This window comes from Streptomyces sp. NPDC059477, from assembly GCF_042749375.1.
In the GTDB taxonomy this organism is placed as follows: Bacteria; Actinomycetota; Actinomycetes; order Streptomycetales; family Streptomycetaceae; genus Streptomyces.
The window spans coordinates 52,305-98,529 of record NZ_JBHYUG010000023.1; the positions used below are offsets into that span (position 1 = coordinate 52,305).

Annotated in this window: 40 protein-coding genes and 1 pseudogene; 14 read left to right on the forward strand and 27 right to left on the reverse strand. The window is 70.8% G+C overall.

The window, feature by feature from the left end; genetic code table 11:
* Positions 1-390: 390 nt before the first annotated feature.
* Positions 391-1,353 carry a methylmalonyl Co-A mutase-associated GTPase MeaB gene (gene meaB / locus ACFXAZ_RS14840; RefSeq protein WP_384589797.1) on the reverse strand — a complete coding sequence of 321 codons (963 nt, stop codon included), beginning with the start codon at positions 1,351-1,353 and terminating at the stop codon, positions 391-393.
* A gap of 93 nt (positions 1,354-1,446) precedes the next feature.
* Positions 1,447-2,655 carry an acetyl-CoA C-acetyltransferase gene (locus ACFXAZ_RS14845; RefSeq protein WP_384589800.1) on the reverse strand — a complete coding sequence of 403 codons (1,209 nt, stop codon included), beginning with the start codon at positions 2,653-2,655 and terminating at the stop codon, positions 1,447-1,449.
* Positions 2,656-2,808: 153 nt separating this feature from the next.
* On the opposite strand from ACFXAZ_RS14845, the gene mce reads away from it, so the two are divergent.
* The 7 genes from mce (at position 2,809) to ACFXAZ_RS14880 (ending at position 13,017) form a co-directional block, all read left to right on the forward strand.
* Complete coding sequence (mce, locus tag ACFXAZ_RS14850; RefSeq protein ID WP_384589803.1) at positions 2,809-3,249, forward strand: methylmalonyl-CoA epimerase; 441 nt, start codon at positions 2,809-2,811, stop codon at positions 3,247-3,249.
* 242 nt (positions 3,250-3,491) lie between these two features.
* Positions 3,492-7,535 (forward strand): polarized growth protein Scy, encoded by a 4,044-nt coding sequence (scy, locus tag ACFXAZ_RS14855; protein ID WP_384589806.1) that lies wholly within the window; start codon positions 3,492-3,494, stop codon positions 7,533-7,535.
* A 368-nt stretch (positions 7,536-7,903) separates the two neighbouring features.
* Positions 7,904-8,839 carry a cellulose-binding protein gene (locus ACFXAZ_RS14860; RefSeq protein ID WP_384589809.1) on the forward strand — a complete coding sequence of 312 codons (936 nt, stop codon included), beginning with the start codon at positions 7,904-7,906 and terminating at the stop codon, positions 8,837-8,839.
* Positions 8,840-8,983: 144 nt separating this feature from the next.
* On the forward strand, positions 8,984-9,976 hold the full coding sequence (locus ACFXAZ_RS14865) for an ATP-binding cassette domain-containing protein (protein WP_384589812.1): 993 nt from the start codon (positions 8,984-8,986) through the stop codon (positions 9,974-9,976).
* 2 nt (positions 9,977-9,978) lie between these two features.
* Positions 9,979-10,749: an ABC transporter permease subunit gene (locus tag ACFXAZ_RS14870; protein WP_384589815.1), complete on the forward strand. Its 771-nt coding sequence runs from the start codon at positions 9,979-9,981 to the stop codon at positions 10,747-10,749.
* 148 nt (positions 10,750-10,897) lie between these two features.
* Entirely contained in the window at positions 10,898-12,169 is a 1,272-nt protein-coding gene (locus ACFXAZ_RS14875; protein WP_384589818.1) for an ABC transporter ATP-binding protein, read from the forward strand.
* The gene (locus tag ACFXAZ_RS14880) at positions 12,166-13,017 is read left to right on the forward strand and encodes an ABC transporter permease subunit (protein WP_384589821.1); all 852 of its coding nucleotides are present in this window, start codon (positions 12,166-12,168) and stop codon (positions 13,015-13,017) included. The genes ACFXAZ_RS14875 and ACFXAZ_RS14880 overlap by 4 nt, the downstream gene beginning before the upstream one ends.
* 38 nt (positions 13,018-13,055) lie before the next feature.
* On the opposite strand, the gene ACFXAZ_RS14885 is transcribed toward ACFXAZ_RS14880, so the two are convergent.
* Complete coding sequence (locus ACFXAZ_RS14885) at positions 13,056-13,397, reverse strand: ATP/GTP-binding protein (RefSeq protein ID WP_382685663.1); 342 nt, start codon at positions 13,395-13,397, stop codon at positions 13,056-13,058.
* Positions 13,398-13,616: 219 nt separating this feature from the next.
* Between ACFXAZ_RS14885 and ACFXAZ_RS14890 the strand changes: the two genes are divergently transcribed.
* Entirely contained in the window at positions 13,617-14,645 is a 1,029-nt protein-coding gene (locus tag ACFXAZ_RS14890; protein ID WP_384589824.1) for an LLM class flavin-dependent oxidoreductase, read from the forward strand.
* A 767-nt stretch (positions 14,646-15,412) separates the two neighbouring features.
* Here the strand turns inward: ACFXAZ_RS14890 and ACFXAZ_RS14895 are convergent.
* Positions 15,413-15,805, reverse strand: a complete 393-nt coding sequence (locus ACFXAZ_RS14895; protein WP_384589827.1) for an SCO5389 family protein — start codon at positions 15,803-15,805, stop codon at positions 15,413-15,415.
* A gap of 296 nt (positions 15,806-16,101) precedes the next feature.
* On the opposite strand from ACFXAZ_RS14895, the gene nucS reads away from it, so the two are divergent.
* Positions 16,102-16,773, forward strand: coding sequence for an endonuclease NucS (gene nucS / locus ACFXAZ_RS14900; RefSeq protein WP_384589829.1), 672 nt, complete (start codon positions 16,102-16,104; stop codon positions 16,771-16,773).
* An 84-nt stretch (positions 16,774-16,857) separates the two neighbouring features.
* Here the strand turns inward: nucS and ACFXAZ_RS14905 are convergent, their stop codons facing one another.
* From ACFXAZ_RS14905 to ACFXAZ_RS14915, 3 genes are all read right to left on the reverse strand, one after another.
* Positions 16,858-19,458, reverse strand: a complete 2,601-nt coding sequence (locus ACFXAZ_RS14905; RefSeq protein WP_384589832.1) for an ATP-binding protein — start codon at positions 19,456-19,458, stop codon at positions 16,858-16,860.
* A gap of 373 nt (positions 19,459-19,831) precedes the next feature.
* A complete protein-coding gene (locus tag ACFXAZ_RS14910; RefSeq protein WP_384589835.1) occupies positions 19,832-20,155 on the reverse strand; it encodes an STAS domain-containing protein in 324 nt (107 codons plus the stop codon).
* A 220-nt stretch (positions 20,156-20,375) separates the two neighbouring features.
* The gene (locus tag ACFXAZ_RS14915) at positions 20,376-21,224 is read right to left on the reverse strand and encodes a 3-hydroxyacyl-CoA dehydrogenase family protein (protein WP_384589838.1); all 849 of its coding nucleotides are present in this window, start codon (positions 21,222-21,224) and stop codon (positions 20,376-20,378) included.
* A 576-nt stretch (positions 21,225-21,800) separates the two neighbouring features.
* On the opposite strand from ACFXAZ_RS14915, the gene ACFXAZ_RS14920 reads away from it, so the two are divergent.
* Positions 21,801-22,373: a cob(I)yrinic acid a,c-diamide adenosyltransferase gene (locus ACFXAZ_RS14920; protein ID WP_384589841.1), complete on the forward strand. Its 573-nt coding sequence runs from the start codon at positions 21,801-21,803 to the stop codon at positions 22,371-22,373.
* Between the two features lie 86 nt (positions 22,374-22,459).
* Here ACFXAZ_RS14920 and ACFXAZ_RS14925 read toward each other — a convergent pair whose 3' ends face one another.
* A complete protein-coding gene (locus tag ACFXAZ_RS14925; protein WP_384589844.1) occupies positions 22,460-23,026 on the reverse strand; it encodes a hypothetical protein in 567 nt (188 codons plus the stop codon).
* A 152-nt stretch (positions 23,027-23,178) separates the two neighbouring features.
* On the opposite strand from ACFXAZ_RS14925, the gene ACFXAZ_RS14930 reads away from it, so the two are divergent.
* From ACFXAZ_RS14930 to ACFXAZ_RS14940, 3 genes are all read left to right on the forward strand, one after another.
* Positions 23,179-24,384 carry a sensor histidine kinase gene (locus tag ACFXAZ_RS14930; protein WP_384589847.1) on the forward strand — a complete coding sequence of 402 codons (1,206 nt, stop codon included), beginning with the start codon at positions 23,179-23,181 and terminating at the stop codon, positions 24,382-24,384.
* On the forward strand, positions 24,381-25,022 hold the full coding sequence (locus tag ACFXAZ_RS14935; protein ID WP_384589850.1) for a response regulator: 642 nt from the start codon (positions 24,381-24,383) through the stop codon (positions 25,020-25,022). Before ACFXAZ_RS14930 ends, ACFXAZ_RS14935 begins: the two co-directional genes overlap by 4 nt.
* A gap of 264 nt (positions 25,023-25,286) precedes the next feature.
* Complete coding sequence (locus ACFXAZ_RS14940; RefSeq protein ID WP_384589853.1) at positions 25,287-27,101, forward strand: glycosyl hydrolase family 18 protein; 1,815 nt, start codon at positions 25,287-25,289, stop codon at positions 27,099-27,101.
* Positions 27,102-27,138: 37 nt separating this feature from the next.
* Here the strand turns inward: ACFXAZ_RS14940 and ACFXAZ_RS14945 are convergent, their stop codons facing one another.
* The 19 genes from ACFXAZ_RS14945 to ACFXAZ_RS15035 form a co-directional block, all read right to left on the reverse strand.
* Positions 27,139-27,585 carry a DUF2550 domain-containing protein gene (locus tag ACFXAZ_RS14945; RefSeq protein WP_384589856.1) on the reverse strand — a complete coding sequence of 149 codons (447 nt, stop codon included), beginning with the start codon at positions 27,583-27,585 and terminating at the stop codon, positions 27,139-27,141.
* A gap of 160 nt (positions 27,586-27,745) precedes the next feature.
* Positions 27,746-28,120 carry a F0F1 ATP synthase subunit epsilon gene (locus ACFXAZ_RS14950; RefSeq protein WP_382685698.1) on the reverse strand — a complete coding sequence of 125 codons (375 nt, stop codon included), beginning with the start codon at positions 28,118-28,120 and terminating at the stop codon, positions 27,746-27,748.
* Positions 28,121-28,261: 141 nt separating this feature from the next.
* Positions 28,262-29,698 carry a F0F1 ATP synthase subunit beta gene (atpD, locus tag ACFXAZ_RS14955; protein WP_384589859.1) on the reverse strand — a complete coding sequence of 479 codons (1,437 nt, stop codon included), beginning with the start codon at positions 29,696-29,698 and terminating at the stop codon, positions 28,262-28,264.
* A complete protein-coding gene (locus ACFXAZ_RS14960; protein WP_384589862.1) occupies positions 29,698-30,615 on the reverse strand; it encodes a F0F1 ATP synthase subunit gamma in 918 nt (305 codons plus the stop codon). The genes atpD and ACFXAZ_RS14960 overlap by 1 nt, the downstream gene beginning before the upstream one ends.
* Positions 30,616-30,636: 21 nt before the next feature.
* Entirely contained in the window at positions 30,637-32,226 is a 1,590-nt protein-coding gene (gene atpA / locus ACFXAZ_RS14965) for a F0F1 ATP synthase subunit alpha (RefSeq protein ID WP_382685704.1), read from the reverse strand.
* Between the two features lie 136 nt (positions 32,227-32,362).
* Positions 32,363-33,178: a F0F1 ATP synthase subunit delta gene (locus ACFXAZ_RS14970; RefSeq protein WP_384589865.1), complete on the reverse strand. Its 816-nt coding sequence runs from the start codon at positions 33,176-33,178 to the stop codon at positions 32,363-32,365.
* The gene (locus ACFXAZ_RS14975) at positions 33,175-33,723 is read right to left on the reverse strand and encodes a F0F1 ATP synthase subunit B (protein ID WP_382685708.1); all 549 of its coding nucleotides are present in this window, start codon (positions 33,721-33,723) and stop codon (positions 33,175-33,177) included. Before ACFXAZ_RS14975 ends, ACFXAZ_RS14970 begins: the two co-directional genes overlap by 4 nt.
* 42 nt (positions 33,724-33,765) lie before the next feature.
* A complete protein-coding gene (gene atpE / locus ACFXAZ_RS14980; protein WP_073889576.1) occupies positions 33,766-33,996 on the reverse strand; it encodes an ATP synthase F0 subunit C in 231 nt (76 codons plus the stop codon).
* An 88-nt stretch (positions 33,997-34,084) separates the two neighbouring features.
* Positions 34,085-34,921: a F0F1 ATP synthase subunit A gene (atpB, locus tag ACFXAZ_RS14985; RefSeq protein ID WP_384589911.1), complete on the reverse strand. Its 837-nt coding sequence runs from the start codon at positions 34,919-34,921 to the stop codon at positions 34,085-34,087.
* Between the two features lie 210 nt (positions 34,922-35,131).
* A complete protein-coding gene (locus tag ACFXAZ_RS14990) occupies positions 35,132-35,569 on the reverse strand; it encodes a hypothetical protein (protein ID WP_384589870.1) in 438 nt (145 codons plus the stop codon).
* A gap of 324 nt (positions 35,570-35,893) precedes the next feature.
* Positions 35,894-37,300 (reverse strand): MraY family glycosyltransferase, encoded by a 1,407-nt coding sequence (locus ACFXAZ_RS14995; RefSeq protein ID WP_384589871.1) that lies wholly within the window; start codon positions 37,298-37,300, stop codon positions 35,894-35,896.
* Positions 37,301-37,542: 242 nt separating this feature from the next.
* Positions 37,543-38,781: a serine hydroxymethyltransferase gene (gene glyA / locus ACFXAZ_RS15000; RefSeq protein ID WP_384589874.1), complete on the reverse strand. Its 1,239-nt coding sequence runs from the start codon at positions 38,779-38,781 to the stop codon at positions 37,543-37,545.
* A 128-nt stretch (positions 38,782-38,909) separates the two neighbouring features.
* Entirely contained in the window at positions 38,910-39,590 is a 681-nt protein-coding gene (locus tag ACFXAZ_RS15005) for a protein-tyrosine-phosphatase (RefSeq protein ID WP_384589877.1), read from the reverse strand.
* Complete coding sequence (locus ACFXAZ_RS15010; protein WP_382685723.1) at positions 39,587-40,234, reverse strand: L-threonylcarbamoyladenylate synthase; 648 nt, start codon at positions 40,232-40,234, stop codon at positions 39,587-39,589. The genes ACFXAZ_RS15005 and ACFXAZ_RS15010 overlap by 4 nt, the downstream gene beginning before the upstream one ends.
* 70 nt (positions 40,235-40,304) lie before the next feature.
* Complete coding sequence (gene prmC, locus ACFXAZ_RS15015) at positions 40,305-41,144, reverse strand: peptide chain release factor N(5)-glutamine methyltransferase (RefSeq protein WP_382685726.1); 840 nt, start codon at positions 41,142-41,144, stop codon at positions 40,305-40,307.
* 84 nt (positions 41,145-41,228) lie between these two features.
* Positions 41,229-42,296: a peptide chain release factor 1 gene (prfA, locus tag ACFXAZ_RS15020; RefSeq protein WP_384589881.1), complete on the reverse strand. Its 1,068-nt coding sequence runs from the start codon at positions 42,294-42,296 to the stop codon at positions 41,229-41,231.
* Positions 42,297-42,404: 108 nt separating this feature from the next.
* Positions 42,405-42,626 (reverse strand): 50S ribosomal protein L31, encoded by a 222-nt coding sequence (gene rpmE / locus ACFXAZ_RS15025; protein WP_382685732.1) that lies wholly within the window; start codon positions 42,624-42,626, stop codon positions 42,405-42,407.
* Positions 42,627-42,906: 280 nt separating this feature from the next.
* A complete protein-coding gene (locus ACFXAZ_RS15030; RefSeq protein WP_384589885.1) occupies positions 42,907-44,043 on the reverse strand; it encodes an LCP family protein in 1,137 nt (378 codons plus the stop codon).
* A 222-nt stretch (positions 44,044-44,265) separates the two neighbouring features.
* A complete protein-coding gene (locus ACFXAZ_RS15035; RefSeq protein ID WP_384589887.1) occupies positions 44,266-46,080 on the reverse strand; it encodes a trypsin-like serine protease in 1,815 nt (604 codons plus the stop codon).
* A gap of 70 nt (positions 46,081-46,150) precedes the next feature.
* On the opposite strand from ACFXAZ_RS15035, the pseudogene ACFXAZ_RS15040 reads away from it, so the two are divergent.
* Positions 46,151-46,225, forward strand: a pseudogene (locus ACFXAZ_RS15040) (iron chelate uptake ABC transporter family permease subunit); the annotation flags it as partial.

A 46,225-nucleotide genomic window follows, 5' to 3' on the forward strand; every position in this document is an offset into this window, starting at 1 on the left:
CACTCCCTCGGGGGGGGTCAAATTTCCCCCCGCGCACGCTTGTCAAACGGGTGGGTACGAGGATTGCGGGACGGCACCCGGGGGGGGGGGGGGGGGGGGCTAAAAAATATTTTCCCCCCCCGCCGCCCTCACCCATTCCCACCCCAGGGGGCTAAGCCCCCTACCCCCCATCGGCCCTAAGGGCCTCGTCCTCAAACTCCGGGTGGCACAAAAACAAGGGCCAAGACCAAGGCAACGCCGACCCGACCCCTAACGCGCATGGGCGGGTGGGTGGGAAAAGGCGCGAGACGCCGGGCGCGGGCTGGCGCCGGGCCAAGGCCAACCCGGCCACGGACCCGCACGGGCGGGTGGGGGGCAAGGGCGCCGAACGCCGCGCACCACCCCATCGGCCTACGGCATCCCCCCCGTAACCCCCCGCACCAGCTCGTCCGCCGCCCCATAGGGATCCAACTCCCCGGCAACGATCCGCTCCGCGAGCGCGACCAGCCGCCGGTCCCCACGCAGGTCGGCGATCCGCTCGCGGAGGGCCGTGACGGCGATCGCCTCCACCTCATGAGCCGCGCGGACGCGCCGCCGCTCGGTCAGCACCCCCCGCTCCTCCATCCACGCCCGGTGCTTCTCCAGCGCCTCGACGACCTCGTCCACGCCCTCGGACCGCGCGGCGACCGTCTTGATGATCGGTGGCCGCCAGTCACCGGGCCCCCGGGCCTCGCCCAGGCCCAGCATGTGGTTCAGCTCGCGCGCGGTCACGTCGGCCCCGTCGCGGTCGGCCTTGTTGACGACGTACACGTCACCGATCTCCAGGATCCCGGCCTTCGCGGCCTGGACGCCGTCGCCCATGCCCGGCGCCAGCATGACGACCGAGGTGTCGGCCTGGGACGCGATCTCGACCTCGGACTGGCCGACCCCGACCGTCTCGACCAGGATCACCTCGCAGCCCGCCGCGTCCAGCACCCGGATGGCCTGCGGGGCGGACCGGGCGAGCCCGCCGAGATGGCCCCGGGTGGCCATGGAGCGGATGTAGACGCCGGGGTCGGAGGCGTGGTCGGCCATCCGGATCCGGTCGCCGAGCAGCGCGCCGCCGGAGAACGGCGAGGACGGGTCGACGGCCAGCACCCCGACCCGCCTCCCCTGCCCCCGGTACGCGCTCACCAGGGCCGACGTCGAGGTCGACTTCCCGACCCCCGGCGACCCGGTGATGCCGACGACGTACGCCCCGCCGGTGAGCGGGGCGAGCGCCGCCATGACCTCGCGGAGCTGCGGGGACGCCCCCTCCACCAGGGAGATCAGCCGGGCGACGGCTCGCGGCCGGCCTTCCCGCGCCTGGGCCACCAGCGTGGGGACGTCCTGCATCTCAGCTCCGTTCGGCCGACGAAGTTACGGCGTGGCGACGACGCGGCGACGTAAGAACGTGAAGCCGTGAAGACGCGGCGGCATCCGGACGGGTCAGCCCTTGGCCACCCGCACGATCAAAGCGTCCCCCTGCCCCCCGCCACCGCACAGCGCCGCCGCGCCGATGCCGCCGCCCCGGCGCTTCAGCTCCAGCGCCAGGTGGAGCACCAGCCGGGCGCCGGACATGCCGATCGGGTGGCCCAGGGCGATGGCGCCGCCGTTGACGTTCACCTTTTCCGGGGACACCCCGAGGTCCTTCGTTGACTGGAGGGCCACGGCGGCGAACGCCTCGTTGATCTCGATGAGGTCCAGGTCCCCGGCGGCGATGCCCTCCTTCTTCAGGGCGTGCGCGATGGCGTTGGACGGCTGGGACTGGAGGGAGTTGTCCGGGCCCGCCACATTGCCGTGGGCGCCGATCTCGGCGATCCAGTCCAGGCCCAGCTCCAGCGCCTTCGCCTTGCTCATGACGACGACGGCGGCGGCACCGTCGGAGATCTGCGAGGCGGTGCCCGCGGTGATCGTGCCGTCCTTGGTGAACGCCGGGCGCAGCTTGGCCAGCGTCTCGACCGTGGTATCGGCGCGGATGCCCTCGTCCTTGCTGACCAGGACCGGGTCGCCCTTGCGCTGCGGGATCTCCACGGGCGTGATCTCGGCCTCGAACAGGCCGTTCTTCTGGGCGGCGGCGGCGCGCTGGTGGCTGCGGGCGGCGATCTCGTCCTGCTCGGCGCGGCCGAGACCCAGGCGCGTGTTGTGCTTCTCGGTGGACTCGCCCATGGGGATGTTCTCCCACGGGTCGGTCAGCCCGTCGTACGCCATGGCGTCGAGCATCTCGATCGCACCGTACTTGTAGCCCTCGCGGGACTTGGGCAGCAGGTGCGGGGCGTTGGTCATGGACTCCTGGCCGCCCGCGACGATGATGTCGAACTCGCCGGCCCGGATCAGCTGGTCGGCCAGCGCGATGGCGTCGAGGCCGGAGAGACAGACCTTGTTGATGGTGAGCGCCGGGACGCTCATCGGGATGCCCGCCTTGACGGCCGCCTGGCGGGCCGGGATCTGGCCGGCGCCGGATGTGAGCACCTGGCCCATGATCACGTACTGCACCTGGTCGCCACCGATCCCCGCACGGTCCAGGGCGGCCTTGATCGCGAAACCGCCGAGGTCGGCTCCGGAGAAGGACTTCAGCGAACCCAGCAGCCGTCCCATGGGCGTGCGTGCGCCCGCGACGATCACCGAGCCGGTCGTACCGGAATTTCCAGAAGACATGAGCTGCGATCCCCTTACCGGCCTGCACCAGGCCGAGGACTGTGAACGAGGGTTTACTTCGAGCGTACTGAGGGGTGCTCCGGAACGTCATCGGGCCGTCGGTGTGATCGCGCGCACGTTGCGTAACCGGCGCGGTGGCGCTCCACTGAAACCATGCTGACGCGCATCGACCACATCGGGATCGCTTGTCATGACCTCGACGCGACTGTCGAGTTCTACAAGAACACCTACGGCTTCGAGGTCTTCCACACCGAGATCAACGAGGAGCAGGGCGTCCGCGAGGCCATGCTGAAGATCAACGAGACCTCGGACGGCGGCGCCTCCTACCTCCAACTGCTGGAGCCGACCCGCGAGGACTCGGCGGTGGGCAAGTGGCTCGCGAAGAACGGGGAGGGCGTGCATCACATCGCGTTCGGCACGGCGGACGTCGACTCCGACGCCGACGCGATCCGGCAGAAGGGGGTCCGGGTGCTGTACGACGAGCCCCGGCGCGGCTCCATGGGGTCCCGGATCACGTTTCTGCATCCCAAGGATTGTCATGGCGTACTGACAGAACTGGTCACTTCGGCGCCTGTTGAGTCCCCTGAGCACTGACCCACGTACATAGGGGCCGGTAGGGTTGGGTGCGGTCGCCGCTTCACCATGGGCGATCGGGGTCCTGCCGTCCGCCTGTGGCGTTGGGATCCGTGCCGGGGTCCGGGTTTCGGGGGTCGAGCGCCGGGGCAGCAGCCCAGGCTCCGCCGTTGATCTGACACCATTCCCCGGGGGCCTCGTCCGTAGGACGGACGGAGCCCGTACGGAGAGACTTGCGACCAGGGGACGGATGGGACCGCGCAGTGCGGGGCTACGAGAGCCAGGAGCGAGAGCCGGCGGCTGACGTCGACCACCTCTCTCGGTTCGAGGCCGAGATGAAGCGGCTGAAGACCGAGCGGGAAAAGGCGATCCAGCACGCCGAGGACCTCGGCTACCAGGTCGAGGTGCTGCGCGCCAAGCTGCACGAGGCGCGGCGCACCATCATGTCCCGGCCGGCCTACGACGGGGCCGATCTCGGCTACCAGGCCGAGCAGTTGCTGCGCAACGCGCAGCTTCAGGCCGACCAGCTGCGCGCGGACGCCGAGCGCGAGCTGAGTCAGGCCCGGGCGCAGACCCAGCGGATCCTCCAGGAGCACGCCGAGCACTCGGCCCGGCTCCAGGCGGAGCTGCACCAGGAGGCGGTGGCCCGGCGCCAGCAGCTCGACCAGGAGCTGTCCGAGCGCCGGCAGAACGTCGAGTCGCACGTCAACGAGAACGTGGCGTGGGCCGAGCAGCTGCGGGCCCGCACCGAGTCGCAGGCCCGCCGGCTCCTGGACGAGTCCCGGGGCGAGGCCGAGAAGGCCATGGCCACCGCCCGTGCCGAGGCCGAGCGGGTGACCGGCGAGGCCCGGCAGCGGCTGCGCGAGGACGCCGAGGCGGCCCGTACGGAGGCCGAGCAGCTGATGCGCCGGGCCCGCACGGACGCCGAGCGGATGCTGAACGCGGCGTCGGCCCAGGCCCAGGAGGCCACCGACCGCGCCGAGCAGCTGCGCTCGTCCACGGCGACCGAGTCCGACTCCGCCCGGCGCCAGGCGCAGGAGCTGAGCCGGGCCGCCGAGCAGCGGATGGCCGAGGCCGGGGAGGCGCTGCGCAAGGCGCAGTCCGAGGCGGACAAGGTGCTCGGCGAGGCCAAGGAGGCCGCCGCGAAGGCCCTCTCCGGCGCCGAGGCGGCCAATGAGCAGCGGGCGCGTACGGCCAAGGAGCAGGTGGCCCGGCTGGTCAGCGAGGCCACCAAGGAGGCCGAGGCGACGAAGGCGGAGGCCGAGCAGGCCGTCGCCGACGCCCGCGCGGAGGCCGAGAAGCTGGTCGCGGAGGCCGCCGAGAAGGCCCGTGCGATCACCGCCGAGGAGAGCGCGACCCAGCTGTCCAAGGCGGCCAGGACCGCCGAGGACGTGCTCGACAAGGCGTCCGAGGAGGCGAAGCGGACCACCAAGGCCGCCGCCGAGGAGGCCGAGCGGATCCGCCGGGAGGCGGAGGCCGAGTCGGACCGGCTGCGCGCCGAGGCGCACGACCTGGCCGAGCAGCTCAAGGGCGCGGCGAAGGACGACACCAAGGAGTACCGCGCCAAGACCGTCGAGCTCCAGGAGGAGGCGCGGCGGCTGCGCGGCGAGGCCGAGCAGCTGCGCGCGGACGCGGTCGCCGAGGGCGAGCGGATCCGGGCGGAGGCGCGGCGCGAGGCGGTCCAGCAGATCGAGGAGGCGGCCCGGTCCGCCGAGGAGCTGCTGTCCAAGGCGAAGGCGGACGCGGACGAGCTGCGCCAGAGCGCGACGACGGACAGCGAGAAGGTCCGCACCGAGGCCATCGAGCGGGCGACCTCGCTGCGCCGGCAGGCCGAGGAGACGCTGGAGCGCACCCGCCAGGAGGCCGAGCGGCACCGCACCGAGGTCGTCGAGCAGGCCGACGGCATCAAGGCGGACGCCGAGCGCGACGCGCGCGAGCTGCACGAGGAGACCGAGCGCGCGATAGAGGCCCGCCGCGCGGAGGCCGCCGAGGAGCTGTCGCGGCTGCACGCGGAGGCCGAGCAGCGGCTCGCCGCCGCCGAGCAGGCCCTGGCCGAGGCTCGCGAGGAGGCGTCGCGGATCCGCCGGGAGGCCGCCGAGGAGAGCGAGCGGCTGCGCGCCGAGGCCGCCGAGCGCACCCGTGCCCTCCAGCAGCAGGCCGAGGCCGAGGCCGACCGGCTGCGCGACGAGGCCGCGGCGGACGCGTCCGCCTCCCGGGCCGAGGGCGAGACCGTCGCCGTACGGCTGCGGTCGGAGGCGGCGGCCGAGGCGGAGCGGCTGAAGGCGGAGGCGCAGGACACCGCGGACCGGGTGCGCGCGGAGGCGCAGGCCGCCGCCGAGCGCCTCGGCGCGGAGGCGTCGGAGACGCTGGCCGCCGCGCAGGAGGAGGCCGCCCGGCGCCGCCGCGAGGCCGACGACCATCTCGGCACCGCGCGTCAGGAGGCGGACCAGGAGCGCGAGCGGGCCCGCGAGCAGAGCGAGGAACTGCTGGCCGCGGCGCGCAGGCGCGTCGAGGAGGCGCAGGCCGAGGCGGTACGGCTGGTCGAGGAGGCGGACCGCCGGGCCACCGAGCTGGTGTCGGCCGCCGACCTCCACGCCCAGCAGGTACGGGACTCGGTCGCCGGGCTGCACGAGCAGGCGCAGGAGGAGATCGCGGGGCTGCGTTCGGCCGCCGAGCACTCCGCGGAGCGCACCCGCCGGGAGGCCGGGGAGGAGTCCGACCGGGTCCGCGCCGACGCCTACGCGGAGCGGGACCGGGCCTCGCAGGACGCGAACCGGGTGCTGCACCGGGCCAACGAGGAGTCGGAGGCCGCCAAGGCGCTCGCGGAGCGCACGGTGGGCGACGCCATCGCCGAGTCGGAGCGGCTGCGCGGCGAGGCCGCCGAGCACGCCCAGCGGGCGCGTACGCAGGCGTCGGACACCATCGCGCAGGCCGAGCAGGACGCCTCGCGCACCCGCGCGGAGGCCCGGGAGGACGCCAACCGGATGCGCTCCGACGCGGCGGCGCAGTCGGACACCCTGATCACCGAGAGCCGCAAGGAGGCCGAGCGCCTCACCAACGAGACGGTCGCGGAGACGGACCGGGTGCGCGGCGAGACCCGCGAGGCCGCGGACAAACTCCTCGCGGACGCCACCGCCGAAGCCGAACGCCTCACCACCGAGACCGCCACGGAAACCGACCGGGTACGCAACGAAACCCGCCAGGCCGCGGACAAACTCCTCGCGGACGCCACCGCCGAAGCCGAACGCCTCACCAACGAGACGGTCACAGAGACCGACCGGATGCGTGGCGAGTCCCGCCGGGCCGCCGACAAGCTGGTCGCGGACGCCTCCGGTGAGGCCGAGCGGCTGCGGGCCGAGGCCGCCGAGACGGTGGGCAGCGCGCAGCAGCACGCCGAGCGGGTCCGCGCCGAGTCGGAGCGGATGGAGAAGCGGGCCGCCGCCGAGGCGGAGCGGCTGACGTCGGCCGCGCGCGAGGAGGCCGACCGGACGCTGGACGGGGCCCGCAAGGACGCCAACAAGCGGCGTTCGGAGGCGGCCGAGCAGGTGGACACGCTCATCACGGAGACCGCGGCCGAGGCCGACAAGCTGCTGACGGAGGCTCAGCAGCAGGCGCAGAAGACCACCGCCGACGCCGAGGCGCAGGCGGACTCCATGGTCGGCGCGGCCCGCAGCGAGGCGGACCGGCTGGTCGCCGAGGCGACCATCGAGGGCAACCAGACGGTGGAGAAGGCCCGTACGGACGCGGACGAACTGCTCGTCGGCACCCGCCGGGACGCGACCGCCATCAGGGAGCGCGCGGAGGAGCTGCGCGACCGGATCACCTCCGAGATCGAGGAGTTGCACGAGCGGGCCCGGCGCGAGGCCGCCGAGACGATGAAGTCGACCGGCGACCGCTGCGACGCGCTCATCAAGGCGTCCGAGGAGCAGTTGACGAAGGCTCAGGCCAAGGCCAAGGAGCTGGTCACGGACGCCAACTCCGAGGCGGGCAAGGTCCGGATCGCCGCCGTGAAGAAGGCGGAGGGCCTGCTGAAGGAGGCCGAGCTGAAGAAGGCCTCGCTGATCAAGGAGGCCGAGGAGCTGAAGCTGGAGGCGATCCGCGAGGCCCGGCGCACGGTCGAGGAGGGCCGGCGCGAGCTGGAGGTGCTGGTGCGCCGCCGCGAGGACATCAACGCCGAGATCTCCCGGGTGCAGGATGTGCTGGAGGCGCTGGAGTCGTTCGAGGCGCCGGTGACCGGCAAGGATTCCGTCAAGGCCGGTGCCACGGTCGGCGCCCCACGATCGGGTGGCAAGTCGGCGGATGGCTAGCGGACGCCGGGCGCGCTGTCCGGGTCCGGTCACCGGGCTCGGGCGGTGGGTGATCGACGCAGGTGAACGGGGGCGGTTGCCCGGTCCGCAGCGGGGCATGGGAGAGTGTCCGTGCCCTCGACAGGCGCCGCTCGGGCCCGCGCGCACGGCGCGATCCGCCGGTCCGGCGCTTGCGCGGGGCACCGACTTCCGTATCTGCTGGGGCCTTTGACTATGTCTCTGGCAGGGACTCTGGCAAGTTGTCTGACGGCTGGCCACCCAAAAGGGGTGTCATTCTCCAGATCAAACACGCATCCGCTCGATGACACACCGCTTCGGCCCCTAGGATTCCCCCTATCACCTCACCGGTCTCTTTCGACAGGAACCCCATGAGCGACACTTCCCCCTACGGCTTCGAGCTTGTGCGGCGTGGGTACGACCGCGCTCAGGTGGACGAACGTATCTCCAAGCTCGTCTCCGACCGTGACAGCGCTCTCGCCCGCATCACCGCTCTGGAAAAGCGCATCGAGGAACTCCACCTTGAGACGCAGAACGCCCAGGCCCAGGTGAGCGACGCGGAGCCGTCGTACGCCGGGCTCGGCGCCCGCGTCGAGAAGATCCTCCGTCTTGCCGAGGAGGAGGCGAAGGACCTGCGTGAGGAGGCCCGGCGCGCGGCGGAGCAGCACCGCGAACTCGCCGAGTCGGCCGCCCAGCAGGTGCGCAACGACGCCGAGTCCTTCGCCGCGGAGCGCAAGGCCAAGGCCGAGGACGAGGGCGTCCGGATCGTCGAGAAGGCCAAGAGCGACGCCTCGCAGCTGCGCTCGGAGGCGCAGAAGGACGCGCAGTCCAAGCGGGAGGAGGCGGACGCCCTCTTCGAGGAGACCCGCGCCAAGGCCGCGCAGGCCGCCGCCGACTTCGAGACCAACCTGGCCAAGCGGCGCGAGCAGTCCGAGCGGGATCTGGCCTCGCGTCAGCAGAAGGCCGAGAAGCGTCTCGCGGAGATCGAGCACCGGGCGGAGCAGCTGCGCCTGGAGGCGGAGAAGCTGCGCACCGACGCCGAGCGCCGCGCCCGCCAGACGGTGGAGACCGCACAGCGCCAGGCCGAGGACATCGTGGCCGACGCCAACGCCAAGGCCGACCGGATCCGTTCGGAATCCGAGCGCGAGCTGGCCGCCCTCACCAACCGCCGCGACTCCATCAACGCGCAGCTCACGAACGTCCGCGAGATGCTCGCGACGCTCACCGGCGCCGCGGTGGCCGCTGCCAGTGCCCCGGCCGACGAAGAGCCGATCTCCCGTGGTGTCCCGGCCCAGCAGTCCCGTTAAGTCCGGTTAACTCCCGGTTGGTACTGGTGGGTACCGGTACGTCTTGGTAACGATCCGCGTACAACAGCTGAATACCTGCGCATCACGGCAAAGCCCTCTGCCCTACCAGTGGCAGGGGGCTTTGTCACGGTCTAGCGTTGGCCCATGATCGAGCTTGAGGGGCTGACGAAACGGTACGGCGACAAGATCGCGGTCAATGACCTCACCTTCCAGGTGCGGCCGGGCATCGTCACGGGGTTCCTCGGTCCGAACGGTGCCGGCAAGTCGACGACGATGCGGATGATGCTCGGCCTGGACCGTCCCACCGCGGGCGATGTACGGATCGACGGAGAGCACTACGACCGGTTGAAGGATCCGCTGAAGGCGATCGGCGCGCTGCTGGACGCGAAGGCGATGCACGGCGGGCGCAGCGCCTTCAACCATCTGCTGTGCCTGGCGCAGAGCAACGGCATCCCGCGCAGCCGGGTCACCGAGGTGCTGGACACGGTGGGCCTCACGGCGGTGGCGAAGAAGAAGGCCAAGGGGTTCTCGCTGGGCATGGGCCAGCGGCTCGGCATCGCGGGCGCGCTGCTGGGCGATCCGCGGATCCTGATGTTCGACGAGCCGGTCAACGGGCTCGACCCCGAGGGCATCCACTGGATCCGCAATCTGATGAAATCGCTGGCCGGGCAGGGGCGTACGGTCTTCGTCTCGTCGCATCTGATGAGCGAGATGGCGCTGACCGCCGACCATCTGGTGGTGATCGGCCAGGGCCGGCTGCTGGCGGACACGTCGATGGCGGACTTCATCGCGCAGAACTCGCGCAGTTACGTCCGGATCCGCACCCCGCAGCGCGAGCGGCTGCTCGACGCGCTGCACGGCAGCGGCATCACGGTGGTGGAGAACGGCAACGGGACGCTGGAGGTCGAGGGCGACCAGGGGGAGCAGATCGGTGAGCTGGCGGCGCGGCACCAGATCGTGCTGCATGAGCTGAGTCCGCAGCGGGCCTCACTTGAAGAAGCGTTCATGCAGCTGACGGCGGAGTCGGTCGAGTACCACGCCCACGACGGCACGCCGGCGACCGGTCCCGCCCCCGTCCCACAGCAGCAGCAGTGGGGCGAGGGATGGAACGGCGGCGACGGGAAGAGGGGCGCCTGATCATGGCGGCGACACAGGTCATCCAGTCCGAGTGGACCAAGATCCGGTCGGTGGCGTCCACGGTGTGGACACTCGCCCTCGCCGTGGTGGTCACCGTCGGGCTCGGCATGCTCATCTCCGCGCTCACCAAGAGCCAGTACGACAATCTCTCCGAGACCGAGCGGCTCTCCTTCGATCCGACGTTCATCAGCTTCGCCGGGATGAGTCTGGGCCAGCTGGCGCTGATCGTGTTCGGGGTGCTGGTGGTCTCCAACGAGTACTCGACCGGCATGATCCGCACCTCGCTGGCCGCCGTTCCGCAGCGCGGCACCCTGCTCTTCAGCAAGGTCGCGGTCGCCACCGCGCTCGCCCTGGTCGTCGGGATGGTGACCAGCTTCATCACCTTCTTCCTCGGTCAGCTCATGCTCGGCGACCTGAAGGCGTCGATCGGCGACCCGGGCGTGCTGCGCGCGGTCATCGGCGGCGGCCTCTACATGACCCTCATCGCGATGTTCTCGATGGGCGTCGCCGCGATGCTGCGCTCACCGATGCTGTCCCTGGGCATTCTGATGCCGTTCTTCTTCCTGATCTCCACCATCCTGGGCGCCGTCAGCGCCACCAAGAAGGTCGGCCAATACCTCCCTGACCAGGCCGGCAGCAAGATCATGCAGGTCGTCACCCCGATCAACGACGACACGCCCTACGGGCCGTGGGGCGGGCTCGCGATCATGGTTGCCTGGGTGGCGGCGGCGCTGGTGGGGGGTTATGTGCTGCTGAAGCGGAGGGACGCGTAGGAGCCGGGATGCGCGCGAACGCCGACCGGCGTGGGTCTGCCGTAACGTTTTGCTCGGTCTTGGCCGGAACCGGTGGAGCCCGGATATCCTCCTAACCCTTACGGGGGCGTGTGCCCCGCTGTCCTGAGCCATTTTGTGGGTGCGGAGCATGATCGAAGCAGTCGGCCTGACCAAGCGCTACGGCGACAAGACCGCTGTGTACAACCTGTCCTTCCAGGTCCGTCCGGGCACGGTCACCGGCTTCCTCGGGCCCAACGGCTCGGGCAAGTCGACGACGATGCGGATGATCCTCGGCCTGGACAACCCGACCTCGGGTCATGTGACCATCGGCGGTCACCCCTACCGCAAGCTGCCCAACGCGCCCCGGCAGGTCGGCGCCCTGCTGGACGCCAAGGCGGTGCACGGCGGCCGGTCGGCCCGCAACCATCTGCTGAGCCTCGCCCAGCTCTCCGGCATCCCGGCCCGCCGGGTCGACGAGGTGCTCGGCGTGGTCGGCCTCCAGGACGTCGCCACCCGGCGCTCCAAGGGCTTCTCCCTCGGTATGGGCCAGCGCCTGGGCATCGCCGGGGCACTGCTCGGCGACCCCCAGGTGCTGCTCTTCGACGAGCCGGTCAACGGCCTCGACCCCGAGGGCATCCTCTGGGTCCGCAACCTGATGAAATCGCTCGCCGCCGAGGGCCGTACGGTCTTCGTCTCCTCGCATCTGATGAGCGAGATGGCGCTGACCGCCGACCACCTCGTCGTGATCGGCCGCGGCCAGTTGCTGGCCGACATGAGCGTGCAGGACTTCATCGCCGCGAACTCCGCCGGATTCGCCCGGGTCCGCACCCCCGACGCCGACCCGCAGCTGCGCGAGAAGCTGGCGTCCGCGCTCGCCGAGGCCGGCGGCCATGTGCTGCCCGAGCCGGACGGCGCGCTGCGGGTGACCGGGCTGCATCTGCCGCGGATCAGCGACATCGCCCATGACAGCGACGTACGGCTGTGGGAGCTGTCCCCGCACCAGGCGTCGCTGGAGGAGGCGTACATGCGGATGACGGCGGGCGCCGTCGACTACCGCTCCACCACCGACCAGAAGTCCGGCCTCCAGCAGCAGCTGCCGCCCGGCGTCCAGCCGCCGCCCCCGGTCCCGGGCCAGGGGCAGCCGGGCTGGTACGCGCCCCCGCCGCCGCAGCAGCAGGGCGGCCGGCCGTTCGCGATACAGCCGCCGGGCGCGCCCGCGCAGGGGGCCAACCCGTACCTCCAGCAGCGCCCGGCCGCACAGCCCGCCCCGGCGCCGGTCCCGCAGGCCGCTCCCGCCGTCCCGGCCGCCCCGCCGACTCCGGCGCCCGCTCCCGCCACGCCGGGCGCCCCGCCGCCGCCCGCGCCCCCCGCCGCCGCCCCGGCCGCCGCCGACCCCACCAAGCCCGAGGACCCCCGATGAGCACGCCCCAGCCCCCTCTGCCGCAGGCCGCGCCCCAAGTCGCGTACCCGGGCTACACCTCGCCGATCCCCGTGGTCCGTACGCACCTCGGGCACGCGGTCGCCTCGGAGTGGACGAAGATCAAGTCGATCCGCTCCACGCTCTGGACGCTCGGTGTCTTCGTGGTGCTGGTCGTCGGCATCGGCCTGCTGACCGCGCTGATCGTCAGCAGCAACACCAACGAGGCCGACCTGGGCGGCGAGAGCCCGCTCGCCCTCGGCTTCTTCGGGCTGCTGCTCGGCTGCATGTGCATCATCACCCTGGGCGTGCTGACCACCGCCTCCGAGTACGGCACGGGCATGATCCGCACCACGATGACCGCCTGCCCCACCCGCGGCCGGGTGCTGGCGGCGAAGTCGATCGTGTTCTTCGCGCTGGCCTTCGTGGTGACGCTGGTGTCGGTCGGATTCGTCGCGATCGTGCAGAGCGCCCTGCTGACGGGGGCCCGGGAGCCGACCGCCCAGGAGTGGCTGAAGGCCACCGTCGGCATCTCGCTCTACATCGCGCTGCTCGGACTGCTCTCGCTGATCATCGGCTCGATCATCCGGCACTCGGCGGGCGCCATCACCATCATGATCGCCGCCGTGCTGGCGCCGCTGGTGATCGCGCTGTTCATGTTCTCCTCGTCGCTGGAGCCCATCCGCGACGCGCTGTTCGAGTACTCGATCCCGAACCAGCTCTCCATCTTCTACGCCAACTCCCTCAGCGAGTCCGGCCCCTCCGGCTGGGACCCGCTGTGGATCATCATCGGCGTCACCGCCGCCGCCTTCGCCGGCGCGTACGCGCTGCTGGAGCGGCGGGACGTGTAGAACCCGGCGGCCGGGAGGGCCGCGGAAGCGGCGAGGCGCTAGAACTTCGGCGCGTTTCTGGACCGCTGCACCCGCGTGGTGCGGCGGTCCCGCGCGTTCCAGCACGCCTTGTGCCAGTGCCGCCGGTCGTCCACCCCTGAGTGGTCGGGCCAGACGACGACATGCGGGACACCGTCGGGGATCAGCTGGTCGCACCCCGGGCAGCGGTACGACTTGCCCTGCGCGCTCGCCCCGGCCACATGCCGGACGTTCCACTCCTCGCCCTGCCAGCGCACCGAGGACTGCCAGCCGCCGTAGCGCCCGGGGCCGTCGTCCCCGGCACCGTCGGCGGAGGGGTCGGCACCCTTCGGGCCCTTGGGTCGGTTGCGACGCGGGGACACGGAACACCTCACGGGGCTATACAGGGAGCAGGGTCCGGCTCAAGCCTACGCGGCGCGGACCGGGGTACGCGGAGCACCGAAGACCCGCAAGTCCCCCACGATCCCCTCGCATTCTCCCGACTATCCGCATATCTCTTCGCCAAGCCGTGACCTCGGCACGTGTCAGACGGTTATGCCGCGTGGGGGAGCTCCGCGTCGGAGCCGAGGAAGCAGGAAGACATGCGCGTTGGAACATTCGTGTTGGCGGCCCAGTTCCCGGGTCAGGGCCAGGCGGAGGCGCTGCATCGCGCGGTCCGCTCGGCCGAGGTCGCCGAGGAGGCCGGGCTCGACTCGGTCTGGCTGGCCGAGCACCACTTCGTGCCGTACGGCGTCTGCCCGTCGGCCGTCACCCTGGCCGCGCTGGTACTGGGCCGCACCCAGCGCATCCGGGTCGGTACGGCGGTCAGCGTGCTGCCCACCACCCACCCCGTGTCCCTCGGCGAGCAGGCCGCGCTGCTGCATGTGGCGAGCGGCGGCCGGTTCTCCCTCGGCGTCGGGCGCGGCGGCCCCTGGGTGGACCTGGAGGTCTTCGGCGCCGGTCTGGAGGCGTACGAGAAGGGGTACCCGGAATCACTCGATCTGCTGGCCCGCTGGCTGCGCGAGCCGTCGGTCGGCGCGTGCGGGGAGCGCTACGAGTTCCGTGAGGTGACCGTCGTCCCCAGACCGTCACAGGCGCTGTCGTGCGCCCCGGGGCCCGAGCTGCTGGTCGCGTGCACCTCGCCGGGGAGCGTGCGGATGGCCGCCGAGCGGGGGCTGCCGATGCTGCTCGGCATGCACATCGGCGACGAGGAGAAGGCCGAGATGGTGACCCTGTGGCGCGGCTGCGCGCGGGCCGCCGGACGCGGTGAGGAGGAGGTCCGGGGCGCGGGCCATGTCTCCGCGGGCGTCTGCCAGATCGCCGACCGGCGTACGGACGCGCAGGAGACGCTGCTGAAGGCGATGCCGGGCTGGCTGAAGCAGGGGCTCGACGCCCATATGACGGTCGACGGCCGGGAGCGCCGGATGCGCGATCCGCTGGCGTACACCGAACTGCTCTGCGGGCTGCACCCGGTGGGCACCCCCCGGCTGTGCGCCGACCGGCTCGCGGCGACCGGCGAACGGACCGGCATCTCCCGCTTCGCCCTGCTCGTCGAGGGCTCGGGCGACCTGGCGGCGACGGAGGAGAACGTACGACGACTGGGCACCGAGGTGCTGGCGCAGTTGGGGTGAGCGGCGGTCGGGCGGGGGGCTGCCGAGCAGCGGCGGGGCCGGGGGCTCGGGGCGGGCGACGGGCTCGGGCGCGGCAACGGGCTTGAGGTGGGCAACGGACTCGGGCAGGGCTCGGGGCCAGGCTCGGGCCAGGGGCTCGACGCCCTCCGCGTCTGGCGCGGCGAACGAGCGCGCGGGCTCGGGACACCGGTCCGGCCTTTGGGCCCAGGACACGGGCCCGGCGCACGGGCTGAAGAGACGGCCGCCCGGCGTACGGACTCGGGACACGGGCCGACGCACAGGCCGAGGAAACAGGCCCAGGACACCGCCCGGCGTACGGACTCGGGACACGGGCCGGGAGACGGGCCCGGCGCACTGACCCAGGAAACAGGCCCGGGACACGGCCTCGGCGGACGGACTCGGCGTACAGACCCGGCGTACGGATCGGCTCACGGCCTCGGCGGACGGATCCGCCACGGATCACTCACCGCGAGATGCTCCCCGCCGCCCGCGACCCGCTCTCCGTTCCTCGCAAGGCACCGCCCCACAAGACGTGCCCCGAATACCCCCCACGCGATACGCCCCGCAAGGTACGCCTCACAGCGAGTGCCCCACAGGAAGTGCCCCGCAAGGTGTGACCCCACAGGGAGTGCCCCGCCAGGCACCGCCCCGCGAGGCGCTCCCCGGCGAGGCGCTCCCCCTCGGCGGCGCCCGCCGCCGGGGACCTGCCGCTCCGGTACTGATCGCACCTCCCGCGTCCGGAGCGGCAAGCAAAGGCCTGAGCCGACTCAGCAGTCCCGGAGTTCCGGGGACTGGTTCAGCAGCTGACCACGGATCGAGGTGAAGCGGGCCAGCCTGTCGTCCGCCGAGGCGTCCAGCGGGAACACCGCCACCCGGTGGCAGTTCTGGAAGGCCAGCCGCACACCGAAGTGCCGCTGGAGCGCACCGCGGATCGCGTCACTCGCGAGCGCACGCAGCAACTGACCGCGTGCCTGCTCGTCCGGCGGGGGCGTCTGGTTGTCGGCGAAATGACCGCCGTCCACCTTCAGCTGGGCCACCAGGGAGCTGACCATCTCCCACGCGTAAGGCAGGGAGGTCCGGACGCAGTCGACGAAGGCTGCTTCGTCGACCTCGCCTCGCTCGGCCTGTTCGAGTAGGGCCGGTGAGACGTCGAGCGACATGGGTTCTCCTCTCGCACCCCCGACCAGCAGGGGTTGCCGGACAGAAAAGGGAGGGCGACGCCGAACACGGTGCGTACACAGATCGCGACCTCCCGTTCATACCGTAGGCAACTGTTCGGGGTGGCACCAGGCGAATAGGCACACCCGGTGGACGCTTTACGCGCACAATCGGCCAGGGACGAACAGGAGTGATCTAACAGAACTCGGGCAGTGTCCCGAGCGGCCCGGGACGTGCGGGACGGACGAGCCCTGGGCGAATCGCGCGGACCGGTGCGGGTCGAGTAGCGTTGCCGACCATGCGTCTCGTCATCGCCCGCTGCTCGGTCGACTACGCCGGCCGGCTCACCGCCCATCTGCCCACCGCACCCCGTCTGATCCTGGTGAAGGCGGACGGCAGCGTCTCGATCCACGCGGACGACCGCGCCTACAAGCCGCTCAACTGGATGTCACCGCCGTGCACGCTCAAGGAGGGCAGCGGCGACGAGGACGGCGTCTGGACGGTCGTCAACAAGGGCGGTGAGAAGCTGATCATCACGATGGAGGAGATCCTCCACGACTCGTCGCACGAACTCGGCCTCGATCCCGGCCTGATCAAGGATGGCGTGGAAGCACACCTCCAGGAACTCCTCGCCGACCGGATCGAGACCCTCGGCGACGGCTACACGCTGATCCGCCGCGAGTACATGACCGCCATCGGCCCGGTCGACATCCTGTGCCGTGACGCCGAGGGCCGGACGGTCGCGGTGGAGATCAAGCGACGCGGCGAGATCGACGGCGTCGAGCAGCTGACCCGCTATCTGGAACTCCTCAACCGCGACCCCCATCTCGCGCCGGTCCGCGGCATCTTCGCCGCGCAGGAGATCAAGCCGCAGGCCCGGGTCCTCGCCACGGACCGCGGCATCGGCTGCCAGATCCTGGACTACAACGCCCTGCGCGGCATCAAGGACGACAAACTGCGGCTGTTCTGACGCGCGGGCAGAGCGTCGCGGCGGCACCTGGCTGTTCCGTCGTACGGATGACGTACGGATGACGCACGGATGGCATACAGGACGTCAGATCCCGGACACCTCGGTGCCGCTCGGTGTTCCCCCTGCGGTCGCCTCGGACCCCCCAGAGCCTTCGTTCGGCTGGGGGGCGCTCGCCGTCGTGCTCGGGGCAGGGCCGCTCGCCGAGTCGGACGTGGTGGGGCCCGTGGGGGTGTCGGACGGCGGCTGCGGGGTGTCGGTGGGCGTCGCTGACGGCGATTCCGATTCCGATTCCGTGGGTGTGGGCGACGCCGACGGCGAGTTGGACGAGGGCGAGGACGACGGCCGGTCCGAGTTCGAGGTCGACGGGCGCGGTGAGGTCCGGCTCGGCGACGGCGAAGGCGACGTACCGCCGCTGCCCTGTGTGCCGCTCGGCTCGTCCGACGGCCCGCCGGTGCCGGTGCCGGCCGTGGCGGCCGGTGTCGGGTCGTCCGTCGTGCCGAGTGTGCCGTCGGGGCCGGGGTCGGTGTGCCGTGGGGTCGCCGCGCCGGTGCCGCCGTCGTCGGAGGCGTCGGCGCCCAGGTTGTCGTCGCCGATGTCCTGGCTCGCGGACGGGTTGACGCCGACCTGCTCGGCCGGTGGATCGCCCTCGCTGTTGGAGGTGGCGCCGAGGGTGACGACCGTACCGAGCACGGCGGCCAGCAGGGCGCCCGCGCCGGCCGCCACCAGGTTGCGCCGGGCGAAGCCGCGCAGCCCGCCGCGGGCCTTGCGGGAGCCGGGGTCGCTGCGGTGGGTCACCAGCGTGCCGTCGTCCAGCCGCTGCAACGGCGGGAACTCGCCGAGCCCGGCCGGCACCGGGCCGGGCGGGAGCGCCGGCGCCGCGGAGCGGGCGTCGGGCGCCTGCTCCCCCGCGGGGGCGCCGAGGGCCAGGACGCCGATGCCCGGCGTGGTGCCCGCGCGGTCGTCGACGAGGGCCAGCGCCCGGCGTCCGGAGACCGTGCCGCGCTTGTCGGCGAGCGCCGCGCGCAGACCGATGGACGTCTCCAGTTCCGTACGGGCCCGGTCCAGCCGTCCGCCGCACAGGGCGAGGACGCCCAGTTCATGGTGGAAGTAGGCCTGTTCCGCGACCTCGCCGGAGAGCCGGGACGCCTCGCCGCCCGCGCGCAGCGCCCGTTCCCAGGCGCTCCAGTGCAGCCCCGCGGCGAACGCGGGCGCAGCCGTACGGGCCAGCCGCACGGCGATGCTCTCCTCGCCCTCCTCGGGCGCGGTGGTGAGCGGCACCAGCACGCCGAGCGCGGCGAGCAGCGCGTCGGCCTCGGCGCAGACGCGTTCCGGGGTCACCGAGGGGTGTCCGGCCCACCAGGCGTAGTGCGTGGCGGCGGTGAGGGCCTGGGCGTCGACGTCGTCGGCGTAGCCGGCGGCGGCCAGTTGGGTCAGGACACCGGCCGCCAGACGGTAGCGGGGGCCCGCCGGGGAGACCAGGGCGCAGCTCAGCAGCTCGCCGAGGGCGGCGTCCGCGTGGGTGTCGCCGACCAGCGCGGGCAGATGCGCCTGGTGCGGCACCTCGCCGTCGAGTGCGACCGCGAAGCGCAGGGTGGCGCGGGCGGCGGGGCTCAGCCGGGAGGCGAGCAGCGCGGCGGGGGCGGCACCCTCGCCCAGCGAGGGCAGCGGGATCTCGTCGAAGACCGGGGCGCCGGGTACGGCGTCGAAGGGCGCGGCGGGGAGTGCGGGCAGTCCGGGCAGTTCCTGGAAGACGCCGAACTCGTCGAGGGCGTCGGCGCCGGCCCGCAGCCGGTCGCGCTGCCGCAGCAGGGCGCCGGCCTGCACGAACCGCAGCGGCAGGCCCTCGGACTCGAACCACAGGTCGCCGGCCCAGTTGGCCTCGTCCTCGGTGAGCGCCCGGCCGACGGCCCGGGCCAGCAGCTCCAGTCCACCGGCCCGGTCCAGGCCGCTGAGGACGACCTCCTCCACGGCGGACCCGGCGGACGGCGCGGCGATCTCCGGGGTCGCGGTGAACACGAAGGCGCACTCGGGGGTGGCGTCGAGGAGTTCGTCGAGCGCGGCGCCGCCGAACTCGATGTCGTCGACGGCCACGACCGCGCCCACCTCGGCGAGCAGCGCGCGCAGTTCATCGCCGTCGGGCCGGTACCGGGGCGCTTCATGGACGGCGTAGAAGAGGTCGTGGAGCAGGTCGTCGGGGCTGCGGCCGACGCCGCTGAGCCGGACCACGCCGTCGGGCGCGAGGTCGGCGCAGTCGCCGGCGACGAGGTCGAGCAGCCGGGTGCGGCCGAGGCCGCCGGGGCCGGTGAGGCGTACCGAACGGCCGCGCGCGAGCAGCCGTACCAGCCGCTCGCGCTCCTCCTGGCGGCCCAGCAACGGCAGCTCGGGCCGGGCGGGGCCGGGTGGCAGGGGCGGGGCGGTGGCGCGGGCGGCCCCGGCGCGGGCGGCGGCGCCGAGCTTGCCGGGCCTGGCCGGGCGTTCCCCGGGCGGGCAGATCTCGATCTCGCTGCCGTCGACGGGGTTGACGGTGAGCAGCAGTTCGCCGGTGACGAGCTGTGTCGTACGGGCCAGCGCGGGTGTGTGCTGGCCGAAATCCTGGGCGAGGGAGTCCCGGGGCGGGCGCGGGCGCGGCGTCTCGCCGTCGCCTTCGTGGCCGTACCCCTCGGGTCCCCGGTCGATCGGGTCCATCGGTTTCAAGCCCCCCAAAAGCGTCGTGGCGTGGGCCCCTCCCGGCCTGCTGCACACTGCGCTGTCGCTTCTGGTCCGGTGCCCGCTTCAGGGTGTTCGGGCGGCGGGCATTCGAACCGTAAACCTTTGCACAGTATCCACGACAGCCCGGGGTACCGGGCCGCCCGACAGGTCACGGTCTCGTGAGAATTGTGCGCGTCGCACGGTTTTCCGCGCGTGCGTCCGACCCGTCCTACGGTCCGTGCGGCCGTCCTACGGTCCGTGCCGCCCGTCGTACGGTCCTGCCGCACGGTGTCGCATTCGGTCGCGCGCAGTCGCACGCCGTCGTACGCCGTCGCATTCCGTCGCACGGTTCGCCCGGGCCCTGCCGGGGTCATACGCGGGGCAGTGACTCCACCCCGATGCCGCCCTCGATGGCGAGGATCCGGTGCAGCCGGGTGGCGACCAGCAGGCGTTGCATCTGCGGCGGTACGTCGCGCAGCACCAGGCGTCGGCCGCAGCGTCCGGCCCGCCGGTGCGCCCCCATGATCACTCCGAGTCCGGTGGCGTCCCAGGAGTCCAGTTCGGACAGGTCCAGGATGAGATCGCCGACGCCGTCGTCGACCGCTGTGTGCAGGGCCGTTCGGGCGTCCGCCGCGCTGCGGACGTCGAGGCGGCCCCCGACGACCAGCTCGGCGTGGTCGCCCCTGATGTGCATATGCGCTCCCCGTGATGCGTCGTGTTGCTTCGCGGTGGTGATGTCCGATGCGGTGGTGATGTGCGGTGTGCGGTGCCATATGTGTTGCGATGTGCGTCGACGCAACCTCTGACTGCGCTGGGCGCTCCCGGGTTGCCGTCTGTGAGCGAACCGATACCGAATTCACCCCGAGGTGTGATGCCCCAGGGGTTTGTGCGGCTGATCGGCCGCAGGTACGGGCTCAGTGGCTGTAGAAGCCCTGCCCGCTCTTGCGTCCGATGTCACCGGCGTCCACCATCCGGCGCATCAGCTCCGGCGGGGCGAACTTCTCGTCCTGGGTCTCGGTGTAGATGTTGCTGGTGGCGTGCAGCAGGATGTCGACGCCGGTGAGGTCGGCCGTGGCGAGCGGGCCCATGGCGTGGCCGAAGCCCAGTTTGCAGGCCAGGTCGATGTCCTCGGCGGTGGCGACGCCCGATTCGCAGAGCTTGGCGGCCTCGACGACGAGCGCGGAGATGAGCCGGGTGGTGACGAAGCCGGCCACGTCCCGGTTGACGACGATGCAGGTCTTGCCGGTGGACTCGGCGAACTCCCGTGCGGTGGCGAGGGTTTCGTCACTGGTCTTGTAGCCGCGTACCAGTTCGCACAGCTTCATCATCGGTACCGGTGAGAAGAAGTGGACGCCGACGACCCGTTCGGGGTGCTCGGTGATCGCCGCGATCTTGGTGATCGGGATGGCGGAGGTGTTGGAGGCGAGGATCGCGTCGTCCTTCACCAGCTTGTCCAGGGTGCGGAAGAGGTCGTGCTTGATGTCGAGCTTCTCGAAGACGGCCTCGATGACAACGTCCGCGTCCGCGGCGGCTTCCAGGTCGGTGGTCGTGGTGATCCGGGCGAGCGCGGCGTCGGCGTCGTGCGCCTCCAGCTTCCCCTTGGCGACGAACCTCTCCAGCGACGCCTCGATGCCGTCGGTGCCCCGCCGCAGCGCGTCCCCGGTGATGTCACGCAGGACGACGTCCCAGCCCGCCTGCGCGGAGACCTGGGCGATGCCGGAACCCATGAGGCCGGCCCCGATGACGGCGAGCTTCCGTGCCACTGTGCGACTCCCCTGATACGCGCTGTCGTTGTGTCCCTGGCCGGACCTTAGCGGTCGCAAGGGGCTGTGTGACCGCTTAGTAACGCGCGTCACGTCTCACATGACGGACATCACACCGACGGTGGTCCGACCATCACATCGACGGTTGTAAGGAGTTCGGATGAGCGGCTCGGCGGGGGCAGTTGGGCGGGGGCGTGGGGGACTTTCGGGCGGGGGTGTGTGGGCTGCTGGGCGGGGTGAGTTGGGGCCCGCGAGGCGGGGTGGGGGCCCGGGCCAGGGCGTGCGGGCCTCGCGTGGGCGGGCGTTGATCTCACGGGCGGGCGGGCCCGACGCATGAGCATCCGCCCGGCACACGTACGGCGGTCTCCTGGCCCCGGCCACCCGCCCGCCCGGTCTCCGTACGGCGACCCCCGAGCCTCCGCGGGACGGTCACGTCGTCCACCGCGCCGGGCGGGCGTCACGCCGGGCCGCGTCGGGCCATGCCGCTGAGCCATCCGGCCCCCTGTCCCGCGAGAGGTGTCGTGACGGTCGGCACACGGGCCGTCCGGAGCGGCGGGGCCTCATTACGCTGGTCCCATGGTCAATCTGACACGTATCTACACGAGGACCGGGGACAAGGGCACCACGAACCTCGGTGACATGAGCCGGGTCCCCAAGACCGACCCGCGCATCGCCGCGTACGCCGACGCCAACGAGGCGAACGCGGCGATCGGCACGGCGCTCGCGCTGGGCGCGCTGGACGAGGAGACGGCGGCGGTCCTCACCCGGGTCCAGAACGACCTCTTCGACGTGGGCGCGGACCTGTCGACGCCGGTGGTGGAGAAGCCCGAGTTCCCGCCGCTGCGGGTCGAGCAGTTCTACATCGACCGGCTGGAGGCGGACTGCGACCGCTTCAACGAGCGGGTGGAGAAGCTGCGCTCCTTCATCCTGCCGGGCGGCACGGCGGGCGCGGCGCTGCTGCATCAGGCGTGCACGGTGGTCCGGCGGGCGGAGCGGTCGACGTGGACGGCGCTGGAGAGTCACGGCGAGACGATGAATCCGCTCACCGCGACCTATCTCAACCGGCTGTCCGACCTGCTGTTCATCCTGGCCCGGGTGGCGAACAAGGACGTGGGGGATGTGCTGTGGGTGCCGGGTGGTGAGCGCTGACGCCCAGGTGAGGCCCGCTGGGCGCCGGGGGCCGGCGTCCGGCCCCTGAGCGGGGCGCTGCCCGGCCAGCGTCCCTCGGTGCCGGGTCAGTACCGGACCTGCTCCTTCTTCGAGGACTCCGCCGGTGCCTTCTTCGGCCAGATCGCGTACGTGAGGGCGATCAGGCCGTGGATGCCGGCCACCCGCAGGGCCGCCCACTGGAAGCTGCGCAGCGATGACGTGTCGCCGCCGTCCCCGACGTACCGGATCGCGGCCTGGAGCAGAGCGCCGGCGACGGCCGCCGCGACGACGGTACGGATCCACAGCTTGCCTTCGTGAACGGCTCGGGCCATGCCGTAGGCCGGTGGCTTGGGCGGGCGGGGCGCCCCGGCGAAGCGGTGGGCGGCGTGGCCGTCCAGCCACGTGATGGTGTAGTGGCCGTACGCCACGGTGAACCCGATGTACAGGGCCGCGATGCCGTGTTTCCAGCTCGGCTCGGCGCCGCCCCGCAGGTCGATCGCCGCCACGACGAACAGCACGACCTCCAGCAGCGGCTCGCAGAGCAGCAGCACCACGCTGGTGCGCTGCCACCGCAGCAGGTAGCGGGCGGCGAGCCCCAGGGCCAGCAGGACCCAGAACGCGACCTCGCAGGCGATGATCAGGGCGACGATCACGGAGTGCTCCCTTCCTTCACCCCTCAAGGCTCCCGTCGGCCCGGCCCCGATACGTCGTCGCCGGTGAGGAAGTCGCCGTACATCGAAAGATGCAGTCGCGGCCCCTTCCCCGGGATCAGGCGTCCGGCCGCGCGGCCGTGTTGGATGGGTGCATGGCCGCCCGACTGTCCCGCCCGCCCCGCCCGCGCCGCTTCGACGTGCGGATCGCCCTCGCCGGGCTGATCGGCGGGGTCGCGCTGGCCGCCGTGGGGCTCGGCACGCGGCCCAAGGGCGGCGTGGGCGTCCTGTTCGACGGACCGTGGCCGCTGCTGGTGCCGCTGGTGGTGATGTGCGGCGCGGAGGTGCTGCGGCGCACCGCCCCGGCCGTCGCGCTGCCGGTCGCGACCCTCGCGCTGATGGCGGACCAGTTCACCCAGGGCAGCCTGGTCACGATCGTGATGTTCACGGATGTGATGTACGCGGCGGTGCTCTACGGCACGCCCGGTGCCGCCCGCCGGATCCCGCGGATCACCGGCCTGCTGTCGGTGCTGGCGACGATCGTGCCGTTCGCGCTGTGGCGGGTCCCGGAGGCGCTGCTGATCGGCGTGGCCACCGGCATCGTCGCGTTCGGGCCCGCGTCGACCGGGCTGATCGTGCGCAATCACCGCGAGGCCGCCGACACCGCCCGGCTGCGCGCGGAGCAGACCGCGCTGCTGGCCGAGATGGACCGCGCCCAGGCGGTGACCGCCGAGCGCGCCCGGGTCGCCCGTGAGCTGCACGACATGGTCGCCAACCATCTCTCGGCCATCGCCATCCACTCCAGCGCGGCCCTCTCCCTGGACAACCCGGACACCTCCCGCGACGCCCTCGGGGTGATCCGGGAGAACAGCGTGCTGGGGCTCGCGGAGATGCGCCGGCTGATCGGCATCCTGCGCGACGACAGCGGCGACGGCGCCGACCGGGAGCCCTCCGCCGCGCCCACCCTGGACGGTCTGGACGCCCTGGTCGGCGCGGCCCGCGCCAACGGCCTGGACGCCACGCTGGCCGCCGGCCACCGGGAGCAGCTGCCCGCGCCGGTCGAGATGGCGGCGTACCGGATCGTCCAGGAGTCGCTGACCAACGCGCTCAAGCACGCCGGGCCGGGCCCGGTCGCCGTCACCCTGGAGATGCGCGGCGCGTCCCTCGCCATCACGGTGACCAGCCCCTACGGCGACCGGGACGGGCCGCGCGCCCCCGGGTCCGGGGCCGGTCTGATCGGGATGCGGGAGCGGGCGACGCTGCTGCACGGCACGTTCGAGGCCGGGCCCGAGGACGCGCCGAAGGGCAAGATCTGGGCCGTACGCGCGTGTCTGCCCGTACCCGAAGGAGAGTCCGAATGATCCGAGTGCTGGTCGCCGAGGACCAGTCCGCCGTGCGTGCCGGGCTGGTGCTGATCCTGCGCAGCGCACCCGACATCGAGGTGGTCGGCGAGGCGGCGGACGGCGAGCGGGCGGTGGCGCTGGCCCGCGAACTGCGGCCGGATCTGGTGCTGATGGACATTCAGATGCCGCGCCTGGACGGGGTGTCGGCGACCCGGACGGTGGTGGCCGAGGGGGTCGCGGATGTGCTCGTACTGACCACTTTCGACCTGGACGAGTATGTCTTCGGGGCGCTGCGCGCGGGAGCGTCGGGCTTTCTGCTGAAGAACACCGAGGCGCGCGATCTGCTGGAGGCGGTACGGACGGTGGCGCGCGGCGAGGGCTTGATCGCGCCGGCCGTGACCCGCCGTCTGATCGCGGAGTTCGCGGCGAAGCCGGTGAAGCGGCCGGGCATCGATCCGGCCGTCCTGGAGGTGCTCACCCGGCGCGAGCGCGAGGTGCTGTCCGCGCTCGGCGAGGGACTGTCCAACGCGGACATCGCGGCCCGCCTCGACATGGCGGAGGCGACGGTGAAGACGCACGTCAGCCGACTGCTGGGCAAGCTGGAGCTGCGCAGCCGGGTGCAAGCGGCGGTGCTGGCACAGGAGTTGGGGATCTAGTCCCCACGTCGCCCGGGGCAGCTCTGAGGGAGTCGTCCGAGAGCCCCTCGGGGAGCCTCCGGGGCGTCCTCGGGGAGCCCCACCGGGGAGCCGCTGGGAGGTCTTCGGAGGCACAGCCGCCATACAGAACATCCTTGGGCAATGGTCCAGACCTATTGACCGGTGGTCCAGACCTTTCTATTCTCGCGTTCACTGCGCCATGCCCATGGCAAGGCGCGGGCACACTCCGGGCACACCCCGACAACTCCCAAGGAGGCGCTCGCAATGCGCTTCAGACACAAAGCGGCGGCAGGCCTCGCGGCCCTGCTGCTCCCGCTGGCGGGACTGGTGGGGCTCGCTTCCCCCGCCCAGGCCGCCACCTCGGCGACCGCCACGTTCAACAAGCCCCAGGACTGGGGCAGCGGCTTCGAGGGCCGGTGGACCGTCAAGAACACGGGCACCACCACCATCAGCTCCTGGACCGTCGAGTGGGACTTCCCCGCCGGCACCACCGTCGGCTCCGGCTGGGACGCCGACATCACCGGCGCCAGCAACCACTGGACCGCCAAGAACAAGTCGTGGAACGGCACCCTGGCCCCCGGTGCGTCGGTCACCTTCGGCTTCAACGGCACCGGCCCCGGCTCCCCGTCCAACTGCAAGCTCAACGGCGCCAGCTGTGACGGCACCACGGTCCCCGGCGACAACCCGCCGACCGCCCCCGGCACCCCCACGACCTCCGGGGTCACCAACACCTCGGTGAACCTCGCCTGGAGTGCCGCCACCGACGACAACGGCGTCAAGAACTACGACGTCCTGCGCGGTTCCACGGTGGTCGCCACGGTCACCGGCACCACCTACACCGACACCGGTCTGACCGCCGGTACGGACTACTCGTACACGATCCAGGCCCGGGACACCGCCAACCAGACCGGCCCGGTCAGCGGCGCGGTCTCGGTCCGCACCACCGGCGGTGACCCGCCCCCGCCGCCCGGCAAGATCAACCTGGGCTACTTCGCGGAGTGGGGCGTCTACGGGCGCAACTACCACGTGAAGAACCTGGACACCTCGGGCAGCGCGGCCAAGATCACCCACATCAACTACTCCTTCGGCAATGTCCAGAACGGACAGTGCACGATGGGTGACTCCTACGCGGCCATCGAGAAGTCGTACACCGCGGCCGACTCCGTCTCCGGTGTCGCCGACACCTGGGACCAGCCGCTGCGCGGCAACTTCAACCAGCTGCGCCAGCTGAAGGCCAAGTACCCGCACATCAAGATCCTGTGGTCCTTCGGCGGCTGGACCTGGTCCGGCGGCTTCACCCAGGCCGTGCAGAACCCGACCGCGTTCGCCGAGTCCTGCTACAAGCTGGTCGAGGACCCGCGCTGGGCCGATGTCTTCGACGGCATCGACCTGGACTGGGAGTACCCGAACGCCTGCGGTCTGACCTGCGACACCTCCGGCCCCGCGGCCTTCAAGAACATGCAGCAGGCCATGCGCGCCCGGTTCGGCCCCAACAACCTGGTCACCGCGGCCATCACCGCCGACGCCTCCACCGGCGGCAAGATCGAGAAGGCCGACTACGCGGGCGGAGCCGCCTACTCCGACTGGCTCAACGTCATGACGTACGACTTCTTCGGCGCCTGGGCGGCGCAGGGCCCGACCGCCCCGCACTCCCCGCTCACCCCCTACCCGGGCATCCCGCAGCAGGGCTTCTCCTCCTCGGAGGCCATCGCCAAGCTGAAGGCCCAGGGCGTCCCGGCCAACAAGCTGCTCCTCGGCATCGGCTTCTACGGCCGCGGCTGGACCGGCGTCACCCAATCCGCGCCAGGCGGAACGGCGACCGGAGCGGCCACCGGCATCGAACCAGGCAACCAGGACTACAAGGTCCTGAAAACCACCTGCCCGGCCACCGGCACCGTGGGCGGTACGGCGTACGCCCACTGCGGTAACAACTGGTGGTCGTACGACACCCCGGCGACCATCGCGGGCAAGATGAGCTGGGCCAAGAGCCAGGGCCTGGGCGGCGCGTTCTTCTGGGAGTTCAGCGGCGACACCACCAACGGCGAACTGGTGACCGCGATCAGCAACGGCCTCCAGTAACACCGATCCAGTTCAACAGCCGTAGCTGTAGCTGTAGCTAAGCGACATTGACGCGCTGACCGGGCGGGGCTGCCTCAAGCCACGCGAGAAATCCGGTCAGCGCGTCTTCGCTCATGGCGAGTTCCAGACGCGTGCCCTGATGGAGACAGGTCAGGATCACCGCGTCGGACAGCAGCGCCAGTTCCTCCTCGCCCTCGGGCAGCCGGCGCCCGGCCACCTCGATCGAGGCGCGCTCCAGGACGCGGCGCGGACGGGGAGCGTAGGAGAAGACCCGGAACCACTCGATCCGGTCACCGTTGTAGCGGGCGATGCCGTACGCCCATCCCTTGCCGCTGGTGTCGCTCTTCTCGGGGACCCCCCAGCGCAGCGAACAGTCGAAGGTGCCGCCGGACCGCTGGATGAGTCTGCGGCGCAGACCGAAGACGAACAGCCCCACCACCACAAGGGCCACGACGATTCCGCACACAGTCAGAGCGAGGACCATCGGCACCGACCTCCTCGTCTCCTAGGTAACGGAACGGAAAAAACACCCATATCTGCCACAGCCGCGACCGGCACCGGATCACTCCGGTCCCAGCCGCGGCTGAGTGACGTCATGGCACGGGCGCTCTCCCAGATCTTAGTCGGCCCGGGAGGTGCCACGGTCAGCGCGAGGGCGCCGCCCGCAGCCGGACCTCGGCGCGCCGTTCGGCGGAGGCGTCGTCCCCCGACTTGGCGCGCTCCAGGGCCCGCTCGGCGCGCTGGACATCGATCTCGTCCGACAGTTCGGCGATCTCGGCCAGCAGCGACAGCTTGTCGTCCGCGAAGGAGATGAAACCGCCGTGCACCGCGGCGACGACCGTTCCCCCCTCACTCGTACGGATGGTCACCGGGCCCGACTCCAGCACACCGAGCAGCGGCTGGTGACCGGGCATGACGCCGATGTCGCCGGACGTGGTGCGCGCGACGACCAGCTTGGCCTCGCCGGACCAGACCTCTCGGTCGGCCGCGACCAGCGCGACGTGCAGCTCAGCAGCCATGGGAGGCTCCTCGGGTCACCACCCGGCGTCCTGCCGGGTGTTGGGTCAATTCTACGGGGCGTGAAAAGAGGGGCCGGACACACCCGGTACGGGCGCACCCCGCCCCTCTCGACTCACACGTTGCTCACGAGTGAACCGGCGTCAGGAGACGCCCAGTTCCTTCGCGTTCTTCTTCAGGTCCTCGATGCCACCGCACATGAAGAACGCCTGCTCCGGGAAGTGGTCGTACTCGCCGTCGCAGATCGCGTTGAAGGCCGCGATCGACTCGTCCAGCGGGACGTCCGACCCGTCGACGCCGGTGAACTGCTTGGCGGCGTGGGTGTTCTGGGACAGGAAGCGCTCCACCCGGCGGGCGCGGTGGACAACGAGCTTGTCCTCCTCGCCCAGCTCGTCGATGCCGAGGATCGCGATGATGTCCTGGAGGTCCTTGTACTTCTGGAGGATGTTCTTGACGCGCATGGCGGCGTCGTAGTGCTCCTGCGCGATGTAGCGCGGGTCCAGGATCCGGGACGTGGAGTCCAGCGGGTCCACGGCCGGGTAGATGCCCTTCTCGGAGATCGGACGGGAGAGCACCGTCGTCGCGTCGAGGTGGGCGAAGGTGGTGGCCGGGGCCGGGTCGGTCAGGTCGTCCGCGGGGACGTAGATCGCCTGCATCGAGGTGATCGAGTGACCACGCGTCGAGGTGATGCGCTCCTGGAGCTGACCCATCTCGTCGGCCAGGTTCGGCTGGTAACCCACCGCGGACGGCATCCGGCCGAGCAGCGTGGAGACCTCGGAACCGGCCTGGGTGAAGCGGAAGATGTTGTCGATGAAGAACAGCACGTCCTGCTTCTGCACATCGCGGAAGTACTCCGCCATGGTCAGACCGGCCAGCGCCACCCGAAGACGGGTGCCCGGGGGCTCGTCCATCTGGCCGAAGACCAGGGCGGTCTTGTCCAGAACGCCGGACTCTTCCATCTCCGCGATGAGGTCGTTGCCCTCACGGGTGCGCTCACCGACGCCCGCGAAGACGGAGACGCCCTCGTGGAGGTTGGCGACACGCATGATCATTTCCTGGATCAGCACGGTCTTGCCGACACCGGCACCACCGAACAGACCGATCTTGCCGCCCCGGACGTACGGGGTGAGCAGGTCGACGACCTTCAGACCGGTCTCGAACATCTCGGTCTTCGGCTCTAGCTGGTCGAACGCGGGGGCCTTGCGGTGGATGGACCAGCGCTCGCCCTCGTACTGCTCGTCGGCGTTGAGCACCTCACCGAGGGTGTTGAACACCTTGCCCTTGGTGAAGTCACCGACGGGGACGCTGATGCCCTTGCCGGTGTCGGTCACCGGGGCCTGGCGGACCAGACCGTCGGTGGGCTGCATGGAAATGGTGCGGACCAGGCCGTCACCCAGGTGCTGGGCGACCTCCAGGGTCAGCGTCTTCTTCTCGCCGGCGTTGGCCGGGTCGGCCACCTCGACGTGAAGGGCGTTGTAGATCTCCGGCATGGCGTCGACGGGGAACTCCACGTCGACGACCGGGCCGATGACCCGGGCGACGCGGCCCGTGGCAACGGCCGTCTCAACTGTCGTCGTCATTACCTGTCACTCCCCGCGGTCGCGTCGGCCAGGGCTGCGGTGCCACCGACGATCTCGCTGATTTCCTGGGTGATTTCGGCCTGTCGGGCCGCGTTGGCACGTCGGGAGAGCGCCGTGATCAGGTCTCCCGCGTTGTCGGTGGCCGACTTCATCGCGCGCCGCGTGGCGGCGTGCTTGGAGGCGGCCGACTGGAGCAGCGCGTTGTAGATACGGCTCTCCACGTAGCGCGGCAGAAGGGCGTCGAGGACGTCCTCCGCCGACGGCTCGAAGTCGTACAGCGGAAGGATCTCGCCCTTGGTGGACGTCTCCTCCGCGACCTCCTCAAGGCTGAGCGGCAGCAGACGGGAGTCGACCGCCGACTGCGTCATCATCGAGACGAACTCGGTGTAGACGATGTGGATCTCGTCCACGCCGCCGTCCTCCGTGTCCCGCTCGATGGCCTCGATCAGCGGAACGGCGACCTTCTTCGCGTCCGCGTACGTGGGCTCGTCGGTGAAGCCCGACCACGACTCCGCGACCTTGCGCTCACGGAAGTTGTAGTGAGCCAGACCACGCCGACCGACGATGTACGTGTCGACCTGCCGGCCCTCGCGCTCCAGGCGCTCGGTCAGCTGCTCCGCCGCCTTGATGGCGTTGGAGTTGAAGGCACCGGCCAGACCGCGGTCGCTGGTCAGCAGCAGCACCGCGGACCGGGTGATCGTCTCGGCCTGGGTGGTCAGCGGGTGCTTGGTGTTCGACCCCGTGCCGACCGCCGTGACCGCACGCGTCAGTTCCTTCGCGTACGGGGTGGAGGCCGCCACCTTGCGCTGCGCCTTGACGACGCGCGAGGCGGCGATCATCTCCATCGCCTTGGTGATCTTCTTGGTCGCGGTGACGGATCGGATGCGACGCTTGTAGACCCGGAGCTGGGCTCCCATGAGTCAGGTCCCTTCCTTACGTCACTTGGCGGCGGACGGGGCGTCCTCGCCGAGCAGCTTGCCGTCCGAGGTCTCGAACTGCTTCTTGAACTCGGCCACCGCCTCGTCGATCGCCTGGATGGTGTCGTCCGACATCTTGCCGCCCTCCTTGATGGAGGTCATGAGGCCCTGCTCCTTGCGGTGCAGGTGCTCAAGCAGCTCCTTCTCGAAGCGTCGCACGTCGACGACCGGAACCTCGTCCATCTTGCCGTTGGTGCCGGCCCAGACGGAGACGACCTGGTCCTCGGTGGCCATCGGCTGGTACTGCGGCTGCTTGAGCAGCTCGACCAGTCGCTGACCGCGCTCCAGCTGCGACTTCGACGCGGCGTCCAGGTCGGAACCGAAGGCGGCGAACGCCTCCAGCTCACGGAACTGGGCGAGGTCCACGCGCAGCCGGCCGGAGACCTGGCGCATCGCCTTGTGCTGGGCGGAGCCACCGACCCGGGAGACGGAGATACCGACGTTCAGCGCGGGGCGCTGACCGGCGTTGAACAGGTCCGACTCCAGGAAGCACTGTCCGTCGGTGATGGAGATGACGTTGGTCGGGATGAACGCCGAGACGTCGTTGGCCTTGGTCTCGACGATCGGCAGACCGGTCATCGAGCCGGCGCCCTCGTCGTCGGAGAGCTTCGCGCAGCGCTCCAGCAGCCGGGAGTGCAGGTAGAAGACGTCGCCGGGGTAGGCCTCACGGCCCGGCGGGCGGCGCAGCAGCAGGGACACGGCGCGGTAGGCGTCGGCCTGCTTCGAGAGGTCGTCGAAGATGATCAGGACGTGCTTGCCCTGGTACATCCAGTGCTGGCCGATGGCCGAGCCGGTGTACGGCGCCAGGTACTTGAAGCCGGCCGGGTCGGACGCCGGGGCGGCGACGATGGTGGTGTACTCCAGCGCGCCGGCGTCTTCCAGGGCGCCCCGCACGGAGGCGATGGTCGAGCCCTTCTGCCCGATGGCGACGTAGACGCAGCGGACCTGCTTCTTGGGGTCGCCCGAGCGCCAGTTGTCGCGCTGGTTGATGATCGTGTCGATGGCCAGGGCGGTCTTGCCGGTCTGGCGGTCACCGATGATCAGCTGGCGCTGGCCGCGGCCGATCGGGGTCATCGCGTCGACGGCCTTGTAGCCGGTCTCCATCGGCTCGTGCACCGACTTGCGCTGCATGACCGTGGGGGCCTGCAGTTCAAGGGCGCGGCGGCCGTCGGTGTCGATCTCGCCGAGGCCGTCGATCGGGTTGCCGAGCGGGTCGACAACGCGGCCGAGGTAGCCCTCGCCGACGGCGACGGACAGCACCTCACCGGTGCGCTGCACCGGCTGGCCCTCCTCGATGCCGCTGAACTCACCGAGGACGACGGCGCCGATCTCGCGCTCTTCCAGGTTGAGCGCGAGGCCGAGGGTGCCGTCCTCGAACTTCAGCAGTTCGTTGGCCATGGCCGAGGGAAGGCCCTCGATCTTCGCAATACCGTCGCCGGCAACGGTGACCGTACCGACCTCCTCGCGCGAGGCCGCGTCCGGCTGGTACGACTGGACGAAAGTCTCCAGTGCGTCCCGGATCTCCTCCGGCCGGATCGTGAGCTCCGCCATCTGGGTTCCCTGCTCTCCTTGTTGGGCCCGAAGTTTCACTTGGGGGGATGGGGACTCCCCCCTGAAAGAGGTGAATCCTCTGCACGGCCCAACATGGGCCGTATGTGCGTGGTGCGTGTTCAGTTGAGGCGGTGGGTCAGCCCGCCAGGCGGCGGGCGGCGTCCTCGATACGGTCCGCGATGGAGCCGTTGATGACGTCGTCACCGATCTGCACCCGCATCCCGCCGACGACCTCGGGGTCGACGTCGAGGTTGAGGTGCATCTGGCGGCCGTAGAGCCCCGCCAGGGCCCGGCCCAGTCGCTGCTTCTGCCGGTCGCTCAGCGGCACCGCCGAGGTGACGACGGCGACCATGCGGTTCCGCCGCTCGGCGGCGAGCCTGGACAGGTGTTCCAGCCCTGCCTCCAGGCTACGTCCCCGCGGCGCGGTCACCAGACGCGTCACCAGTCGCCCGGTCACCGCGTCCGCCCGGCCGCCGAGCAGACCGCGCAGCAGCTCGGTCTTGGCCGCGGTGGTGGCCTTGCGGTCGGTGAGCGCGGCGCGCAGCTCGGTGGAGGAGGAGACGATCCGGCCGAACCGGAACAGCTCGTCCTCGACGGCGTCGAGCGCACCGGCCCGCTGGGCGGCGGTGAGGTCGGCGGTGTCCGCCAGTTCCTCCAGGGCGTCCACCAGGTCGCGCGAGCGCGACCAGCGGGCCCGCACCATGCCGGCCACCAGGTCCGCGGTCTCGCCGCTGACCTGGGCGCCGAGCAGGCGCTGGACCAGTTCGGCCTTGGCCTCACCGGACTGCGCCGGGTCGGTCAGGACCCGACGCAGCGACACCTCGCGGTCGAGCAGCGCGGTGACGGAGGCCAGCTCGTCGCCGAGCCGGCCGGCGTCCACGGACGTGGAGTCCGTCAGCGCGTCGAGTCGCTCGCGTGCGGCTGCCAGGGCGTCGCGGCTCGCGCCGTTCATCGAGCCGCCTCGGCCTTCTCCTCAAGCTCGTCGAGGAAGCGGTCGATGACGCGGCTCTGCCGGGCGTGATCGTCGAGGGACTCACCGACGAGCTTGCCGGCCAGGTCGGTGGCGAGCTTGCCGACGTCCTGGCGCAGCGCGGACGAGGCGGCCTTGCGGTCGGCCTCGATCTGCGTGTGACCGGCGGCGACGATCTCCTCGCGCTGCCGCTGGCCTTCCGCGCGCATCTCGGCGATCAGCGTGGCACCCTGCTCCTGCGCCTCCTGGCGCAGTCGGGCGGCCTCGTGCCGGGCCTCGGCGAGCTGGGCCTTGTACTGCTCCAGGACGCTCTGGGCCTCGGTCTGGGCGGCCTCGGCCTTCTCGATACCGCCCTCGATGGCCTCGCGGCGCTCTTCCAGAACCTTGTTGATGTTCGGGAGGAGCTTCTTGGCGAGGAGGCCGAAGACGATGACGAAGGCGAGCAGGCCGACGACAAGCTCAGGGATCGGCGGGATAAGAGGGCTTTGCGTCTCCCCCTCGGCCGCCAGAATGAGCAGCTGGCTCATGTCATTGCCTTTCGTCTAGTGGGCTGGTCGTTGCCGGAACGATCAGGTGCCGTAGACGAACGGCATGACCAGACCGATGAGGGCGAGCGCCTCACAGAAGGCGAAGCCGAGAATCTGGTTGGCGCGGATCAGACCGGCCGCCTCGGGCTGGCGGGCCAGGGCCTGGGTGCCGTTACCGAAGATGATGCCGACGCCGACGCCGGGGCCGATCGCGGCGAGGCCGTAGCCGACAGAGCCGAGCGAGCCGGAAACAGCGGCAAGAGTCTGGGACATGCCAGTTCTTCCTTCTTCTTTTACGGACCGGTGGGGGTTGGCCACCGGACGCCTCGGGGGTTTTCTAGGGGTGGGCCGGGCTGCGCGCTCAGTGGTGCTCGGCGAGCGCGCCCTGGATGAAGGTGCAGGTCAGGAGGACGAAGACATAGGCCTGAAGGGCCTGGACGAACAGTTCGAAGGCCGTCATCACCAGGACCATGATGAAAGAGACACCGGCGTAGGCGATGCCGAGGCCGTTGAGCAGGTACCAGCTGGCGATGGTGAACAGCAGCAGCAGGGTGTGCCCGGCGAACATGTTCGCGAAGAGTCGCACCGCGTGGGTGAAGGGGCGGACCAGCAGGTTCGAGAAGAACTCGATGCCCATCGCCAGCGGCAGAACCGCGCCGAGGTCCTTGTTGTAGCCCGTGAAGTTCTTGAACGCCCCCACGAAACCGTGGCGCTTGAAGGTCAGCGAGACCCACAGGACATAGACGATCAGGGCCAGTGCGGCGGGGTAGGCGATGATCGAGGTGACCGGGAACTGGGCGACCGGGACGATGGCCCAGATGTTCATCACCCAGATGAAGAAGAAGAGGGAGACGATGAGTGGTACGTACTTCTCTCCTTCCTTCTTGCCGATGGTCTCGTAGACCACGCCGCGGCGGATGAAGTCGTAGCCCGCCTCGGCGACCATCTGGAGCTTGCCCGGGACGACCTTCGGCTTACGGAAGGAGGCCCAGAAGAACCCGAGCACGACGATCGTGCTGAGCAGTGCCAGCAGCATCGGCTTGTTGAAGTACAGGTTGCTGTTCGCGTCGCCCCAGATGGGCTCGAACAGGAACGAGTGCAGGCCGGGAGCCGGGAAACCACAGTCCGCGAAGATGTGGCAGTCGGTCTCGAAGGCGAGCACCTGCGTCGGGTCAGCACTCACCGCGGGCTCCTTCAGCGTGGCGCATGGGTACGGCAACCTCGTTGTGTCGGCGCGGCACGGGGCCGCGGTTCGGCACGGGACTGGTGTTACTTGGGTGGGGGCGGCGGTTGGGCGTCCAGCCTCGCGATGGAACAGGCGTCAGCTTGGATGCCCGCGCCCGCTGTGCCGCAGTTGGCACCGGACGATAGCAGCTTGTCGAACGCGTCCTTATCCCGGCCCTACCCCTCACGACGAGGGGCCCGTCTTCTCGGCCTTGGGGGCCGTCGAGGGTTCGGGGTCGACGTAGAGGATCTTGGACTTCATGTGTGCGTAGGTCTGTGCGCCGATCCACGCCAGGGTGGTCGCGACGAGTGTGATCGCGAACGAGCGCGGATTGAACAGCGTGGTGTCCTTGAACACGGCGAGGAAGACGAAGAGCAGCAGGATCTGTGTCGTGTAGAGCATCAGACCCATGGCCTGGAACAGGTGCGGGAGCGACCTCGCGGTGCGCTGGAGCACCAGCAGTCCGATGCCCATGAAGAGGATGGTCACCAGCGCGGCCACTCCGGCCCCGACCGCTCCCTTGCCACCGGCGATCCCTCCGCTGACCGCGGCGGCGACGGCACCCACGGCGGCCGTGGGCGCGGCAGCGTGGATCAGCATCCGGGCGTCATTGGACGGCATGGCGGCAACTCCGCTTTTTCACAGTGGGGCAGGGGTGTCGTCATGGACGAGCGTAGTCCCGGGCCGAGAGGGAAACTCACGCCAATGGACCGTCGCACTACGGTCCTTCGGCCCTATCCCGGGTTCTCGTGAACGGTATCACAAACTATTTGATGAGGTCTTTACCTGCCCGGTGTGCGCGCAGTCACACATGAGAGTGAAAGTGCGCGTCTGTGCAGGTCGGGCGGTGACTTGTCTGGTATTGGTCCACTTCGTCACCGCCCGGTTCCCCCATGAATTGGCAATGCTCTAGTCAGATTCTTACCTTCGGCGGCGGCGTCGGCGTCAGCGCGACGACCCTGCCTTGCGCCGATCCAGGAGCCGTGAGCGGGCACCCATCGCCGTTGACCCGTTGCCCCCGGACGCCCGGGTGTTGGTGCCTGCTGCCCCTGACATACCCGCCACACCCGCCGCACCGGCCACCGCCGGCGCCAGGTCCCCGGTCTCCGCTTCGGCGACCTCCGCCGCCCCGCCTTCGTACGAAGCACCGGCCCCGGCCTCCTGGAGCGCCGGCTCCGGACGGCGGCGGCGCCGGTAGCGCGGCGGCACGAAGGACTCGGCCCAGCGCGGGGCGCGCGGGGTGAAGCGGGGCAGCAGGAGCAGCAGCAGGCCGAGCGCGCTCAGTACCACGACGGCGAGCACAATCCACATGGACGCCGAGTTCACGGAGTAGGTGAGCGCCCCGAAGGCGATCAGCGCCGACCAGAAGTACATGATCAGCACGGACCGGCTGTGCGAGTGGCCGATCTCCAGCAGCCGGTGGTGCAGATGCCCCCGGTCCGCGGCGAACGGCGACTGACCGCGCCAGGTGCGCCGCACGATCGCCAGGATCAGGTCGGCGGCCGGGATGGCGATGATGGTCAGCGGCAGCAGCAGCGGGATGTAGACCGGCACCGTCTGGTGCACGGTGTTGCGCTCCGAGCCGGAGAACAGGTTCATCACGTCCGGGTCGACCTGCCCGGTCACCGAGATCGCGCTGGCCGCCAGCACCAGGCCGATCAGCATCGACCCGGAGTCCCCCATGAAGATCCGCGCCGGATGCATGTTGTGCGGCAGAAAGCCCAGGCACATGCCCATCAGCACCGCCGCGAACAGCGTGGCCGGGGCGGCGGCCTCGATGCCGTACGAGTACCAGATCCGGTACGCGTACATGAAGAACGCCGCCGCCGCGATGCACACCATGCCCGCGGCGAGGCCGTCAAGACCGTCCACGAAGTTGACGGCGTTGATGGTGATCACGACCAGGGCGACGGTCAGCAGGGTGCCCTGCCACTGGGTCAGCGCGACCGTGCCCACGCCCGGGATCGGCAGCCACAGGATCGTCAGACCTTGCATGACCATGACGCCGGCGGCGATCATCTGGCCGCCCAGCTTGATCAGGGCGTCGATCTCGAACTTGTCGTCCAGCACACCGATCAGCCAGATCAGCGCGGCGCCGGACAGCAGCGCCCGTGGCTCGTTCGACTTCTCGAAGACCTCGTTGAGGTTGGTGAGATGGTCGGCGACCAGCAGGCCCGCGCACAGGCCGAAGAACATGGCGATACCGCCGAGCCGCGGGGTCGGTTCCCGGTGCACGTCCCGGGCCCGGATCTCCGGCATCGCTCCGGCCACGATCGCGAACTTCCGTACCGGCCCTGTCAGCAGGTACGTCACCGCGGCCGTGATGCAGAGCGTCAGCAGGTATTCACGCACGGGCTTCCCCACAGGTCTCGCTGGCCATATCAGCCCCACACCCTAGCGAGGGACGCATATGAGTGGGGACATCCGGGTAGCGACGATGGTTGCACGTATTGCTGTGCAGGGTTGTCGCCTTTCACTGTGCACACCGCACACGCCTTGCCGCGCACGCTGTGCACGGTGGTAACGGACGAGCCCCCGGGAAGGTGTCCGGCACCGCGTCCATCGGCCCGTACGTCCCTCCCCGTCACCCCCGCTCACCCCGGGTAGGGCGGGAACGCGGCGGTCAGCTCCCGCACGTCCTCCCGCACCCGCGCCCCGCCGGCACTCCCCCGCACCACGCCCGCCAGCATCCCCGCGATCCGTGCCATCTCCGCCTCGCCCATCCCCTGTGTGGTGAGGGCAGCCGTGCCCAGGCGCAGCCCGCGTGCGGTGCCGTGCGGCAGGACACAGCAGTCCAGCACCATCCCGGCGGCGGCCAGCCGGCCCCGGGCGGTTGGGCCGTCGACGCCGAGCGGGGCCGGGTCGACGGTGATCAGATGCGTGTCCGTGCCGCCCGTGGTGACCGCGAGGCCCTCGGCGGCCAGCCCGGCGGCCAGCACCCGGGCGTTGGCGACGACCTGATGGGCGTACGCGGCGAAGGCCGGTGTCGACGCCTCGCCGAACGCGACCGCCTTCGCGGCGATGGTGTGCATCTGCGCCCCGCCCTGCGTGAACGGGAAGACGGCCCGGTCCACCCGCTCGGCCAGCCCCGCCCCGCACAGGATCATCCCGCCGCGCGGGCCGCGCAGCACCTTGTGCGTGGTCGCGCACACGACATCGGCGTACGGCACCGGATTCGGCGCCGCTCCCCCGGCGACCAGCCCCATCGGATGGGCCGCGTCGGCGATGAGATAGGCGCCCACCTCGTCGGCGATCTCCCGGAAGAGGGCGTGGTCGAGGTGGCGGGGGTAGGAGATGGACCCGCAGACGATCGCCTTGGGCCGCCGCAGCCGGGCCAGCGCCCGGACATGCTCGTAGTCGACGAGCCCGCTCTCCGCGTCCACGGTGTAGCCGACGAAGTCGAACCAGCGCCCGGAGAAATTGGCCGGTGAACCGTGGGTGAGGTGGCCGCCGTACGGCAGGCCGAGGGCGAGCACGGTGTCGCCGGGGCGCAGCAGGGCCGCGTAGGCGGCGAGCACCGCCGAAGACCCCGAGTGGGACTGGACGTTGGCGTGCTCGGCGCCGAAGAGCGCGCACGCGCGGGACACCGCGAGCCGCTCCGCGACGTCCACGATCTCGCAGCCGCCGTGATGGCGGGCGCCCGGGTACCCCTCCGCGTACTTGTTGGCCAGCGGCGAGCCCAGCGCCGCCAGCACCGCGGGCGAGGTGAAGTTCTCGGCCGCGTTCAGCTGAAGCGTGGTCGACTGCCGGACCAGCTCCCCGAGCAGCACATCCGCCAGCTCGGGATCCTGCCGCCGCAGCAGATCGGCCGCTGAGGTGTGGGTGACCGTCATGATCCACTCCGCACGTCGACACCGGACGTACGTCCAATGTAGGCCGGGCGGGCGGGGGGCGCTTGATGGGTTGGACCGCCCGCGAAAACGGACCCCCATCTGACGCCCCCGAGGTGCCCCGAGACGCCCTACATCCGGGCCGCCACCCCCGTCAGCGCCGTGATCGCCGGGTCCAGTGCCTGATGTATCTCGTCCCCGATGGACCGGAAGAACGGCAGCGGCGCCCCGTACGGGTCGTACACCTCGTCCGCCTCGGCGGTGGGCGCCAGCAGCCAGCCGCGCAGCGCGGCGGCGGCCCGGACCAGGGCGCGGGCCCGCACCACCACCCCGTCCTCCAGGGACGGCAGGGTCGCCGGGTCGATGGCCTTCACCAGCCGGGTGAACTCCTTCAGCGTGAAGGTGCGCAGCCCCGCCGAGTGCCCCATGGAGATCACCTGCGCCCGGTGGTCACGGGTCGCGGTGAGCACCAGGTCGGCCATGATGACGTGCTCGTCGAGGAGTTCGCGCCCGGTGAAGCCGGAGGCGTCCGCGCCGAAGTCGGCCAGCACCGCCTCGGCGTTGGCCTCCATGGGCGCCCCTTCATGACCCCAGGTCCCCGCGCTCTCCACGATCAGCCCACCGCCCAGAATGCCGAGCCGCTGGGACACGTAATGCCGGGTCAGCCGCTCGGTGATGGGCGAGCGGCACACATTGCCGGTGCTGACGTGGAGGATCCGGAAGCTGTCGCGCGGCAGCCCCACGAACGTCGTCGTGATCTCCGCCGCACTCTCCCCGTTGCCTATGCCACGCCCCGCGTCAGGGGCTGTCAATTGGCCACCTCAAGGTCGGGTACGACCTTGCGCAGCTCCTCGGGCGAGAGCGCGCCCTCGCGCAGCAGCACCGGCACCGGGCGGGTGACGTCGACGATGGAGGACGGGACGTTGCCGGGGGTGGGGCCGCCGTCGAGGTAGACGGAGACCGAGTCGCCGAGCATCTGCTGGGCCGCGTCGCAGTCCTCCGGCGCCGGGTGGCCGGTGAGGTTGGCGGAGGAGACGGCCATCGGGCCGACCTCGGTGAGCAGTTCGATGGCGACCGGGTGCAGCGGCATCCGTACCGCGACCGTGCCCCGGGTGTCACCGAGGTCCCACTGGAGGGACGGCTGGTGCCTGGCGACCAGGGTGAGCGCGCCCGGCCAGAACGCGTCGACCAGCTCCCAGGCCAGCTCGGAGAAGTCGGTGACGAGGCCGTGCAGGGTGTTCGGGGAGCCGATCAGGACGGGGGTGGGCATGTTGCGGCCCCGGCCCTTGGCGTCCAGCAGATCGGCGACGGCCTCGGAGGTGAAGGCGTCGGCGCCGATGCCGTACACGGTGTCGGTGGGGAGGACCACCAGCTCGCCACGGCGGACGGCGGACGCGGCCTCGCGCAGACCGGTCACGCGGTCGGTCGCGTCATTGGTGTCGTATCGCCGTGCCATGTCTAGCGGGCCTCCTCGAACCGGTCGTACACGAGGTACGCGAACTGCTGGGATGAAGTGTGGCGGATGCTCACGGCAGCGCCTTGCGGGCGGTGGCGAAGCGCGGGCGGTTGTTGAGGTCGGGGTGGTCGGCGGCGTCGGCCCAGCCGCGCTCCTCGGTGAAGATCCACGGCACCTGGCCGCCCTGGGTGTCGGCGTGCTCGATCACCACGACCCCGCCGGGCCGCAGCAGCCGGTACGCGGTCCGCTCCAGGCCGCGGATCAGGTCGAGGCCGTCCTCGCCGGAGAACAGGGCGAGGTCGGGATCGTAGTCCCGGGCCTCGGGGGCGACGTACTCCCACTCGGTGAGCGGGATGTAGGGCGGGTTGGAGACGACCAGGTCGACCTGTCCGTCGAGGTCGGGAAAGGCGTCCAGGGCGTTGCCCTGCCGCAGCTCGACCCGGGAGCCCTCCACGTTCCTGCGGGTCCACACCAGGGCGTCCTCGGACAGCTCCACGGCGTGCACCCGGGAGCGGGGCACCTCCTGGGCCAGGGCGAGCGCGATGGCGCCGGAGCCGGTGCACAGATCGACGATGCAGGGCTCCACGACGTCCATGGCCCGTACGGCGTCTATGGCCCAGCCGACCACCGACTCGGTCTCCGGGCGGGGCACGAAGACCCCGGGCCCCACCTGGAGCTCCAGATAGCGGAAGTAGGCGAGGCCGGTGATGTGCTGGAGCGGCTCGCGCTGTTCGCGGCGCGCGATGACCTCCCAGTAGCGGGCGTCGAAGTCCGCGTCCTGGACGGAGTGCAGCGCGCCCCGTTTCACCCCGTGCACGAACGCGGCCAGCTCCTCCGCGTCGGTACGGGGCGAGGGCACGCCGGCGTCGGCCAGCCGCTGGGTGGCCTGGGCCACCTCCGCGAGCAGCAAGCTGCGGGGGCTCGGGGGTCGCCCCCCAAATGACTGCTGCACGCAAGTCCTCCGTGTCGTCCTGGGTCGTCCGTGCCGGTGCCTTTACGCGGCTGCCAGTTTCGCCGCCGAGTCCGCGTCGACGCACGCCTGGATGACCGCGTCGAGGTCACCGTCGAGCACCTGGTCCAGGTTGTACGCCTTGAAGCCGACGCGGTGGTCCGAGAGCCGGTTCTCCGGGAAGTTGTACGTGCGGATCTTCTCGGAGCGGTCGACGGTACGGACCTGGCTGCGGCGGGCGTCGGCGGCCTCCTTCTCCGCCTCCTCCTGCGCCGCGGCGAGCAGCCTGGAGCGCAGGATACGCATCGCCTGCTCCTTGTTCTGGAGCTGGCTCTTCTCGTTCTGGCAGGAGGCGACCACTCCGGTCGGGACGTGGGTGATGCGCACGGCGGAGTCGGTGGTGTTGACGGACTGGCCGCCCGGCCCGGAGGAGCGGTAGACGTCGATCCGCAGATCGCTCGGGTTGATCTCCACGTCCACCTCCTCGGCCTCCGGCGTGACCAGCACACCGGCGGCGGAGGTGTGGATGCGGCCCTGCGACTCGGTGGCCGGCACCCGCTGCACCCGGTGCACCCCGCCCTCGTACTTCAGCCGCGCCCACACGCCGTGCCCGGGTTCGGTCTGCCCGCGGGTCTTCACCGCGACCTGGACGTCCTTGTAGCCGCCCAGCTCGGACTCGGTGGCGTCGATGATCTCGGTCTTCCAGCCGACGCGCTCCGCGTAGCGCAGATACATCCGCAGCAGATCCCCGGCGAAGAGCGCGGACTCGTCGCCTCCGGCGCCCGCCTTGACCTCCAGGATCACGTCCTTGTCGTCGCTGGGGTCGCGCGGGACCAGCAGCAGCCGCAGCTTCTCGGTCAGCTCCTCGCGCTGCTTCTCCAGCTCCTTGACCTCGGCGGCGAAGTCGGGGTCGTCGGCACCCAGCTCACGCGCGGTGTCGATGTCGTCACCGGACGCCTTCCAGGAGCGGTACGTGGCGACGATCGGGGTCAGCTCGGCATAGCGCTTGTTCAGCTTGCGCGCGTTGGCCTGGTCGGCGTGGACCGAGGGGTCCGCGAGCCTGGTCTCCAGGTCGGCGTGCTCGCCGACCAGCTCCTCGACGGCCTCGAACATCTTCTGGCTCCTGTGTGCGGTACGACGGTGAAGGGCGGGGCGACCAAAAACGCCGGTCCCGGCACGCCCTCGTCGGGGCGTGGCCGTGGACCGGCGAAGTGGGGCTCGCTACTTCTTGGAGCCGGCGGCCTTGCCGAAGCGGGCCTCGAAGCGGGCCACACGGCCACCGGTGTCGAGGATCTTCTGCTTGCCCGTGTAGAACGGGTGGCACTCGGAGCAGACCTCGGCCCGGACGGTGCCGGACTCGATGGTGCTGCGGGTGGTGAACGACGCGCCACAGGTGCAGCTGACCTGCGTCTCGACGTACTGGGGGTGGATGTCGCGCTTCAAGGTGTCTCCTAGTTTCGGGAGGGCGCCGGGTCGCTGCCGCGGAGTGCGGAGCGTGAACCGGGGCCGACGGTCCAGTCTGCCAGGACTGGGGCCATCCCCCAAAACCGGGGGTTGGGGTCTTCTATTCCGCAGGAGGGGGCGGGGGTGATCGCCGTGGGCGGGTGCGGGTGCGTTGTGGCTGGTCGCGCAGTTCCCCGCGCCCCTTACGGGGTTGCAGTAGCCCTGCGCCTAAGAAGCGACGCCCGCCGTCCGGACTCAGGACGTGACGCCCCCTCCGGGCTCAGGACGTCACCACGCCGTCCGCCTGGCCCGTTGCCGTGCCCTCTGTCGCTGACTCGGGGATCGGCTTGTCCGCCTTGAGGGCGGTCCAGACCTGGTCGGCCTTGGTCTCGTCGAGCAGGACGCGGTTGAGGTTGGCCGGGTCGTACTGGACCGGCATGGTGACCATGTCCATGCCGGAGGAGTCGATGGACTTCAGGCCGTTGGCCCAGGCCGTCAGCGAGTTCACCGAGCCGAGGTCGGAGTCGGTGGTGACCGACTTGGTCGCGGTGTCCGCGAGCGCGAAGAGCTTCGTGGGGTTGGTGAACAGGCCGATGCTCTTGACCTGCTCGACCAGGGCCTTGATGAACGCCTGCTGGAGCTGGATGCGGCCGAGGTCGGAGCCGTCGCCCACGGCGTGCCGGGTGCGGACCAGGCCGAGAGCCTGCTCGCCGGTGAGCTGGTGGGTGCCGGCCGGGAGGTCGAGATGGCTGTCGGGGTCGCTGATGGGCTCGGTGGTGGTGACCTCGACCCCGCCGAGTTCGTCGACCAACGTCTCGAAGCCGCTGAAGTCGACCTCCAGATAGTGATCCATCCGGATCCCGGTCAGTGTCTCGACGGTCTTCACCGCGCAGGCGGCGCCGCCCGTGGAGTACGCCGAATTGAACATCACGCCGCTCGCGGCCGGGTAGGCGTTGCCGTCGGTGTCGGTGCACTCCGGGCGGTCGATCAGGGTGTCGCGCGGGATGGAGACCACGCTGGCCGTCTTATGGCCCTCGTACACATGGACGATCATCGCGGTGTCGGAGCGGGCGGTGCCGTCGTCCTCGCCGCCGCCCAGGTCCTGGTTGTCGCCGGAGCGGGTGTCCGAGCCGAGGACCAGGATGTTCTCCGAGCCGTTGTCGACCTTGGTGGGGCGGTCGGAGCCGAGGGCCTGGTCGATGTTGACGCTCTGGAGGTTGCCGTTGAGCTTGAAGAAGACATAGCCCGCGCCGGCGCCGCCGAGGAGGACGATCCCGACCGCGGTCCAGGCCGCGATGAGGGCGCCCTTGCTGCGCTTGCCGCGCTTCTTGCGGCGGCGGTCCCGGGCGCGGTGACGTGGACCACTGGAACCTGACGGGCCCGGTATGCCGGGGCCCGGCGTGCTCTCGGCAGACATGTGCTCCTCGGCTTCTCGTCCGGTCGGTGTACCCCCAGCGGTGACGGACAGGGCTGGTGGGGCGGCCCGGACGACGCCGGGTTCACCCCGTATCCATCGTGCTCCGTACGGTCAGACGGGGAAACTCGGCACAGGGTTGCACAACGCGCTGTGCCCACCGCCGGGGCGATGGGCACAGCGCGTAGCCGGATAACGCGGGGGTGACCCCCCTCACCTGCGGGTTCAGCCGAAGAGGTCGTACTGCTTGAAGTCCGTGCCGATCTCGATGGGTGTGGCGAAGATCTCGCTGGTCGCCTTGCCGGTGCCCGGGTAGAGGGAGAGCTTCCCGGCGGGAGTGCGGGCCAGCAGGTCGGCCTTGCCGTCGCCGGTGATGTCACCGACCGCGTCGAAGGCGTTGAAGCCGCTCCAGGTGCGCACCTTCACCCGCGCCGAGAACGCCCCGGTGCCGGCCTTGCCGGTGCCCTTGTAGAGGTAGACGGTGCTGCCGGTCTTGGTGCGGGCGATCAGGTCGGTGCGGCCGTCGCCGGTGAAGTCGCCGTGGCCGAGGACCACGTTGTACTGGTTCCAGCCGGAGCCGACCTTGACGCGGGCGGCGAAGGTGCCGTTGCCCTTGCCCGGGTAGATCCACAGCACGCCCGCGGAGTCCACCGACAGCAGGTCGGGCAGATAGTCACCGGTGACATCGCCGGGGAGGACCATCTGGGTGCGGGTCTTCCAGTTGTCGGCGAGCTTCTTGGTGGTCCACTGGCCGGTGGAGAGCACGAAGTGGGTCCAGAAGACATCGCCGTCGCTGGTGCGGCGGTAGACCAGGTCCTGGAAGCCGTCCCGGTCGAGGTCGGTCTGGAGGACCGAGTTCACGCCGTCCCAGTTGCCCCACTCCTCGCGCGCGTCGAAGGTGGTGCCCTTGGATGCCTTGGCGTAGCCGATCTTGTTGGACGACTTGCGCACCCACATGTCGGCCCGGTTGTCCCGGCTGATGTTGGTGTCGTCGATGCGCGGATAGACCGCCCCGACGTAGGAGGTGACCTTGGAGAAGACGCTGTAGGCGCCCTTGGCCACGCAGTCCTCCACGCCCCAGGAGACGACGCCGATGATCCGGTTGTTGACCACCAGGGGGCCGCCGGAGTCGCCGTTGCAGGCCGTGGTGGTGCCGCTGTTGCTGCCGGTGGCGGGCTTGCCCGCGCACACCATGTGGCCCTTGACGAATTCCGAGCCGTAGGTGCGCGAGCAGGTGGTGTCCGACTGGAGCGGCAGGGTCGCCGTCTTCAGCTTCTCCGAGATCGCGTCGCTGGTGGAGCTGGTCCGGCCCCAGCCGTAGACCTTGGCGCTGGTCCCGGCGGCGTACGAGGCGCTGTCCCCGGCCGTCGTCATCTTGATCGGCGTGGCCTTGACCGGGACGTCCAGGGTGAGGACGGCGATGTCGTTGTCGAGCGTCGTCGCGTTGTACGACGGGTGCTGCCACTGGCGCAGCGGCAGGGTGACCGTGCCGCCGTGCAGGTCGCTGCCGCCGGAGCCGTTGTCGGAGGGCAGCTGGGCGGTGCCGGTGACGATGGCGCCGTTCGCGTACCAGTTGTAGCCCTTGACGCAGTGCGCGGCGGTGAGGATCTTCGTGGGGGCGACGACCGCGCCGCCGCAGAAGAAGCCGATGTCGTCGGCGGTGCCGGTGGTGCCGCGGTCGTCGAAGTACCACAGCTGTGCCATCCAGGGCGCGGTGGTGATCCCGGTGGTGACCCCGCCGATGATCTTCGCGTCCTTGCCGCCGGCCGCGCTGCCGGCGGTGACGCCGCTGCTCAGTGACGTCTTGTTGCCCTGCCCGGCGAGGTCGTCCTCCGCCTGGGCAGCCGCGACGCGGTCGGTCAGCTCGGCGCTCGTCACGGTGGTCGGTCCGGGTATCACCCCCGGCGACGGCAGCGGAGTGGCGGCATCGGCGGACGAGGTCAGCAGCGCGGCCCCGAGCACCGCGGCGAGAGCGGCGGCGATGGCGGACGCGCCGAACCGTATCCGCCGTCTGTGCCGCACTTCACCCCCCGCAGACATGGACGTATCCACTCAAGTCCCCCCTAGGGATAAGAAGTTCGAAGGCGGAGATCTTATAACAAATAAGGTGGCGATGCAGGCGCTGTTGCGCAACCCGCTGGCCGAGCCCTATCTGCTGGGGGTGTCCTCCGGGGCGTCGCTCGGG

Excerpts from the sequence above, each read along its gene's own strand:
- meaB (WP_384589797.1), bottom strand. The coding sequence starts at position 1,353 with ATGCAGGACGTCCCCACGCTGGTGGCCCAGGCGCGGGAAGGCCGGCCG.
- ACFXAZ_RS14845 (WP_384589800.1), bottom strand. The coding sequence starts at position 2,655 with ATGTCTTCTGGAAATTCCGGTACGACCGGCTCGGTGATCGTCGCGGGC.
- mce (WP_384589803.1), top strand. The coding sequence starts at position 2,809 with ATGCTGACGCGCATCGACCACATCGGGATCGCTTGTCATGACCTCGAC.
- ACFXAZ_RS14860 (WP_384589809.1), top strand. The coding sequence starts at position 7,904 with ATGAGCGACACTTCCCCCTACGGCTTCGAGCTTGTGCGGCGTGGGTAC.
- ACFXAZ_RS14865 (WP_384589812.1), top strand. The coding sequence starts at position 8,984 with ATGATCGAGCTTGAGGGGCTGACGAAACGGTACGGCGACAAGATCGCG.
- ACFXAZ_RS14870 (WP_384589815.1), top strand. The coding sequence starts at position 9,979 with ATGGCGGCGACACAGGTCATCCAGTCCGAGTGGACCAAGATCCGGTCG.
- ACFXAZ_RS14875 (WP_384589818.1), top strand. The coding sequence starts at position 10,898 with ATGATCGAAGCAGTCGGCCTGACCAAGCGCTACGGCGACAAGACCGCT.
- ACFXAZ_RS14880 (WP_384589821.1), top strand. The coding sequence starts at position 12,166 with ATGAGCACGCCCCAGCCCCCTCTGCCGCAGGCCGCGCCCCAAGTCGCG.
- ACFXAZ_RS14890 (WP_384589824.1), top strand. The coding sequence starts at position 13,617 with ATGCGCGTTGGAACATTCGTGTTGGCGGCCCAGTTCCCGGGTCAGGGC.
- ACFXAZ_RS14895 (WP_384589827.1), bottom strand. The coding sequence starts at position 15,805 with ATGTCGCTCGACGTCTCACCGGCCCTACTCGAACAGGCCGAGCGAGGC.
- nucS (WP_384589829.1), top strand. The coding sequence starts at position 16,102 with ATGCGTCTCGTCATCGCCCGCTGCTCGGTCGACTACGCCGGCCGGCTC.
- ACFXAZ_RS14905 (WP_384589832.1), bottom strand. The coding sequence starts at position 19,458 with ATGGACCCGATCGACCGGGGACCCGAGGGGTACGGCCACGAAGGCGAC.
- ACFXAZ_RS14910 (WP_384589835.1), bottom strand. The coding sequence starts at position 20,155 with ATGCACATCAGGGGCGACCACGCCGAGCTGGTCGTCGGGGGCCGCCTC.
- ACFXAZ_RS14920 (WP_384589841.1), top strand. The coding sequence starts at position 21,801 with ATGGTCAATCTGACACGTATCTACACGAGGACCGGGGACAAGGGCACC.
- ACFXAZ_RS14930 (WP_384589847.1), top strand. The coding sequence starts at position 23,179 with ATGGCCGCCCGACTGTCCCGCCCGCCCCGCCCGCGCCGCTTCGACGTG.
- ACFXAZ_RS14935 (WP_384589850.1), top strand. The coding sequence starts at position 24,381 with ATGATCCGAGTGCTGGTCGCCGAGGACCAGTCCGCCGTGCGTGCCGGG.
- ACFXAZ_RS14940 (WP_384589853.1), top strand. The coding sequence starts at position 25,287 with ATGCGCTTCAGACACAAAGCGGCGGCAGGCCTCGCGGCCCTGCTGCTC.
- ACFXAZ_RS14945 (WP_384589856.1), bottom strand. The coding sequence starts at position 27,585 with ATGGTCCTCGCTCTGACTGTGTGCGGAATCGTCGTGGCCCTTGTGGTG.
- ACFXAZ_RS14950 (WP_382685698.1), bottom strand. The coding sequence starts at position 28,120 with ATGGCTGCTGAGCTGCACGTCGCGCTGGTCGCGGCCGACCGAGAGGTC.
- atpD (WP_384589859.1), bottom strand. The coding sequence starts at position 29,698 with ATGACGACGACAGTTGAGACGGCCGTTGCCACGGGCCGCGTCGCCCGG.
- ACFXAZ_RS14960 (WP_384589862.1), bottom strand. The coding sequence starts at position 30,615 with ATGGGAGCCCAGCTCCGGGTCTACAAGCGTCGCATCCGATCCGTCACC.
- atpA (WP_382685704.1), bottom strand. The coding sequence starts at position 32,226 with ATGGCGGAGCTCACGATCCGGCCGGAGGAGATCCGGGACGCACTGGAG.
- ACFXAZ_RS14970 (WP_384589865.1), bottom strand. The coding sequence starts at position 33,178 with ATGAACGGCGCGAGCCGCGACGCCCTGGCAGCCGCACGCGAGCGACTC.
- ACFXAZ_RS14975 (WP_382685708.1), bottom strand. The coding sequence starts at position 33,723 with ATGAGCCAGCTGCTCATTCTGGCGGCCGAGGGGGAGACGCAAAGCCCT.
- atpE (WP_073889576.1), bottom strand. The coding sequence starts at position 33,996 with ATGTCCCAGACTCTTGCCGCTGTTTCCGGCTCGCTCGGCTCTGTCGGC.
- ACFXAZ_RS14990 (WP_384589870.1), bottom strand. The coding sequence starts at position 35,569 with ATGCCGTCCAATGACGCCCGGATGCTGATCCACGCTGCCGCGCCCACG.
- glyA (WP_384589874.1), bottom strand. The coding sequence starts at position 38,781 with ATGACGGTCACCCACACCTCAGCGGCCGATCTGCTGCGGCGGCAGGAT.
- ACFXAZ_RS15010 (WP_382685723.1), bottom strand. The coding sequence starts at position 40,234 with ATGGCACGGCGATACGACACCAATGACGCGACCGACCGCGTGACCGGT.
- prfA (WP_384589881.1), bottom strand. The coding sequence starts at position 42,296 with ATGTTCGAGGCCGTCGAGGAGCTGGTCGGCGAGCACGCCGACCTGGAG.
- ACFXAZ_RS15030 (WP_384589885.1), bottom strand. The coding sequence starts at position 44,043 with ATGTCTGCCGAGAGCACGCCGGGCCCCGGCATACCGGGCCCGTCAGGT.
- ACFXAZ_RS15035 (WP_384589887.1), bottom strand. The coding sequence starts at position 46,080 with ATGTCTGCGGGGGGTGAAGTGCGGCACAGACGGCGGATACGGTTCGGC.